Source organism: Vibrio sp. JCM 18905, from assembly GCF_055393305.1.
The window spans coordinates 1,783,611-1,824,076 of record NZ_AP043879.1 but is presented as its reverse complement, the minus strand read 5'-3'; the positions used below and the strand labels follow the sequence as shown (position 1 = coordinate 1,824,076).

At 40.7% G+C, this 40,466-nt stretch carries 40 protein-coding genes and 5 pseudogenes (1 of these 45 only partly in view); 38 read left to right on the top strand and 7 right to left on the bottom strand.

The window, feature by feature from the left end; translation table 11 throughout:
* From ACZ5ZC_RS16620 to ACZ5ZC_RS16610, 3 genes and pseudogenes are all read left to right on the top strand, one after another.
* A pseudogene (locus tag ACZ5ZC_RS16620) lies at positions 1 to 220 on the top strand (hypothetical protein); the annotation flags it as partial.
* 206 nt (positions 221 to 426) lie between these two features.
* Positions 427 to 1,069 (top strand): annotated as a pseudogene (locus ACZ5ZC_RS16615) (IS4 family transposase); the annotation flags it as partial.
* A gap of 498 nt (positions 1,070 to 1,567) precedes the next feature.
* On the top strand, positions 1,568 to 2,911 hold the full coding sequence (locus ACZ5ZC_RS16610) for a sigma-54 interaction domain-containing protein (RefSeq protein ID WP_054868429.1): 1,344 nt from the start codon (positions 1,568 to 1,570) through the stop codon (positions 2,909 to 2,911).
* 266 nt (positions 2,912 to 3,177) lie between these two features.
* On the opposite strand, the pseudogene ACZ5ZC_RS16605 reads toward ACZ5ZC_RS16610, so the two are convergent.
* A pseudogene (locus ACZ5ZC_RS16605) lies at positions 3,178 to 3,934 on the bottom strand (EAL domain-containing protein).
* 812 nt (positions 3,935 to 4,746) lie between these two features.
* Here ACZ5ZC_RS16605 and ACZ5ZC_RS16600 point away from each other — a divergent pair.
* From ACZ5ZC_RS16600 to ACZ5ZC_RS16590, 3 genes are all read left to right on the top strand, one after another.
* Positions 4,747 to 6,432: a CHASE domain-containing protein gene (locus ACZ5ZC_RS16600; protein WP_464931822.1), complete on the top strand. Its 1,686-nt coding sequence runs from the start codon at positions 4,747 to 4,749 to the stop codon at positions 6,430 to 6,432.
* Positions 6,429 to 6,785: a response regulator gene (locus ACZ5ZC_RS16595; RefSeq protein WP_464931821.1), complete on the top strand. Its 357-nt coding sequence runs from the start codon at positions 6,429 to 6,431 to the stop codon at positions 6,783 to 6,785. The genes ACZ5ZC_RS16600 and ACZ5ZC_RS16595 overlap by 4 nt, the downstream gene beginning before the upstream one ends.
* Before the next feature lie 87 nt (positions 6,786 to 6,872).
* Positions 6,873 to 8,627, top strand: a complete 1,755-nt coding sequence (locus ACZ5ZC_RS16590) for a two-component system response regulator (protein ID WP_464932129.1) — start codon at positions 6,873 to 6,875, stop codon at positions 8,625 to 8,627.
* A 260-nt stretch (positions 8,628 to 8,887) separates the two neighbouring features.
* On the opposite strand, the gene ACZ5ZC_RS16585 is transcribed toward ACZ5ZC_RS16590, so the two are convergent.
* A complete protein-coding gene (locus tag ACZ5ZC_RS16585; RefSeq protein ID WP_464932128.1) occupies positions 8,888 to 10,540 on the bottom strand; it encodes a hypothetical protein in 1,653 nt (550 codons plus the stop codon).
* A 38-nt stretch (positions 10,541 to 10,578) separates the two neighbouring features.
* Entirely contained in the window at positions 10,579 to 11,703 is a 1,125-nt protein-coding gene (locus ACZ5ZC_RS16580; RefSeq protein WP_464932127.1) for a hypothetical protein, read from the bottom strand.
* Between the two features lie 320 nt (positions 11,704 to 12,023).
* On the opposite strand from ACZ5ZC_RS16580, the gene ACZ5ZC_RS16575 reads away from it, so the two are divergent.
* The 3 genes and pseudogenes from ACZ5ZC_RS16575 to ACZ5ZC_RS16565 all read left to right on the top strand — a co-directional run bounded on the left by ACZ5ZC_RS16575 (position 12,024) and on the right by ACZ5ZC_RS16565 (position 14,169).
* Positions 12,024 to 13,001 carry a DUF2971 domain-containing protein gene (locus ACZ5ZC_RS16575; RefSeq protein ID WP_464932126.1) on the top strand — a complete coding sequence of 326 codons (978 nt, stop codon included), beginning with the start codon at positions 12,024 to 12,026 and terminating at the stop codon, positions 12,999 to 13,001.
* A 179-nt stretch (positions 13,002 to 13,180) separates the two neighbouring features.
* Positions 13,181 to 13,620, top strand: a pseudogene (locus ACZ5ZC_RS16570) (transposase); the annotation flags it as partial.
* 87 nt (positions 13,621 to 13,707) lie between these two features.
* A complete protein-coding gene (locus ACZ5ZC_RS16565) occupies positions 13,708 to 14,169 on the top strand; it encodes a hypothetical protein (protein ID WP_005379029.1) in 462 nt (153 codons plus the stop codon).
* Between the two features lie 231 nt (positions 14,170 to 14,400).
* On the opposite strand, the gene ACZ5ZC_RS16560 is transcribed toward ACZ5ZC_RS16565, so the two are convergent.
* Positions 14,401 to 14,667 (bottom strand): hypothetical protein, encoded by a 267-nt coding sequence (locus tag ACZ5ZC_RS16560; protein WP_005379032.1) that lies wholly within the window; start codon positions 14,665 to 14,667, stop codon positions 14,401 to 14,403.
* A gap of 660 nt (positions 14,668 to 15,327) precedes the next feature.
* Here ACZ5ZC_RS16560 and ltrA point away from each other — a divergent pair.
* Together ltrA and ACZ5ZC_RS16550 are read left to right on the top strand one after the other, a co-directional pair.
* Positions 15,328 to 16,800 carry a group II intron reverse transcriptase/maturase gene (gene ltrA / locus ACZ5ZC_RS16555; RefSeq protein WP_464931487.1) on the top strand — a complete coding sequence of 491 codons (1,473 nt, stop codon included), beginning with the start codon at positions 15,328 to 15,330 and terminating at the stop codon, positions 16,798 to 16,800.
* 1,276 nt (positions 16,801 to 18,076) lie between these two features.
* Positions 18,077 to 18,436 carry a hypothetical protein gene (locus ACZ5ZC_RS16550; protein ID WP_045616264.1) on the top strand — a complete coding sequence of 120 codons (360 nt, stop codon included), beginning with the start codon at positions 18,077 to 18,079 and terminating at the stop codon, positions 18,434 to 18,436.
* Between the two features lie 151 nt (positions 18,437 to 18,587).
* Here the strand turns inward: ACZ5ZC_RS16550 and ACZ5ZC_RS16545 are convergent, their stop codons facing one another.
* Together ACZ5ZC_RS16545 and ACZ5ZC_RS16540 are read right to left on the bottom strand one after the other, a co-directional pair.
* Positions 18,588 to 18,953, bottom strand: a complete 366-nt coding sequence (locus tag ACZ5ZC_RS16545) for a hypothetical protein (RefSeq protein WP_054868472.1) — start codon at positions 18,951 to 18,953, stop codon at positions 18,588 to 18,590.
* A gap of 55 nt (positions 18,954 to 19,008) precedes the next feature.
* Positions 19,009 to 19,152: pseudogene (locus tag ACZ5ZC_RS16540) on the bottom strand (IS30 family transposase); the annotation flags it as partial.
* A 258-nt stretch (positions 19,153 to 19,410) separates the two neighbouring features.
* Here ACZ5ZC_RS16540 and ACZ5ZC_RS16535 point away from each other — a divergent pair.
* From ACZ5ZC_RS16535 to ACZ5ZC_RS16505, 7 genes are all read left to right on the top strand, one after another.
* Positions 19,411 to 19,590 carry a hypothetical protein gene (locus tag ACZ5ZC_RS16535; RefSeq protein ID WP_464932125.1) on the top strand — a complete coding sequence of 60 codons (180 nt, stop codon included), beginning with the start codon at positions 19,411 to 19,413 and terminating at the stop codon, positions 19,588 to 19,590.
* A 129-nt stretch (positions 19,591 to 19,719) separates the two neighbouring features.
* Positions 19,720 to 20,085: a hypothetical protein gene (locus ACZ5ZC_RS16530; protein ID WP_464932124.1), complete on the top strand. Its 366-nt coding sequence runs from the start codon at positions 19,720 to 19,722 to the stop codon at positions 20,083 to 20,085.
* Between the two features lie 1,259 nt (positions 20,086 to 21,344).
* Positions 21,345 to 21,560, top strand: coding sequence for a DUF4177 domain-containing protein (locus ACZ5ZC_RS16525; RefSeq protein WP_005447484.1), 216 nt, complete (start codon positions 21,345 to 21,347; stop codon positions 21,558 to 21,560).
* 2 nt (positions 21,561 to 21,562) lie between these two features.
* Positions 21,563 to 21,787 carry a membrane protein insertion efficiency factor YidD gene (gene yidD / locus ACZ5ZC_RS16520; RefSeq protein ID WP_464932123.1) on the top strand — a complete coding sequence of 75 codons (225 nt, stop codon included), beginning with the start codon at positions 21,563 to 21,565 and terminating at the stop codon, positions 21,785 to 21,787.
* Positions 21,787 to 22,176, top strand: coding sequence for a TM2 domain-containing protein (locus tag ACZ5ZC_RS16515; RefSeq protein ID WP_054868468.1), 390 nt, complete (start codon positions 21,787 to 21,789; stop codon positions 22,174 to 22,176). The genes yidD and ACZ5ZC_RS16515 overlap by 1 nt, the downstream gene beginning before the upstream one ends.
* A 214-nt stretch (positions 22,177 to 22,390) precedes the next feature.
* Positions 22,391 to 22,945: a hypothetical protein gene (locus ACZ5ZC_RS16510; RefSeq protein ID WP_464932122.1), complete on the top strand. Its 555-nt coding sequence runs from the start codon at positions 22,391 to 22,393 to the stop codon at positions 22,943 to 22,945.
* A 145-nt stretch (positions 22,946 to 23,090) separates the two neighbouring features.
* Positions 23,091 to 23,429, top strand: a complete 339-nt coding sequence (locus ACZ5ZC_RS16505; RefSeq protein ID WP_109170385.1) for a tRNA-binding protein — start codon at positions 23,091 to 23,093, stop codon at positions 23,427 to 23,429.
* Between the two features lie 188 nt (positions 23,430 to 23,617).
* On the opposite strand, the gene ACZ5ZC_RS16500 is transcribed toward ACZ5ZC_RS16505, so the two are convergent.
* On the bottom strand, positions 23,618 to 23,767 hold the full coding sequence (locus ACZ5ZC_RS16500; RefSeq protein WP_017635632.1) for a hypothetical protein: 150 nt from the start codon (positions 23,765 to 23,767) through the stop codon (positions 23,618 to 23,620).
* A gap of 271 nt (positions 23,768 to 24,038) precedes the next feature.
* Between ACZ5ZC_RS16500 and ACZ5ZC_RS16495 the strand changes: the two genes are divergently transcribed.
* The 20 genes from ACZ5ZC_RS16495 to ACZ5ZC_RS16400 all read left to right on the top strand — a co-directional run.
* Complete coding sequence (locus ACZ5ZC_RS16495) at positions 24,039 to 24,437, top strand: DUF6232 family protein (protein WP_017058505.1); 399 nt, start codon at positions 24,039 to 24,041, stop codon at positions 24,435 to 24,437.
* Between the two features lie 839 nt (positions 24,438 to 25,276).
* On the top strand, positions 25,277 to 25,912 hold the full coding sequence (locus ACZ5ZC_RS16490) for a hypothetical protein (RefSeq protein ID WP_151514891.1): 636 nt from the start codon (positions 25,277 to 25,279) through the stop codon (positions 25,910 to 25,912).
* 452 nt (positions 25,913 to 26,364) lie between these two features.
* A complete protein-coding gene (locus ACZ5ZC_RS16485) occupies positions 26,365 to 26,874 on the top strand; it encodes a P-loop NTPase family protein (RefSeq protein WP_054868433.1) in 510 nt (169 codons plus the stop codon).
* 139 nt (positions 26,875 to 27,013) lie between these two features.
* Positions 27,014 to 27,415: an HIT family protein gene (locus tag ACZ5ZC_RS16480; protein ID WP_054868434.1), complete on the top strand. Its 402-nt coding sequence runs from the start codon at positions 27,014 to 27,016 to the stop codon at positions 27,413 to 27,415.
* A gap of 171 nt (positions 27,416 to 27,586) precedes the next feature.
* On the top strand, positions 27,587 to 28,348 hold the full coding sequence (locus ACZ5ZC_RS16475) for a hypothetical protein (protein WP_054868435.1): 762 nt from the start codon (positions 27,587 to 27,589) through the stop codon (positions 28,346 to 28,348).
* 146 nt (positions 28,349 to 28,494) lie between these two features.
* Entirely contained in the window at positions 28,495 to 28,842 is a 348-nt protein-coding gene (locus ACZ5ZC_RS16470; RefSeq protein WP_053809161.1) for a hypothetical protein, read from the top strand.
* 127 nt (positions 28,843 to 28,969) lie between these two features.
* Positions 28,970 to 29,527, top strand: a complete 558-nt coding sequence (locus ACZ5ZC_RS16465; protein ID WP_289998038.1) for a nucleotidyltransferase family protein — start codon at positions 28,970 to 28,972, stop codon at positions 29,525 to 29,527.
* A 635-nt stretch (positions 29,528 to 30,162) separates the two neighbouring features.
* Complete coding sequence (locus tag ACZ5ZC_RS16460) at positions 30,163 to 31,032, top strand: PhzF family phenazine biosynthesis protein (RefSeq protein ID WP_054868436.1); 870 nt, start codon at positions 30,163 to 30,165, stop codon at positions 31,030 to 31,032.
* A gap of 271 nt (positions 31,033 to 31,303) precedes the next feature.
* Entirely contained in the window at positions 31,304 to 31,525 is a 222-nt protein-coding gene (locus tag ACZ5ZC_RS16455; RefSeq protein ID WP_025625190.1) for a VF530 family protein, read from the top strand.
* Between the two features lie 149 nt (positions 31,526 to 31,674).
* Positions 31,675 to 31,887, top strand: coding sequence for a hypothetical protein (locus ACZ5ZC_RS16450; RefSeq protein ID WP_054868437.1), 213 nt, complete (start codon positions 31,675 to 31,677; stop codon positions 31,885 to 31,887).
* 256 nt (positions 31,888 to 32,143) lie between these two features.
* A complete protein-coding gene (locus tag ACZ5ZC_RS16445) occupies positions 32,144 to 32,863 on the top strand; it encodes a hypothetical protein (protein WP_054868438.1) in 720 nt (239 codons plus the stop codon).
* A gap of 150 nt (positions 32,864 to 33,013) precedes the next feature.
* The gene (locus ACZ5ZC_RS16440) at positions 33,014 to 33,673 is read left to right on the top strand and encodes a hypothetical protein (RefSeq protein ID WP_054868439.1); all 660 of its coding nucleotides are present in this window, start codon (positions 33,014 to 33,016) and stop codon (positions 33,671 to 33,673) included.
* 105 nt (positions 33,674 to 33,778) lie between these two features.
* Positions 33,779 to 34,603, top strand: a complete 825-nt coding sequence (locus ACZ5ZC_RS16435) for a hypothetical protein (protein WP_124009294.1) — start codon at positions 33,779 to 33,781, stop codon at positions 34,601 to 34,603.
* A gap of 751 nt (positions 34,604 to 35,354) precedes the next feature.
* A complete protein-coding gene (locus ACZ5ZC_RS16430; protein WP_464932121.1) occupies positions 35,355 to 36,515 on the top strand; it encodes a hypothetical protein in 1,161 nt (386 codons plus the stop codon).
* A gap of 153 nt (positions 36,516 to 36,668) precedes the next feature.
* A complete protein-coding gene (locus tag ACZ5ZC_RS16425) occupies positions 36,669 to 37,202 on the top strand; it encodes a hypothetical protein (protein WP_020840854.1) in 534 nt (177 codons plus the stop codon).
* A gap of 693 nt (positions 37,203 to 37,895) precedes the next feature.
* Positions 37,896 to 38,102 (top strand): hypothetical protein, encoded by a 207-nt coding sequence (locus ACZ5ZC_RS16420; protein ID WP_464932120.1) that lies wholly within the window; start codon positions 37,896 to 37,898, stop codon positions 38,100 to 38,102.
* 323 nt (positions 38,103 to 38,425) lie between these two features.
* The gene (locus ACZ5ZC_RS16415; protein ID WP_464932119.1) at positions 38,426 to 38,749 is read left to right on the top strand and encodes a hypothetical protein; all 324 of its coding nucleotides are present in this window, start codon (positions 38,426 to 38,428) and stop codon (positions 38,747 to 38,749) included.
* Positions 38,750 to 38,971: 222 nt separating this feature from the next.
* On the top strand, positions 38,972 to 39,595 hold the full coding sequence (locus ACZ5ZC_RS16410) for a DUF6058 family natural product biosynthesis protein (RefSeq protein WP_464932118.1): 624 nt from the start codon (positions 38,972 to 38,974) through the stop codon (positions 39,593 to 39,595).
* 267 nt (positions 39,596 to 39,862) lie between these two features.
* Positions 39,863 to 39,988, top strand: coding sequence for a hypothetical protein (locus ACZ5ZC_RS16405; protein WP_464932117.1), 126 nt, complete (start codon positions 39,863 to 39,865; stop codon positions 39,986 to 39,988).
* A gap of 366 nt (positions 39,989 to 40,354) precedes the next feature.
* Positions 40,355 to 40,466 carry the 5' portion of a hypothetical protein gene (locus tag ACZ5ZC_RS16400; protein WP_054868445.1) on the top strand. Its footprint extends 314 nt past the window's final position, so only the first 112 of its 426 coding nucleotides appear in the window; the start codon lies at positions 40,355 to 40,357; the stop codon falls past the right edge of the window.

Below are 40,466 nucleotides of genomic sequence, written 5' to 3'. Positions count from 1 at the left end.
ACGTGCAAAGCTGAACGCGGAAAAGCGCATCAAGGATAACTTCAAGGCCAAGTATGAGAGCGAACGGGAGAAGCTAGCCCTTTTCTCGGCTGCACAACACCATCTCAACGACAAGCTGGTTCAGGCATTGGCTCGTATCGATGATCTTGAGTATGAGAATGCGGAGCTTCGAGAAGAGCTTGCCAAACTGAAAAGGAGCAAGGTCGTGCCAATTAAATAGAGCTGCCCTTACACCTTATATCCCCACTTGATGTGCACCTCAAGTGGGGCTCACACCTAAAGTGGAGATGCAGAAGTAGAAGGCGCCCATTATGAAGGTTTTGGACATTTACGTTTTAGAAACATTGCTAAATTAGCAAAGTTTGAATTACTAAAAGTATGGAAAAAGTCTCTTACGAGAGTCTTCAATATCACTGGATCAGAGCAGGTCGTGTCGTCACGCTTTATGAGCAGTATTTGAGTACAAAAACTACAACTCACCCAAGAGCTATCAGCACTTTCTTGATAAGTTTCAATCTCTGCAACTCCAAGGCTGCACGCCTATCATTATCCCCGACGCTGGCTTTAGAAATACATGGTTCAGACAACTCGCCAACAAATGTTGGTTCTGGCTTGGAGGTGTATGTGGTGAAGTATCGATTAAGTGTAATGAGGGCTCTTGACAATGGAATAAAACGTTTTATCCCCAAGCAACAGATAAGTCGCTATTTTTAGGAGGAAACCAACTTGCTAAGCGCTCACCGCTTCAGCACTTTGCTTACTTATACAAAAGTCGCCCCAAAGGCAGAAAAGCCCATCGCCATAGTCGAACCTGCCAAAAACACTCGGCAGGAAAAGTGTTCTATAAAGGAGCGAAAGAACCTTGGCTTCTGGTGACCAACATTCCCATCATGTGCTTAACGGCATTCATATCACCCGTTTGTACGCAAAAATAATGCAAATTGAAGAGTCGTTCCGAGATCTAAAAAGTCCAGCCTACGGGTTGGCGCTACGTCATAACCGGACACGTTGCACCAAACGCATAGATATCCTGTTGCTCATGGCATTGATGACCGAAATCATCATGTGGGGGTAATTTCGAGGGGATCCGCCAGAGCCTTGTTAAGATGTGAGGTACGTAATATTAATGCTACGGCTTATCACTCCAACAACTAAACTCTACGCGAAGGCAAAGCTGTACGCGTTTTAATTCACTCTTAAACGACTTTACATGCGTATTTTTCCAACTGCGAGTACTAAACTTTTTGTACGATCACGTTGGATTAAATATAAGATTTCTACGGCGTAAAATGGACTTGTTTTTCTTGCAAGGACCAACTCATTTAAGAATGAACCCATAAATCTTTACCCAATAAAGGCACTACAATACTAACTTAGATTCACACCTTCTATATCCAATTGTAATACAACATTCGCATAACGCCGCTTTTTAGGGAGGTGGCAACATTATATTAGTTACCATACTACCGATCATCTCCAAAATGTATCAGAAGTATTCATGCACATCGTCTTGTGCACTTAGAGCAATCCAACTATATTACCTCATCACAGTAAAGAGGACATTTATGTGTCGATGCCAAGCCTGTTTCTAAGAATACAAGATCCATCACTTAAAAATGCCATCGCTTCTTGCCAGGAACTGAACAAATTTCGTCTGCATGACATCAATGCCGCAGACCAATGGATTGAAGATTTCCTACAACTCAAACCGGAAGTTGCGATTGTTGAAGCCACCCACTTTACTAGCGCAGATTACCAGCGCCTTTCTAATATCGAAGACATCTACGATATGGACTTGATCATCATTAGCTCTGGTGCTCCAAACGAAAATTTGGATAAGCTGATGAACTTAGGTGCAATTTTTCACTATAGAAAACCCGTCGATATTGCTATTTTGACGGACACCCTAGGCGAAGTCAGCCAGTACTATCAGCAAAAACAAGATCAAGGACGTAAAGTGTCCACTAGCGATCTCGACCAATTTGGCCTTTTGGTGGGTTCCTCATCACCAATGCATCAGCTCTATCGCATGATCCGACGCGTCGCTAAAACAGAAGCCAACGTCCTCATTGTCGGAGAAAGTGGCTCAGGTAAAGAGTTAGTGGCACAGACCATCCATTTAGCCAGCGATCGTAAGCAACAACCCTTTATCGCGATTAACTGTGGTGCGATTAGTCCAGAGTTGGTCGATAGTGAACTGTTTGGCCATGAAAAAGGCGCTTTTACCGGAGCGAATAAAACTCACCAAGGTGTATTTAAGCAGGCAGAAGGCGGCACCCTATTTTTAGATGAAATCACCGAGATGCCTATCGAGCATCAAGTGAAGTTATTGCGGGTGCTAGAAACCGGAGAGTATCGCCCAGTTGGCAGTAATACGGTTCATATCGCTAATACTCGCATCGTTGCTGCTACAAACCGTGATCCTAAAATCGCCATTGAGGAGCAGTTCCTGCGTGAAGATCTGTTTTTCCGGTTATCGCATTTCCCATTAACGATACCGCCACTGCGAGAACGAGGCGGTGATATCGTCGGTCTGGCCAAGCACTTTATTGCGCACCGCAACGCCAATGAGGCAAAAACCAAAACGATTCTTGACTCTGCGATCCAAAAAATCGCTGTACACAATTGGCCAGGTAATGTCCGTGAGCTCAAACACACGATCGAGCGCGCCTTTATTTTGGCTGATGACACTATCCGAGATGAACACCTGATCTTCGACACACCACCATTGGAAACAGGCACCAGCATCGAAGACCTTGTTCCGGCGGGCGTCTCGCTAGAGGAGATCGAGAAAGCTGCCATTATCAATACCCTTGAAGAGAATCAAGGTAATAAAACGGAATCAGCGCAGGAGTTAGGCATTAGCGTGAAAACACTCTATAACAAACTCGAAAAGTATCAAGACGAGTAATTTACTGTGAGCAAATTATGAAACACCTACCATCGTATTGTTATGGTAGGTATCGAACTAAGACGACACTTCAGCAATTTAAAAGTTTAAAAGTTTAAAAGGGTCTGTAGAGCGTTTGAGTACTATTTATCAATCGTTAACCCGAAAAAATAGAAATTCCAGTAACGTTGCTCGTAGCCAACAGCAATCATAGGCTTAGTGACTTTTTATTGCCCCTCGAGTGTTGGATGCCACTTAGTCATCGGGGAATAAGGCTTTCCTATTACCTAGATAAGCAACCTAAAATTAGGCGGCGGTAGGCATTCAAAACCTGGCGATGCAATCAAATAACCTTGAACTAAATCGATATCCAAGGACTGGAGAAATGTCATTTCTTCTAGAGTTTCTACTCCTTCAGCCAATACGGAAACTCCAAGCTGCTGAAACATACTGACGCAGTTTTTAACAATAATTTGACGACTAACAGAAGAGTTAATGTCACGAATTAACCCCATATCAAGCTTAGCAACATTGGGTTGAAGGTCTGCTAATAAACTTAAACCGGAATGACCAGCACCAAAGTCATCAATGGCGGTTAAAAAACCAAGCTTTTGATAGTACTCGACAATATTTTTCAGATGTTGAGTATCTTTTATTCGCTCTCCCTCTGTAAACTCGAACATAATTTTGCTAGTTGGAAAGTTATATTTTTTAGCTAAACGCAACGTAGTTGCTAAACAGCGCTCTGGCTCATAGACTGCATTGGGTAAAAAGTTGATGCTTAAGACAGAGTCTAAACCCAACTCTGCGGCTAATTGTATCGCTTTGGATCTACACTGCTGATCAAAGCTGTATTTATTCTCTGCATTCACTTGAGACAAGACAGAATAAGCAGATTCATTTGTCACCCCTCTAACCAAAGACTTGTTGCCTTTTTAGGTCCCAAATAGGCTGAAAAGACATGCTGAAATCACTAAATTGTACTTTTCGACATGTACAATAATCACATTTAGCTTTGGGCTTTATATCCATCTCTTGAACCATATCCCTTTAAACCTTCACGATTTTAACGCCCTTTTTGGGTAAACTAAGGGTAATATATCAGCCTATGACGTTAACTACGGTACATTGAGATCTCATAATTAGTTTTTAATAAAAATACTTCTCCACTAATTTCGTATAACTTCATTTCAATTCCTTGTATATTAAGCTTTGTGATCAATAACTAAAAATTATAACGACGTATCTGATTAAGCCGGTTGGAAAGTACTTCTGTAGAAGTTAAGTTAGATAGCCCCGACTTTGCTACAGTTATTTTCAAACTATGTCAAAGTCTACGCTTCTTGTTTGTATCGCTCTTTTTTACCTTCCTTTACCTCTACCTTAGCCTTAAACCTCAAGGCTAAGGTAGAGGCCTAAAAAATTTATTTAGTGCGGTATTCAGTACTAAGAGGAAGACAGAATCGGCGTGGTCAATGTTCGACTATCCCTTCCTCATCCCCCCTAAAGCTCAGAGAGTTACGGTTGCAAGCCCGCTAGTCACTTATTTTTTAATCATGAAACCGTGGTCACTAATGATAAGACTGCTCAGACCATGGCGACTTGTTTTCGCGCAACCTATTGAAGAAACGAAACCACCCATAAAACCAAACAAGAAAATATAAAAAAAGAACATAGTTGCATATAAATTAATAATCAATTATGTTGATTTACATATAACAATTATAAAGGTCAGTTAAATTTTGACGATAACTTTATTGACTCAACGGGTAAGTACACTCCATTGGTATCATTGGCTTGTACTTTTTTTGTCAGCCGTGCTCACTCTTACCGCTTGGGCGGTAACCTCGAGTCAGGTGGAACAAAAAGCAAAAACTCAATTTGAGTTTCAAGCCCATCAGTTGGTCGAACTCGTACAAGAGCGGATGTCGAAATATGAGGAGGCACTGCTCGCAGGAGTGTCAGCCTTACATATGTATCAAGCGCCTGCCTCAAGAGCAGACTGGAAAATTTTTGCTGACCAGTTTGATGTCCCTCGACACTTTCCAGGCATCAACGGTATTGGTGTTATTCACTACGTTCCTGATAACAAAATAAAGCGGTATTTAGAATGGCAAAGAAAGCAACTGTCTGAATATGTGCCGCATCCTGCTCGAACTGCTTCCGAATATTGGCCTATTACCTACATTGAACCAATGCAAAATAACCTAAAGGCCGTGGGACTAGACATGGCACATGAAAACAACCGATACACCGCAGCCAAAAACGCCAGATTAACAAATGCAGCCACCATCACTGCTCCAATTACCTTAGTTCAAGACTCAGAAAAGGCGCCGGGTTTTCTGTTTTATGCTCCCTGGTTTTCTGATGAAGTTCCTGAGTACTACGGAGATACAAAAGATGGTTTCTTAGGTTTAGTTTACGCCCCATTTATTGTAAATAAATTGATGAACGGGACTCTCTCTGGAGAGAAACGACTCGTGAATTTCAGTCTCTATGATAATCAAGAATTACTGTACAGTGATCTTAATGTATCAAACATGCGCCATCATTCAGATCCGCACTTTACACAAACTCTAGAGTTGAATATATACGGTAGAGTTTGGACCTTCGTTATTCAAAGTTCGCCGTTGTTTGAAGCGCAGCAAAATACCACTCAACCTCTGCTTATTCTTGTCTTCGGTATTATCGTGGATGTCTTGTTATTTATACTATTTCTCATGTTGGTTCGTGAAAAAGATCGAGTCGATGAGTATGCAAAGCATTTGACCAAAGATTTGCAATTGCGCACAGACAAGTTAGAAACGGTCACAAAAGACCTTCAAGTCAGAAATCAAGCATTGCAAGAGGCAAATAGAGAACTTGATCAGTTCGCCTATGTCGCCTCTCATGATCTGAAAGCTCCTTTACGCGGTATTTCCCAGCTAGTGACTTGGTTAATCGAGGAATTATCGGAGTTTTTAACCCCTCAAACAGAACAATATGCGTCTTTGCTGAGCAACCGCGTGCAGAGGTTGGAAAAACTGTTGGATGATTTACTCGCTTACTCTCGTGTGGGGCGTAAGCCTGGCCAGCTAGGGAGATTTAATCTCGAGCAATATTGTGAAGAGACATTAGAACTGATTTCTCCCCAACGTAAGATCTCTTTGGTTTGCCACAACCATATCGGAGAGTTTGAGACATTAACGACACCTCTTGAATTAATACTTCGTAATTTAATCAGCAACGCCGTCAAACATCACCACAAGGAAATAGGAACCATTTATGTCTCAGGAGAGGATATCGGAGACATGTATCAGTTTGTGGTTGAAGATGATGGACCAGGGATCCCAGAACAATTCAGGGAGAGAGTGTTTGAATTGTTTCATACCTTACAACCGAGAGACACTGTTGAGGGAAGTGGTTTAGGTCTTTCTATTATTAAGAAAGTTCTGGATTTATACTCATGCCATTATTCTATTGACTCTAGCTCACTCGGAGGATGTGCTTTTCGTTTCTCATGGCCCAAAAATAACCCCGTACTCGTTAAGGAAGCCTCATGACATCCCCTGAATGTAAACCTGTTAATATTCTCTTAGTGGAAGACGATGATATTGATGCAATGGGCATCAAGCGAGCACTCAACACTTTGAAGTTACTTAACCCTATTTACCGAGCTAGAGATGGAATAGAAGCCTTAGAATGCTTGCGAAATGGGGAAATACCTCCCCCTTGTATTGTGCTTCTCGATTTAAACATGCCTCGAATGAATGGACTTGAATTTCTTGGTGAAGTGAGAAGAGATGATGAGCTCTGCTCTCTAGTGATTTTTGTGCTAACCACCTCGAGAAGAGATGAAGAAATTACGGCAGCGTATGAAAAAATATCGCAGGTTACATGGTCAAATCTTCGGTGAGCCAGGACTTTAATGAAGTTCTTGCTTTTTTAGATAACTACTGGCGCATCGTAGAATTACCAGTTCAATGACTCATGGCGGCAGCATATGAAAGTATTAATTATTGATGACGATACCATCGATAGACTTGCAATTAAGAAAACATTGCATAGTACAGATTTGCCTATCTCGATAATAGAAGAAGCGCAAACTGCTCATGAAGGATTAGACAAAGCCCTTAAACAATCTTTTGATGTGATTTTACTGGACTATCAACTGCCACCATCAACGGGGATGGAAGTGCTCATTGCACTCAAATCAAATTCGGATTTTTCCACGTCAATTGTCATGCTCAGCCATAGTAATGACGAAGATTTGGCTTTGAAATGTATTGAGATGGGTGCTCAAGACTTCGTGATGAAAAATGAAATTTCTTCGATCCGCTTGAGAAGAGCGATTATCATCGCAACAGAGCGCTACTTTTTAGAGCAAAAGGTACTCGAGACTCACACTCAGCTAAAACAACTGGCTGAGACTGACACGTTAACAGGGGTATTTAATCGACACTTTTTTGATGAGCGCTTAAAGAAATTTTTACTCATGGCTTCACGCAGTCAAACACCTTTAGCGCTCTTGCTCATCGATGTGGATCGTTTTAAAGACATCAATGACCAATATGGACATGTCACGGGAGATCATGTTTTACAGGAAGTAGCACAAAGACTTCAATGCAACACTCGAGATAGTGATTCTTTATTTCGTATAGGCGGTGACGAGTTTGCAGTGATTGCAACTAACTTAGCGTCTGAAGGGCAGGTTGACTTAATTGTACGACGTATACTCTCTGCGTTTGAAAGTAATTTCAACATTGACCAGCAATGTATTGAAGTTTCTATTAGCATCGGGGTAGCCAGTTATCCTGAGTGTGCTTCAAACTCATTAGAATTGAGAAAGTGTTCGGATATCGCGCTATACAGGGCAAAAGAGAAAGGTCGAAAACAGGCACAGTACTATTCTAAAGCCTTTCATGATACGGTTGATCAACGTTTACGCATTGAAAGTAACCTTAAGCAAGCCATACAAAAAGAGGAATTCGAATTACATTATCAACCTCAATTTGACAAATCAATGCGACTTGTTGGCGCCGAAGCGTTGATTCGTTGGTATCATCCAGATCTAGGCTTCGTCCCACCAGACGTATTTATTCCAATTGCAGAAGAGTCTGGGCTCATTGAGAATATTGGTGAATGGGTGATTGAAACGGCGATTAGGCAAATGTCGATATGGCGAACAGCATGCTTCTTTCCTGAGTCTTTTACGTTAGCAGTGAACCTATCTCCGAAACAACTATCCGCTCCTCAACTGGTCGAAAGGGTTGCTGCATTTTTGCATTTGTATGGAGTCGGTGCTTCTCACATTGAGTTTGAAATTACTGAAAACTGTTTACTCCCGAAAGGCAACGCTTCGAAAACGTTAAACGAGCTCAGTCGGTTAGGTATTCAAATCGCCATTGATGATTTTGGTACTGGCTATTCATCCTTATCTCATCTCAAATATTTTCCAATCGATATTATCAAAATTGATCGCAGCTTCTTAAAGGATATCGAAGTTCACACTTCTCGGCAGTTGTTTGAAGCCATCTGTGCATTTGCACGCTCACTTAACTATGAGATTATTGCTGAGGGAATAGAAACTCCTGAGCAACACAGAGCTTGTAACTCTATGAATGTGTCAAGAGTTCAAGGATTTAAATACTCCAAACCACTTACCGTAGAGAGCTTTGAAAAGAGGTATTTACTCAAAGTTTGGAGAGAGGGGGGTAGGAAAAGAGATCCGCACCGTCAGTTTTGGACACCGAGTTAAGTGAGTTGGACCTCCACCGATCTCCTAGACAAATTTCGCCTATTCTTGGAATTTATCCCCGTAATACAACACGGGGGGTTACAAACGAACACCACTAGAAGAATGGATAAGTTTTTGTAGGGGAAAAGCCCATGAAAAGGATGTGAACGAGTGAAAGGTCTACCAAATAATGGGGCAGAACCGATTTATAGCAACCTGTCAGCCTAGTCACATCGAGGAAACGAAACTGGCACATTGCATTCAAACTAATCTAGCTTGCATTATAACAAGTTGTACTTTTGCTCACGCTCTTTAAACGCGGCGATACCGCCTTCAAGTATGTGGCATACATGTTGTCGTATGCCCATATCACTCAACTGGTTATAAGTTTCTCCATAAGGACTGTCATAGCTGAGCTCTAAGCTCCCTCCGAAGTAGTCAAATCTAAACTCAGAGCAACCGTTGCTGTCATCTTGCTGTCCTTTCTGATCAGCAACAATCACGCACTCGGCATCAGCTGCTACTACTAAATTAGCGTTGTGAGTAACCATTATGATTTGTCTCTTGTTCTTGCACTTGCGAACAAAGCCTTTCAGCTCAGAGTAAATGGTTCTGTTATCCAGATTATCTTCTGGTTGGTCGATTAGTATCGGATGAGTAGAGTTGCTTAGCTCAAGCATCAAGCTCAACAGTACGAGTCCCCGTTTGCCAGGCGACATTTGAACAATATCGTCATCTTTGTATGAAACTACATAGTTAACTTCAAAATAGTCAGTATATAGATGCTTAAAGGCATCAAGTTGTGTCGCGTGTTTTCTCAACGATGGTGCTTCTTTTGCCGCAATACGGCTCGAAACAGAACTGATATCAGTGCAAATAGTCTCTATGCTGAACTGGTACTTACCTTGTTCGTCCACAAGCTGTTCGAGAAGAAACTTCATGTTGCCATTACGATTAAAGCATTGAGTAAACACATCAAATTTTTCAGTATTGACTGATAATTTTGCTTCTATCTGAATATCATCATCGACTTTATATTCAGCTACCTTTTCGCAGAGCTGCTGATAGAGTTCAAACAATTGCTTATAAAGGTTGTCTATCTCTGTTCGACACGCAATCCCATTCTGATCAACAATTTTTCTGGCTCCCATCTTTTCTCTGATTTGCTTGAGTTTCTGCTCCTCTGCTTTCAGTTGCTTGTTCAAGTTATCTAAAGCAGCCTTGTCTTGAACTTTACTCTCAAGCGGTAATAGCGATTCATTAACAATAGCCAGCTTCTGCTCAACGGCTTTTAACCGGTAAGGAATAGAGGACTGTTGTTCCGACACTTTCTTAAGAAAAGACTCAAAGGCTTTCGATAATTCATCTTTTAGCACATCTTTCAGTTCATTTAGAACTGTAGATTTTTCAGAGAACCCTGACTTGATTGCGATGTCCGACTGTATACTCTCAATCCAACGCAACCTGCTATCTTCGACGTTTGCTAAGATGTCATTGAAGTGAGACTGAAAAGATTCAAGTTTTGTTTTGGCTTTTTGGAACGATGCCCTAGCTCTAACTAGCTTGTTATATCGTTCTTCATCTTCCTTAGTGAAATTCGATTTCTTGCGTAATTGCTCAGATTTCTCTTTAATTTTGTCTATCTCTTGCTGAACAGACTTAGAGTTACCGATCTGTTTTCCTTCGTCAGTTAGCTTTTTGTGTTGTTCTACCAGCTCAAAACGCATATCAATCTTGTCTGAGATCTGAGTCCTCAATATATTGATTTTGCGATATGTATTATCAACAAATGCTTTGTAAGTATCGTTCTGATTCAGGATTTTACTGATCAGCTTATTCAGATCTTCTTTACCGTCTTTATCAGCTAGTTGATTTATGTATAGCTGTGGGATAAACGTGATCGCTTTTTCATCTGATGCCTCAAGCTGTGACAACTTAGAAGTCTCTCCATTACTCCATTCAACTTCAAAGTCTACTGAAGCCAAATCATCATAAGTCGCTGATTTAGCCTTAAGAATACTGTTATTAACTTCTGGGGATTTATCGTTTTAGCTATATGATACAGCAGCATAGATTTGCCGGAGGACTTACCGCCAATGATCGTATTCAAATCTTTGCTCAACGGAACCCAATCATCTGAAAATAACTTTTCACCCGAAGTATCAAGGTATCTTACACGACGAATCGTTTGATATTCAGCTTTATGCTCCGGTGAGAGTTCTTGGATTTTTACCCGCTCTGGCTCATAGATGACTTGACGGAGGCCACTAAAGGTTGGGTCTGCTTTTATCCAACAATTGCGTCTCAAGGATGGTTCAAAAATCTTGCCAAAGTCATGAGCGTCTGACCCATTAATACATGGAATGACTCGACCATAGTCACTCAAGATGTCACTCTTTGTGCGCTCTTTTCCCCCCATGAAGTGTTTAATGTCGCTGTCTTTGCCAGAAAATATCATATCAGTGAATTTATAAATATCCTTGCGAGTAGCCATAAATCCATTTTCTCTGATGCCGGACACTCCATCTTTTGAAGCATTAGCAACAATAATAATTGAGTTCTTCTTCAACCAAGATTCATTCTCATACCACTCACGAAACGACTCATATGAAGGCTTAAAGTTCTTCATACCTTCTTTCAGAGCAGCTTCATCGCTTAGAGCTGGATTAAGTGCTTTTCCAAGGTCTCTCAGTTGCGGTTCAATACATCCATAGAGGTGCGTATCGTACTTGTACGTCAATCGTGTAAGGGCATTATTAATTCGAGTAACGTGGTCTGATTCAGATGGGTCAACAATGATGTGTATATTGATACCTTTGTCTTTTTGAGTTTCAGGAGTAATCCTAAATTCAATGTTGGGGAACATGGCATCAATGTTCTGCAAGCGTCCATGAGACTTATACTTGAGCATCTTTTCGTAACCAGAGATGGTGTAGTAATCAGTAACTCCAATTACTGATACTTCTTCACCTCTACTTTCAATTACTTCTAAGTATTGTTCCCAATTGGATTTGTACTGTGTTTCCAGTACCGAATCAGGAGTGTGAACATGAAGATCCCAACGCCTCCATTCCGAACCATGCTTGAATCTACCCATACCACTACCATGCAATTAATTGATATGCTGTTAGTTTATTTCAGATGTCTAACTTTATGAACAACAAAGCTCACAGTAGTAAAAAAGACTAGATCCTTTCGATAATTATGCTGAAATTCGCTCTTTACTCGATGTTGGAGATTGACTACTTATATTAAGAATACTAAGTCAAAACTAAACTGTAGTAGCACGTAAAGGGGCATTATCGAGCTATAAACACTCATGGAGCAACATCGGAAAACCTTCGATTTACAGTATTGATGCTAAAGCCGTCTATCGATCATACTATGGTCACATTTAGTGAATAAGAGAAGCTGATTATGCATGGAGAACAACCACAAAAGGTATATAGATATCGAAACTTCAGTGAGTTGACCCTAGATTCTTTGTGCCTCGACAAACTGTATTTTGCTAACCCCAGTTCTTTTAATGATCCCATGGATTGTCAGCCCACGGTCATTTCTGACTCAAGCAAGCAGGAACTACAAGCAATTCTGTATGAACTAGTAAAGCGTAGAGTGTCCTCCGAGGCTTTATCATCATTAAAAAAAGCTAAGTACAATAAAGATGACGCGAAAGACTATAGCATTCAGCTAGCGAATAATACGGCATCTAAGGCCTTGGCTGATATAGCTTACTATGCAACTAACCCTGATTATGAAGAAAGTAATATCTCAGTGGAAGATGCAGAATGTTGGATTTTAACATGTGACATTCAAACCGAATTATTGAAACAGCACGATAAGGGAGTCTGCTGCTTTTCTTCTACTCCAGACAGCTCTTTACTTTGGAGTCATTATGGTGATCAGCACAGAGGTCTTTGTATTGGCTATTCTTTAAAAAGAAAGCCAATTCCCACTTTGCATAAAGTGGATTATAGCGATGATCGTTGTTTGCATACGAGTCTTATCGCAAGAGCCATACTTAATAACGAATTTTCAGCTAAAAAAGAACTCGACAATACCGTATTGCTAAGAAAAGCAACGCCATGGAAGTACGAGTCAGAATGGCGGCTCTTTGACCATGTGGGTTTAAATGATTCCCCCCTAGAAATGATTGATATCACTTTTGGTCTCCGTTGCCCTTCGTCAATTATTCATACTGTCGTTAGCGCATTAAAAGATAGAATTTCAGAATTCAGTTTCTTCCAAATAACTCAAAAAAGAGGTAGTTATGCGTTGCAAAGGGAGAGCATAGATCTGGGCGAAATGGCTAGTTACTATCCAAGGGTTTCTCGGTCTGGAATAGAGATATTCGGGCCAAGTATTAAGGGGGGGATAGTTAATCACTTTGACTAGCAAACGGTCATTAGAAAAAGTAGACCAGTTACTGCCATATGCATCTAACCCATAATCTATGCCTAGATGATAATGGGGCAAAGGCGTGTTTGCTATAGGCAGTTCATATCACCTCTGTCAACTTAAACCGACAGAGAAAAAAGTGACAAACTTTCTTGTAAATGAACGAACTATCAACAAAAGGGTTCCTGTTCTTGGTTGTCATTATCGACTGGTATAACTGTGAGGTGTTGTCCTCGCGGTTATCGAACACCATGGGTACAAGTTTTATGTATCGTGGCTCTCGAAGAGGTGATCCAATACTACGGACCACCCGATATCTTTATCCGATCAGGGCTGCGAGTTTACTAGCACTGAGTTCACACAGAGGTTGCTCAATCAGGGGGATATGGATCAACATGGACGGAAAAGGTCGCTGGATTGACAATCTTTTTATTGAGCGACTATTGAGAAGTCTGTAATACGAGGAGATTTGCTTAAAAGATTACAGCACACCCCGTGAAGCAGAGCTTGAAATCGGGCACTACATGGTGTTTTATAATGAGGAGCGTAAACACCAGATACTCAATGACCTCACCCTGATTAAGTCTACTTTGACAGACAGAGCTACGCTGCATGAGCTGGTTCAATCACTTAAGATATTGGCTTATGTGTCCAGCCATTGGGCTTCACTTCTCTAATCCGTTCATAAAAATAAGTTTCGTAGATGCGTAAAGATAACTTATACACCTTTGATAGCTGGCCTGTAGGTACACCAGAACGCTTAATACACGGCTATTGGGAGTTGGGCGTAATGAGGCTTCACACATTTGATAGTGAATGCGGTAAAGAACTTCAAGATACGTACAATCGCATTAACCATGGACTGGGAGCTAATGTTGTGTACATCGACCTAACTTCAATGGGAGATGGTTATCGATACAAGTCAGAAATCTTAGATGTTATTCGAAGTGATCAGCAAACATGGGTGTGGTTCGTAGGCTGTAGAGCGCTTTTGGAGAGTTCGTTGGCGGGTTGGTTACGCTCTGTTTTGACGACATACAACCTAGACCACGTTCGAGTTGCTTTTGTGCTTGATAGCCGTGAGCAATTCAACCATATCTTTCAGGATTACTCAGCTCCGTTCTATCAATCTACCATAGCTCTGGATCTCTCAAAGAAGAGTTAGGCATATTCTTAGTTACTATTAAATATTTACTCTGCGCTTTAGCTCGTTCGTATAGATCCAGCCCTAAATGATCCAATTTAAGTGACTAAAGCGTAGCTTTTACGCTCATATCATCGCTAAATCTAACTTTTGTTATTTTTCGGTCGGGTGGCAATTCAAACAAATGAGAAGTTGATACACTTGGGGCATTTTTGATTCTGGTGATTAACTCCGAAACACAAACATACTGGTTCACAACTCATCAATATCAACGTCAATTTCTGGGGAGTTTTCTCTTTGCTTAACTAGTTCTCGGTCTTGTTCATCTTCCTCAAATTCAATTCGGGAAGAGTCAAAAACATCACGTCGTTCAACTAGAAAGTCAATATCCGCCTTATCCGCACCTTCCGAATAAGCCCCCCAATCTTTTTCACTTGTAGTCACGAATTCATCGGTGTGCGCAGTATGACTTGTTAATCCTTCTAAAAGGTCTTTTTCTGACAGCAGTTTTTTACTCATAACTTACTTCTCGATTCAAAAATGACATTAGATAATTTATAGCATAGTGAGCAGCTAGAAATTAGCTCTGAAACAAGGAAAGGGGCGTGCGACGTGAAGTCGTATGAAGCGCTGTTCACCGCTTAATGTGTGAACCATCTGTATCACCAGATGAACCTAGGACTCTGAATAAAGTAGCGAGTCTGACAATGTAACGAAGACTGGTCATGTACCAGTCGGGATCTAAATCGTGAGAGGACGATCCTCCTGATAACCACAAAATTGGGTGAGTGCTAGGTAGTCAGCATGATGAACATACGTGAATTCGCATAAGGTGCGTTATACGTTGAAACAGCGGAAGTGGTTAATACGCTGTAGCCAAAAGGCAAGAGAGTCGGAAAGAGATTGCCCCATGCTCTTTCGTGATCATTGAACTCTCCGCACCATAGCGAGCATCTACCCTGACATTGCGTAACATACGGAACACGGTAAGCCTGTATTACTCCCTCTGGGAAAGCCTCTGTGGCCGATAGTGATGCAGGTAGAGGATGTTGGAAAAAGCGAAGGCTGCATTGTAACGATGCAGATACAGATTCATATCTGATCACGAAAGTGGGCTGACTTCCGACTGGTCTTCCATTGCAAGATAATTTGAAGAACTTTATTCAAGGAGAAACGCAAATGATGATTTCAAAAGAGATTAGTGCCTCTCCTGACAGTGCTCAATGGCAATCCATCAATTGGAAAGCCGTTGAATCCCATGTTTTAAAGCTTCAGATGCGTATTGCAAAGGCAACACGAGAAGGTAAACACGGCAAAGCGAAAGCATTGCAGTGGATATTGACTCACTCGCGTTCAGCAAAACTTCTTGCTGTTAAGCGAGTATCACAAAATAAAGGCAGTAAAACGCCTGGAATAGACGGCGCTATCTGGAATACGGATACGCGCCGCATGAAAGCAGTCAATCAATTGAGCAGGAAAGCTTATCAAGCCAAACCACTCAAGCGTATCTACATCCCCAAGAAAAACGGTAAACTCAGGCCGCTGGGTATCCCGTGCATGGTTGATAGAGCACAGCAAGCGCTTCATCTTCTTGCACTGGAGCCAGTATCAGAAACACTTGCCGATCCCAATAGCTACGGTTTTCGACCCAATAGAAGTACTGCTGATGCAATTGCTCAGTGTTTCATCTGTTTAAGTCAAAAGAGATCCGCGCAATGGGTGCTTGAGGGAGACATCAAAGCCTGTTTCGATAAAATCGGACATCAATGGCTTATGAATAACATTGCCGTAGATAAACGCATGTTGGAACAATGGTTAAAGTCTGGTTTTATGGACAAAGGACTGTTCTATCGCACTGACGAGGGAACACCACAAGGCGGGGTCATATCTCCGACCTTGATGTTAATGACACTTGCAGGGCTTGAACAGCGCATAAAGTCTACCGCACTAAAAAAGGGTGCGAGAGCCAACTTTATTGGATACGCCGACGATTTCGTCGTCACCTGTGCTTCAAAGGAAGTGCTGGAGAACGATATCAAACCGTTGATTGCTGATTTCTTAGCAGAAAGAGGCTTAACACTCTCCGAAGAGAAAACGCACATTACCCACATCAGCCGTGGTTTTGACTTCCTAGGTTTTAATCATCGGAAGTACAAAGGAAAACTGCTCATTAAACCGAGCAAATCCAACACATTGATGCTCTTGAGTAACTTGCGCGAACTCATCAAGAAGCACGCAATCATCCCTGTTAACGATCTAATCAAGTTGATAAATCCGAAACTCAGGGGTTGGTCGAATTACTATCGACACTGCGTTGCTAAACAGGTATTCGGATATGTAGGTCACAAGCTATTCCATGCGTTATGGCACTGGGCTAAAAGGCGTCATCCGACTAAGTCTAGAACTTGGATTGCCCTTAAATACTTCATCAACCGTCAAGGTCAATGGCAGTTTCACGGTTGGCAGAAGATCATGGATATGGATTGTCAGTTCAATCTGTTTCAAATAGCTAAGGTGCCGATTGAGAGGCATGTGAAAATCAGGAGTGCTGTAACGCCTTTTGATCCTCAATACCAAGAATACTTGGCAAAGAGAAAATCAAAGAAGTTATGTCGTAACTCTTGGCGTGAGCCTACTCTCGCTGCTTTATAAGTTGCTGGGTACCAACTGGTGCCTTCGTGAAGGCTTGAGCCTAGTGCGGTGAAAGTTGCACGCTGGGTTCTTAGAGGGGCGACACTTGGTAACAGGTGTCGTCTACTCGACATAAATGAGCTTGGTGGTATTATCCATCAACCACAACATCTTAAAACGCACTCTTTATTCAGTGACTAATTTTCTGGAAACTGGTACTCTCAAAACTCAAATTTTAGGAAAAATAGTTAAAATTCTCTATTTTTCTGAAAAAGGCTACCCAGCCTCACCATATAAACCTTTCCAGATTTATTTCAGAACCTACTTGTGTTGGTAGTTCGTCACAGTAATATTCTTAGATGTAAACCGATATACCTGTATCTATCGAGCACTAAAGAGAACATTATTAAGTAGTAAGCGTCCAGATTTAGCTGAAGGTTGCGATGAAAGGTTTGATATCGAGTTCATCAAATTTTTATGGGACTATCCCCAAAATTCGAAACCCGTAATAATGGACAAACTCAATACACTTACAAGCAATAAGCGTGTAATTATCGCAAAATCGGTAGAGCAAGCACTCCACCTTTGCAAATCCAGTTAACAAACAGTTCAAGAGGGATTCAGCACGCGTGGCATTTTTGGTATGCGTTTTATTTCGGTGTTGAAGTGCTATGCAGAGGCTTAGTCATTGCGTGCTTCACCCCTTAACTGGGCGTTAGTACGGGGTTGACATCAAAGGTCATAAGTTTTGGTGTTTATCTGTTTTGGCGCTCGTGTTTACACCTTTCAGTTAGTGCCTTTCACGTTCTTTCCGGTGGCACTATATGCGGAGTGTTTGCTTTGATTTCACCGTTTACGGTCTGTAACTCTTAACCTATTTCTTTGGCGCTTCTTCGTTTTCGTTGTACTTCCTAAGTTAATCTCGTCGTTCGTTGGGTATTGCCATCAAAGTGCGAGGATCGAATTCTTTTCTAATTTGCAGTCAGTGAAAGCAGGGGAGTTAAGTGCGTTTTTCTTCTAGCCAACTTCCGTCTTTCAATCGGGGCAAAGTTTTGTAGTTGCCCGTCTCACTTCAATGTTCAAATCCTTTCATATCATGCCACTTTTCAATATCTTGGAGCGCATAAATAGAAGTAGTGCATGTACTAACAAATTGCTTAAGAGTGATTCGTAACGCGTGGCATTTTTACTTTGCGGTGGCTTATGTGATTAAGGCGCTGTGCGGTAGCTTTTGTATTGCGTTACTCACACCTTAGCAAGGCGTTATGCGCTAGTGCATTTAAATATCGAGGGATGTATGGATAATGAACTACCAAAAGCGATGGTATTGAAAACAATAGATGGTAGGCATGTGGGTTTCATGTTGTTAGCTCCCAATTCAGGCGAGTCGGGGGAATGTGTTTTCAGTTTATCTGCGTCATCTGCAGAGGTAATCGATAGCAATTTAGGTGTCGTTCTATCTGAGCTTAAAGTTTCTGGCGAGCATAAATACGTAGTGGAAACCATAAAAGATGGGTACTTAATTAATATTGCACCAATAGGCCTACCTAATGTTCAAGTTCAGCTTAATCATCAGTTCTCCGGAGATATAGTTACTGATATTGAAGGACGAGTCGCTTGTATTGGAACAGCTGAATTAGTGGAGCAAAGCGCATAACAAACTGTTTAAGAGTGATTCACAACGCGTGGCATTTTTACTATGCGTTGACTTTAGTGTTTAAGGTGGTGTGCGGCAGCATCGGTATTGCGTTGCTCACACCTTAACAGGGCGTTAGGCATCAAAGAGTGCGTCCTTGCGACTCTAAATATCAGTTTAAGTGAGCGTCAAGAGATTTAGCGTAGATATGCCAACTTCCTGCGGTACCACAACGGTATGCGATTGAGCCTGGTGGGTAGTACTTACCAAATACGTTTATACCTTTGTTTAAGCTAACTACTTCAGATACTCCGTAAATAGAATCTACAACCAGTTCGCTATCATTTGGGTTACGAGGGTCTTTGATCTTATATTCCATTAGGTAAATAGTGGCACCAACTCTTAAACCATCAGGATGTACCAATATTTCTATTTTGTTAGTGTCTATGTTTCTACTCCAACCGTCTGGTCGGATATCGCTAGCGGCGGCTGCTGAAAATGCAAAAAGAGCAAGTGCAATAGTTAATAGTCGTTTCATTTTATCCTTTAACTTTCGTGTTAATCTTAGTATCAAGTTTGAAGTGTGACACTCTCTACAGATGCGCGTGAATATACTCCATTGCTGTTCTATCCCCAAGCCTTTTGCGTGGGCTTGTATTTAGTTTGAGTGCAATTTCCTTGCAGAGTTTCTGTGTTACGTGTGACATAGAAGTTCGTTTTGGTAAGTGTTGTCGTACAGGGTAACTACATGAGTGGATTTTTTGTAAACAATAGCCATTTTCTTTGTTAAATCATCAGACATCGAGTTGTGCAATCACTAATCTGCGCGCTAAAAAACAAACAGATTTAAGCAAAGTGCGATTTTGAACAAATATAATGGCTAAAAAAGCGTGAAAATTCACATTAATTCAGTTCAGGCGCTCACCCTGTGTTGTCTTATCAATCTATTGGTGTTCTCATTCGCGCCTCACTCCCATGAATGGTGCGTATATTTCATGTTTTTTACTTCTTGGGGGAGTGAACGTCATGATTATCGCATCTCGCTGTTTTATCGTTTAGTGGTGTTGCACTTCGTACTTGAGTCCATGTTGCCTAACAATGCATTTAAGACGGATTCCCAACGCATAGCGTTTTCGGGTTACTTCGGTTTCAGTGTTTATGTCACAATGGTTTAGGTTGGGTAGTTAGCGTTGCTCACCACTTAATGCGGCGTTAGGCTTCATTGGTACTATTAGTACAGAAAAATAGGCACTCATTAGCACTATACTTTTCTAATTGGAAAGAGCGTACTCTAAGGCGGGTCTATGAAAAATGTAATCATTATATGTCTACTGTTCAATTTGAGCTTCAGCCTTCAGGCAAAAGAGCTCTATCGAGCGCCTTCAGCTGGTGATAGCGGTGCCTATTATGTTTTGAAAAAGTCAAAGCTAAGTGACGGTACAATAAAGGTTCTAACTAGTCGTATTGGCAAGGGAAAGGCATATACAGACTTTACGGAGCTCAAAATTAATTGTAAGAAAAGACAATATCTTACGTTAGCGGGAAGTAGTGAAGATGGTGCGCAGTCAACCCCTTCTAAGCCATTAAAAGACTGGTCTAAAAACTCTAAATGGAAGTCGTTGGTAAATGGTTCCAGCAAGTCGGATTTGGTTTATCATATTTGTCGGTAGCGTGTCAGAAGCCTAACAAACTGTTCAAGAGGGATTCGCAACGCGTGGCATTTTCACTATGCGTTGTTTTTAGTGTTTAAGGTGGTATGCAGCGGCTTTTGTATTGCGTTGCTCACCCCTTAACAGGGCGTTAGGCATCAAAGGTTACAAATGTACAGCTCGATATTGATACTATTGCATGGTCTTTTGGCTTCACTTGGTGCAGTTTCGGGTACTTGCACACAGGGAGATGACGGACGTTTTTATGCTTCGATAATGTATAGCTCAGTACTATTCATTCTCATCATAGTCAGACTTCTTCGTGAAAATAGAGGTTCAAAATTTATATGGATTATGCCCTCAATTGCTTTGTTAGGTGCTATGTCGGTAACTTATTTCTGGGCTCCTTTTGTAATTGAAACAACCATTGAAGGTCATCATTTGTGTGGCAAAGAATTTGATTCTCATTTGGTAGAGTCTGATGTCTGGTCTAGAAGCATACCAACGCTTCATATTGTTTTCTCGTTGGCTATTTTCATGCTTTCGTTTTGGAAGTTAATTAGGTGCAAAACGGGTAAGTAGTTTGTGGTGGCAAGATGCCTAACAAACTGCTCAAGAGGGATTCGCAACGCGTGGCATTTTTATGTCATCGTTGGGTTTTGTGTTTATGGTGGTATGGTTAGGTTTCGTGGTAGCGTTGCTCACACCTTAATGCGGCGTTAGTTGTCAGCGGTAAAAATGCAGCTAAAGCAGAAAATTTCGGGCTAATGAATCGTGTGATTTTGCTCGGTTTTGTACTTTGGTGTAGCTTGCTAGAATTACGTTCGATTTTTAACATTGTGGTTTTGTTTTGCCGTTTCAGACGCGAATGTACTCGTTGAAACTCAGCTTTGTGACATTGCCTTTCCAAAAGGTCTTTTTGGCACTTTTGGCCAGTTTTCTACGGCGTTGCTACTTCCAAGTGATTTCAGTGACAGGCGCTTTGAAACTGCGCCTGATTTGAGTTTTCAAAGCGCTAAAAAACGGTGTCGGCAAAGTGGAAATGAACTGGAAATCAGAGATTTAGAATGGCAACTAACAAAGCGTTTAAGGCAGATTCGCAACGCTGGGCATTTTCGGTTTGCTTTGAAATTAGTGTTTACGGCACAATGGTTTAGGTTGGGTGGCAGTGTTGCTCACTACTTAACGCGGCGTTATACAGCAAATCTATTAATATACACCTTGATGCACTCTCTTGTGTGTTGTAACATTCTGTTTTTATTAAAATAGTTGGTTATAAAATGACAAAATTCACAGAATATAAAGTAGTTCACATCGTAGAAGGTGGCTGTGGAACAATCTTGTTGGGCGCAAGTGGCCTGCCTGTGCAAAAAATGGAAGCAGAGCTAAACAAATATGCACAAGACGGTTGGCAAGTTGTATTTCAAGTAGTTGAGCAAAAGCGTTTTATGCTGTTTTGGAAGCGTGAGGCTGTGATTATCACTCTTGGCCGATAAGTTTGATTAAGTATATCTCTTTAAAATTGATTCACCGCTATCAAGCTAGCGGTGGATCAAAGCAATTGTTGAACATTGAATGTAATTTTGAGCCTACTTGCTCTGAGTACACTAAACAATGTATTGAAAAGTATGGGGCTTTAAAAGGCTGGAAAATAGGGCTAGCGAGAATAAAGCGATGTAACCAACCTGACCTCATTGAAAAAATATATGATGAGGTACCGTAATGCGTTTATTTGAACCGATTGAACAGTTGGAATATAATGAAGAACTCCTGAGAAAACAGGTGAAATTATTACCTGAAGCTCAAAAGAAAGAGTTCTATGAGCAACAGTCAAAAAAGCTCAAGGATCCAGACACCTATGCTACATTGAACTGGTTTTTTCTTGGTGGCTTTCACCATTGTTATTTAGGTAAGTACGGTTTATTTATCCTAGAGTTGGCACTGCTAACGATAAGTGTCATTGGCTTAATTCTAGGTCACTCAAGTGCATTGATTATCCTCTCACTACTCGTAATCTATGAGCTTCCTCAGCTGTTTTTTTCACAGAAAATCGCTAGACAACACAACTATCAACTGTCCTGTGAAATCTTTAATAACGTACGAAGAACTTAGGTGTAACCTGCTGTATAACAAAGCATTTAAGAGTGATTCGCAACGCTTGCCGTTTTCGCTTCGCTCAAAGTATAGGCAAGCGCCGCTCACACCTTAATGCGGCGTTATAGCTCACGGAAGACAAATGTTAAACGATAAAATCATATATTCAACTTGCATCATATCTCTGGTGGTTTCTGGTATCTATGCATCACTGATATTTCAAGGTGTCCCAATGACAGAGTTACTGTCATCACTTGCTAGCCTTTCTACTATAGGCGCATTTATTCTAGCTTTGTATATAACAATAATATGGAAATCACAGAAAAAGCGTGAGTTCGTACTCTCGGAGCTCTTAGTACTGACTCAGCAGCTTTCATCTATACAAAACGATTTTAAAAACATACAGATAACTCTAGACTCATGTAAACAGAAACCAAATGAATTTGAAGTATCAATGTCGAATGTTTTGGATTTTTCAGTATCATTAAGACAATTTTTGTCAACATATCAAACTCTACTTGGGGTTGATATGCCAACTATGATTAATGGTGATCTGATAAAACTTAGAAGGTTCTATAAATATGTCATGTTCTTAGAATCAGTCTATGTGTCAGAAAAAAGCAGTTCTAACGATCATACAACAAAGGTTCAGGTACTTTACATTGCTTATCATGAACCTGAACGACTTAAGAGAACTCATCACAACCTACATGAGCAACTGCGACCTCGTGGGTTTGAGTTGAGTGATCTGAGAGCAGAGTTATTAAATTTGAGTAAAGAGCTATAACAAGCAATTTAAGAGGGATTCACAACGCTTGGCACTTTTGCTTCTACTTCAAATTTAGTGTTTATGGCACAATGCTTTAGGTTTGGGTGGAGGCGTTGTTCACCCCTTAATTGGGCGTTATGCCAACAGTTAAATAAGGAAGACAATGGAATATATAGAATGGAATGATTTCCAAAAAATTGATATTCGTGTAGGTACGATTACCGAAGTTGAGGATTTTCCTGAGGCTCGTAGACCAGCTTATAAATTGAAAGTCGATCTGGGTCCAGAGCTGGGTGTAAAGAAATCCAGTGCTCAAATTACAGAGTTGTATTCCAAAGAGGATCTTTTAGGTAAACAGGTTTTAGCTGTAGTAAATTTTCCACCTAAACAGATTGGTCCAATTATGTCTGAGTGTCTTGTTACGGGATTACATCGTCCAGATGGTTCTGTAGTTCTTTCTACAGTTGATATGACGCTACCAAACGGGGCAAAGTTAGCATAACAAACAATTTAAGAGTGATTCAGCACGCTTGGCACTTTTGGTTTGCGTTAAGTTCTGTATTTACGGTGGTCAAATTAGGTATCGAGGTCGCGTGCTTCACACCTTAATTGGGCGTTATGCGACAGGATCAAAAAGGGCACTAATAATGCCCCAAAGTACTTGTTCAAGATGTTAGGTGTGAATATCGGCTAGTTTTTACAACCATTTTTATCACACGTAATACGTTCATGTGAATTTTGCCAATGATCTGAGTGTTTCTTGGTATCAGTACCACAGCCAGTATTTCCGCCTTTAACGCCCTTGTGTACGACTCCTGTTGGTGTATGTTTCACAGCCATATACTTGTATTCTCCTAATTGATTTAAGTTGCTTCCCAGTCATAAATGACCGAATTAACAAATAGTAAGCAAAGTTGCATATGTCAATATAAGTAATAACTAAAGTTCCTTATCGTGAGCCAATCGCATAACAAAGCGTTCAAGAGGGATTCTCAACGCTTGGCAGTTTTGGTTCAAAGTTTAGCTTTTGTGTTTATGGCACAATGGGTTAAGTGGGGTGGTATCGCGTTGTTCACCCCTTAACGCGGCGTTATACGAATAGAGGGAAATTATGTACAAAAGTACTGATTTTAACTTGGATTCAAAAGAGTTCAGGTTTAAGAAAGACTCATATCCTTTGTCTAAGATAAACAATGTTAGGGTTAAAAAGTTAAGTTTTCTTGATAATTTAGGTCAAGTTTTATTCTGGGTATGTGTTTTTTCAGGGGCAGTTTGGTTAGTTATTCCAAGGTTGGAAGAGGTGCCACAATGGCTACTAGTTTTAGTTCTTAGTCTGACGGTTGTAGGTTTGGTTTTTGCTCTTTTTCGTTGTTCTAAATATGCACTTCAAGTCGAGTTTCGCCACATAGATGAAACGGGCGTTCAATGGGTCAATGTCGCTAAGTCATACTCAAAGTCAGATTGTGAGTTATTTGAACAGCAAGTGTTGGCACTGAAGAAATTCGTATAACAAATTGTTCAAGAGTGATTCGGCACGCGTGGCATTTTTACTATGCGTTGGCTTTAGTGGTTAAGGTGTTATGCGGAACCTTCGGTATTGCGTGCCTCACACCTTAACAAGGCGTTAGGCATCAAAGGTTACAAATGTACAGTTCGATATTGATAGTATTGTTTGGTCTTTTGGTTTCACTCGGTGCAGTCGCGGGGACTTGTACGCAGGGAGATGATGGGCGCTTTTATGCTTCGATAATGTATGGCTCAGTACTGTTCATTCTCATCATAGTCAAACTTCTTCGTGAAAATAGAGATTCAATATTTATATGGATTACGCCCTTGATTGCTTTGTTAGTTGCTATATCGGTGACTTGTTTCTGGGCGCCTTTTGTAATTGAAACAACCATTGAAGGCCATCATTTGTGTGGCAAAGAGTTTGATTCTCACTTGGGAGAGTCTGGCGTCTTGTCTAGAAGCATACCAACGCTTCATATTGTCTTCTCGTTGGCTATTTTCATGCTTTTATTTTGGAAGTTAATGAGGGTAAAAACGGGTAAGTAGTTTGTGGTGACAAAATGCCTAACAAACTGCTCAAGAGGGATTCGCAACGCGTGGCATTTTTACTATGCGTTGATTTTAGTGATTAAGGTGGTTTGCAGCGGCTTCGGTATTGCGTTGCTCACCCCTTAGCAGGGCGTTAGCTTAACATTTAAGTTCATGAACAAGGTAGTCAGGCAATTATGCTATTTATAAATTGCAATGTTGTGTGAAACTAAACAAAAAAGTAGTAAGCATATTTGTGCTCAAGTTCCAATAAGTGTATTAAGCATTATCAAAATCTATATTGGAGGCTTTATGAGAGTGCACAAATCAAAAATTGCCGCAGATCCAGTTAAGTACTACACGCATTTGATTGGTATGGAAAAGTACGAAGCTCGTATGAGACAGGAGCCTAATGCAATTACAATTATTACAGGAATTGTACTTTATAGAGAGTTACCTAAGAACAAACAGTCCGAAGTTTTGAAGCTAATATTGGCTTTGAACGATGGCCAGTTGAAAGCTTCACTATATGGTTTAGTTTCTCAAGTGGTTGCAAATCCATACTGGTTCTCATGGTCACTTTCTGATCGGGAGCTCAGAGAATTTTTTGATACCAATAAGGATGTGACTAATATATTGAAAGGTCTTGGCATAGACTTCTCGCTCCCTCTCACAGCAGCAGGTATATCAGCATTTTTGCTTTCATCAGCGCAACAAGGGGTAAAAAGTGCTTCCAAAGAGGTTGCGACTCAGTTGAAAAAGCAAGTTACAAGCTCACCAGTTGCGCAGATTGCAAATAGACTGGGAGTGACCAAACAAGTTGCAGGCAAAGCATCGGCAATCTTGGTCGTAATGGTCAGTGTAATTGCTTATCAAACACACTTAAATGCAAAAGATGCGCGGAAGGAGCTTCTTCGCAGAGGTCTACTTCAACCGGAAGATTTGTAATGCTAGTTTTAATACTAATAGTGATATTGTCATTGGCAACAATTCATTTCTCGCATGTGCTATTGATGCAGTATATGTTCTCTGAAGAAAAGTTATCGCCGAGTACTACTTTTCTTCGTCCATTATCTTTGTGTGTTATGGCTGCATGTGCCCAGTACTATATTCTTTCAATGATAACAGGCTACAATTTACCCGAGGTTGCGGGATTGGCTCTCGTGGCTACGAATGCATTCTTCTTCGTTGGTTTTTATTTTGCGTACAAAGCAAGAGTAAAAATCCTGGAAAGTAAAAAGCACTCCTGAGTCTATATTAAGCTAACAAAGCATTTAAGAGTGATTCCCAACGCATGGCATTTTTCATTCCATCGTTGGGTTTTGTGTTTACGGTGGTAAGGTTTAGTTTCGTGGTAGCGTTGCTCACACCTTAATGCGGCGTTAGCATGCGGGAGTAATATGAAGAAAATTCTCATCATCGGTAATTCTGGCTCAGGCAAGAGTTGGTTGTCGAACCAGTTATCCCGAAAACTTCAGTTGCAAGAAGTTAACTTGGACTCGATTGTATGGGAGCCAGGTGGCTATAATCAAAAACGCTCCACCGGAGCAATCGAAAATGAAATTGCTAGTATAAAGTCTCAATGCAACTGGGTAGTTGAGGGAGTATTTGGTGCTTTAGCCGAACAGCTTATTTTTTCTGCTGACATGCTGTTGTTTTTGGATTTGGAGTGGTCTGAATGTGAAAGTTCTCTTTATGCTCGTGGTTCGGAGAGCTCGAAGCAACTTAATGAGGAACAGGCGGAGAAGAATTTTCGTGAATTATTAAAATGGGCTTCTGAATACTCGGTTCGCGAATCCAAAAGTTCACGACAGTTCCATCAGCAATTGTTCAGAGATTTTCACGGTTCTAAAGTACGTTTCACAACACGCTCTCAAGTGAATGAGTTTGTAGCGGAAACAACATGCTAACAAACTGTTTAAGAGTGATTCGCAACGCGTGGCATTTTTACTATGCGTTGGCTTCAGTGGTTAAGGTGGTATGCGGAAGCTTCTGTATTGCGTGCCTCACACCTTAACAAGGCGTTAGCATACTTTGATAGGAGTTCAGATGACTACGATAGTCGAACAAATTGTTAATCGTGAAATTGACTCGGTCATCGTTTACGAATCTGACCAAGTTATAGCTTTTGCGGACCATGACCCAATCAACTTAGGACACATTTTAATTTGTCCTAAGACTCAATACCGTACTTTCATTGACCTGCCTGAGTCTGTGTTTTTAGAGATCACCGACGTTGCAAGAGATTTATATAAACGTATAGAAGCTAAGTTCAATCCCGATGGTATCGGCTTTATGCAAAACAATGGAGAGGCCCCTCATTTCAACGAGCTCGACCACTACCATTTGCATATTTTCCCTAGATTCCATGGCGACCAGTACGGTTGGGTTAGTAGTGAACTTGGAATTCAAACTATGGATAAACTAAGAGAATCACTTAAAGAACTATGATCATTGAAAAAGTATGCTAACAAATTGTTCAAGAGTGATTCGGCACGCGTGGCATTTTTACTATGCGTTGGTTTCAGTGGTTAAGGTGGTATGCAGAGGCTTCGGCATTGCGTGCCTCACACCTTAACAAGGCGTTATGCCGTTAGGGATATTGTGATAGAGGTAAGTGAATTGAGTTCGACAAAAGATTACTTATTCGAGATGCAAGAGCTACACGCTGATGAGTGGATCAGAGAAAGATTGAGCGATGACTCGCTTGATGAAGACTCAGAGGAATATCAGGAGTTAGCAGAAGAGTATTCGAATTACCAAGAACATTTACGTGAAGAAGCTGAATGGCAGGCGGAGTTGCGATGGTTGAAAGATAATGGGTCATCAAACATTCACAACATATTTGTTAGCGAACTTGATGCTTTGAGAATCATGTTTGATAGTAACGTCAATAACCCTCAAAAAATGGCTTTTATACTCCATACAAACATTGCTGTAAAAATGTCATATGCATATGCGGTTACACTGCTTGAGTCATACTTAGGTGACACCTTACGAGCTCTCATTTCTCAAGATGAACAGTTTTTAAAAAATGCCTTACGCAAATTAAAAGTGCTTAAAAGCGTTAAACTAACTGATGTAGTTGAAACAGATTTAGACGTTAAATCCCTAGTTTTAAGATATGTCAGTGACGTCCTATACCACAATATCCCAAATGTCGTAGAAATGTATGAGCAAGTCTTAGGTGTTAAACTTGAAATTGATATATCTAAAGTAGTTAAAATTACAAAGTTAAGACACGATATTGTTCATCGAAATGGCAGAAATGTTGATGGCAGTACGATTAGTGTAGGTGCCCAAGATTTTACCCAAGCAATTAGCGATATCAAAGAGTTTACAGGAGCACTGCAACGAGCCATCAATGACAATCAAACGGCATAACAAACTGTTTAAGAGTGATTCGCAACGCGTGGCATTTTTACTATGCGTTGGTTTAGGTGATTAAGGTGGTATGCGGTGGCGTCGGTATTGCGTTGCTCACACCTTAACAGGGCGTTATGCGCTTGCAGAAATGGAGATAATCAATCATGGAAGATTTAGCTAATTCATTAAGAAGCTCTGGCATAAAAGTCAAAATTAAAAAAGGAAAAATTGCAGTTAGGCTTGACGGACTTTCAAATCCGGTTTCGATAATAAAAGATATATCTGCTGATGAGTATAAAGTGAAAACGAATGATTCGATTTTATCGATAATTGCCAGTCTTTTACTATTTAGTGGTCTGTCAGGTATTTATGAGTTTAGTGGTAATACCTTGATAAATATTGCACTTATCTCCGTTTCTATATTGTCTTTTGTTACAGTGTTACTTACAGAGTTTAAGTTGATTAGATTACGCGCTACCGTAGTTGCGTTCAATCGTGGAGAACGCGCATAACAAATTGTTCAAGAGTGATTCGGCACGCGTGGCATTTTTACTATGCGTTGATTTCAGTGGTTAAGGTGGTATGCGGAAGCTTAGGTATTGCGTGCCTCACACCTTAACAAGGCGTTAGTAGGTCAGGATGAATAAACAAAAACTCAAGCATCTAATTCAGCAAGTTCCTGAGTTAATAGAAACAGCTGAAGTGTGTCGGGAAATAGGGCTGCCAAACTTCTATATCGCAGGTGGCGCTATTACTCAAATCATCTGGAACAGTATTGAAAGTAAATCGCTTCTTGCTCAAGTTAAAGACTTTGATGTCGTCTATTTCGACAGCTCTAGTCATGTCACTGAAGATGAATTCAAAAATCGTATTAGTTCACGGTTAAGTCATAGTGTCGACGTTGATGTAAAAAACCAAGCAATCATACATGAGCGCTATTCTAAGAGGTTTGGTTGTTCCATTCAGGCATATGAGCGTGTTGAACAAGGTATCGAGTCTTGGCTTTCTGCCTTTGCTATTGGGTTCACTCTAGATAGCTCAGGCAATATTAAACTGTTCTCCCCTTATGGGTTAGAGGACGCATTTAATATGTTGATCAAACCAAACAAAAAGGCAATGACAGAAGCTAATTACAACAAAATGACTGCTGGCTATAAGGCTAGGTGGCAACAAGTACAGGTGCTCTCTTGGAGTTGACCTACTAACAAAGCGTTTAAGAGGGATTCTCAACGCTTGGCAGTTTCGGTTCAAAGTTTAGCCTTTGTGTTTATGGCACAATGGTTTAAGTTAGGTGGCATTGCGTTGTTCACCCCTTAACGCGGCGTTAACTTACTGCATATAAATCAGCGTTTTAAAGCTAGTTTGAAATCTGATTTTTTCATCAATCAACGTGCTTGTGTAAGTTGCTTGCGAAAGCGTCAAAAGTCGTCAAAGTTCTTCTGGGTTCTGGGTTCTGGGTTCTGGGTTCTGGGTTCTGGGTTCTGGGTTTTTAGTCGGCGCTATTGGCAATGGTGAGCGACGAAAATAGCAATTCCAATCCAAGCATCGGTGGGTGAATTTCCGTGAGACTCCTAGGATGGCATTAATGGTTCAAATTCAAGCCAGTTCAAAGTTCGCGTGGTTCCAAGGAAAGTTTCACTTTTCAGTTGTAGAATCACTTAGTGAACAGGCTAAAGTATTGAAAGTAATAAGTTAACAAGGCGTTCAAGAGGGACAGTCAACGCGTGGCGAATTTGGTTCAAATCTTGGCATTTGTGTTTACGGTGGTAAATTGAAGTTTGGTGGTAGCGCGTTGCTGCCCCTTAACGCGGCGTTATACGGAGATATGGATATTGAAGAACGTTGAAGCTTTTTTGGTTAATTCCTTTACTGAGAATGGAACTGGTGGGAATCCTGCTGGTGTAGTGCTACATGCAGAACACTTGTCGAGCGAAGAAAAATTACAAATAGCACAAGCTGTTGGGTATTCTGAGACTGCGTTTGTATCTCGAGATGATGAAGCCGATTTTGAGCTGTCTTTTTTCACCATAACAGGTGAAGTTGATTTCTGTGGACACGCCACATTAGCTGCATTTTCGACAATGTATCAAGATGGGCTCATAACTGAAGGTAAATACCTCCAAAGGACTAAAGCAGGTTTGCTTGTAGTAACCATAGAGGCAAATGGCCATATAGTCATGGATCAGAAGTTACCAGAATACCGTGGTGAGTTTAGTTATGAGGTTATATCAGAGTTAATTGGACTAGACTCGAAAATACTTGAGTCAACTCGGTTACCGATTGAGGTTATTTCAACAGGCTTACCTGACATTATTGTCCCAGTTCCTTATGGGTATCTCGATAAAATTCAAGTGAATGAAAATTTAACCAGCAACTTCTGCAAAAGGCTCGATGTAATTGGTATTCATGCGTTTGAGCTGTGTGAACAAACAAGCATGTTGACAGCAAGTTGTCGTAACTTCGCCCCATTGTTCGGCATTCCAGAGGAGTCCGCGACAGGGAGTGCTAGTGGTGCATTAGCATGTTACTTAACCAAACACCTTCCTAGTACACATTCGAATAGCTTTACTTTCGAGCAAGGTCGGGCAATGGAGTGTATTTCAAGAATTACAGTGTCTGTTGAGTCAAGCGAGCAGGGTATTGTTAAAGTTAGGGTTGGTGGTTTTGCTCATAAAGTCGGGTGTCAGAAAATCTCCGTATAACAAGGCGTTCAAGAGGGACAGTCAACGCGTGGCGACTTTGGCTTAAATGTTGGCATCTGTGTTTTCGGTGGTAAGCTGAAGTTTGGTGGTGTTGCGTTGCTGCCCCTTAACGCGGCGTTATGCAACTGTCCACAGTTTGCGCTTTTAGGCCCTCTTGAAAGCAAAAAATGCTCGTTCTACATAGGCTTTTCAGGTGGCAAAAATTTGAAAGTATTTGTGTTCGCTCTGGTAAACTCAGCCTTCGAATTTAGTATTGTAGGAACCGACAGAAATGAGCCAAGAGCAACCCAATAACCCACTGCACGGATTAACCTTAGAAAAGATCCTTGTGCGTCTACAAGAGCACTATGGTTGGGAAGGCTTAGATGCAGAAATTCAAATCAACTGTTTCTACAGCAACCCATCTATCAAATCATCATTAAAGTTTTTGCGCAGAACTCAGTGGGCACGAGACAAGGTCGAAGCCTTGTATATTGAAACCTTCTGCAAGTAAGAAAAGTTGCATAACAAAGCGTTCAAGAGGGACAGTCAACGCGTGGCGACTCCGGCTCAAATCTTGGCATCTGTGTTTTCGGTGGTAAATTGAAGTTTGGTGGTAGCGCGTTGCTGCCCCTTAACGCGGCGTTATGTTCTTGGAGGTTTATGGAAAACTTCAAAATTAGCAGAATCCAAACAAAGTTAGGTATTTTCCGACTATCTGGAATCCTCAACAATGAAAGTGGTATTAAAAATATCAGCTATATTTCTGCTGAATATATGGGAACTGATGGCTGGTGCGAACTTAATTTACAGTCGGAGCATACTCAAAACTTACTGAGAGACATTCAAATTGAAGTGTTGCAGCACCTAGCTTGAGCAAGTCTGTTGCATCGACCAGATGTAGTTTTGTAAATATCAGTGGCTTCAAATAGCTACGAACATAACAAAGCGTTCAAGAGGGATTCTCAACGCTTGGCAATTTTGGTTCTAAGTTTAGCTTTTGTGTTTATGGCACAATAATTTAGGTTTGGTGGCTTGCGTTGTTCACCCCTTAACGCGGCGTTATGCAGCAATAGCTTTCAATCCGCTCGCTATATTGTAAAATGTAGTTTTGCATGCTTACGAGATACTTATGTCAGCACCTCACTCCATACTAGAACAAATTTCTCTATTAGAGTCATCGTTTTCTAACCACGGTTTTCGGGTGTCTATAGATGGCACAAAAGTCACTGTAATTAGTGAGTACGATTCTAAAGACAAGTCTGTAGTTCTTGAATGTAGTGACAATTTAGTTTTACTCAAACATCGTGATGTTGAGTTGACGGAAAAATACAAAGGCAGAAAAGTTACCCTAGACTGGCTGATTGGTTATGTCACAGAACATAGTAATGAAGCACTAATTGAACAAAAAGAAACAATTAAGCGCTTTGATGACGAGCTAAAGAAAAGAGAGCGCCATGCGTTGAAAGTAGCACGGGAAGCACGCGAAGAAAGAGCGGAAAAGCAGGTAAAAGAAGAGTTAGCGAGAGAAGAAATTAGGCGTAAAGTTTTAGCTCAGCACAAAACTAAGAATTCAGTTGGATCAACAAATCCTTATAAACAAGCTAGCCGTGACACGTGTCCAGTCTGTTTGGGTGATGGTGGTGTAGGTGGGAACTGCTTTAAATGTTTTGGTAGCGGTTGGGTTGAAGTGGAAAATACTATTGTTCAAAGCAGCCATAAAAATAAGCCTATTGAATCTGAAGTACGTTCTTTAGAAGCAGCTCAACCGGAACCCGTTCAATATCAAAAAGTTGAGCAAAGTAAGCCTCAAAGTTTTTGGGCTAAAATTCTTAATTGGCTCTTGCGCTAGACTCTGCTGCATAACAAAGCGTTTAAGACAGATTCCCAACGCTCGGCATTTTCGGTTTGCTTCAAGTTCAGTGTTTACGGCACAATACTTTAAGTTTGGTGGTCAGCGTTGCTCACTACTTAACGCGGCGTTATGTACTTAGGAGGAAAATTGCAAAATAAGTACGACAAATGGAACTTCTTGGTTAACCTTGTTTCTATGGTTTTCATTGGTTTAGCATCTGTTTTAGTCTCGTGTGCTTCAATAAAAGTTGCTGAAAATCAAAATGAAATAGCTTCAACAGAGTACCAGCCTTTTTTCTACGTTTCTTATGACTATGGGATGCAGAGTGATAGGTTGGTTCAAAAGGACCTCAATGTTTATAATATTGGTGCTCCAGTCGCTAATGCTCGGGTCCATATCAGCGAGTTTCTTGTTGTAAAGCGAATGGACAATGGTGAAAGCTTCAAAGATATCTTCCGCATGTCCGGGTACTATTTTGTAAGGAACCCTACAGGTCAACCAGAAGGGAAATTACATACTACTTGGGCGTATGACAACGTGAAGCTTGAGGCGAAATTACACGAGTCAGTAGCTACAAAGGAGTTTTCGGACGAGTTTGGTTACACTGAACTAGAAATCGTAGCAGCAATAAAAATTGAATATCAAAATCGTCTAGGGCTATCGGAAACTAAGTACTTTTTAAATGACCAGTTAGTAAACTCAAACGAATATAAGAAGTTTATTTCTAGTCCGGTGGATAATTTTCCTAGCGATATATCAACTCTTAGTGTCAGTGAGTTATTACGTAAACTTTCAGCACGTACATAACAAAGCATTTAAGAGTGATTCGCAACGCTTGGCGTTTTCGCTTCGCTCAAGTATAGCCAAGCGCCGCTCACACCTTAATGCGGCGTTAGGTAAATAGGAGTTCAGTTGGACATTTTTATAACAATACTAACTGGTGGTACAAGCGGGGCGATTATTTCATGGTTAGCTCGGACATGGATATCTGAAAGGCTAAAACAATCAATTAGCTTCGAGTACAGTCAAAAATTAGAGAACTACAAAACTGATTTAAATGCTAAAGTTGAAGCTATCAAACATGATAATCAAGTTAGTCAATTACGTACTTCTTTGTTCTTTGACCACCAGCGCGAAGCATATGCATCTCTAATCGCAAAGGTTGCCGAAATTAATGAGGATTGGGGTTATTTAGCCGACCCAGAAGATGGTTTGTGGGAGCGTGTTCCTTACGCAAGTTATAAAGAACTTAAAAGCCTTATGTTGAAGCATCAGCTTTTTCTAGATGATGAATCGATAATGGCTTTGGAGCTTATTCTAGATACATATTTCCGATCATTTCCGTTTGACCCGGGAGATGGTACAAGTCATCAAAACGAGACCAGTGCATTGTTAGCAACATGCGAATACTTACAGCCTAGATTAGCGTCAATTTTTAGGTCTAAAATTGGAATGGTTAAAGATGAACAGCATCTTAAAGAGGTAGCAACACTTGCTGGGATTACATATTTGAATAGTTACCATTTTCTTACTGTAGAAGTTCCGCCTAAAGGAGTTTTAAATACTCGCGAGGTGGAAAATGCAGCAGACAAGGTTAGGTTGGGCTTAGATAATTTCACTGATTTGTCGAGACGTTTAGATGTATTCGACGAGTATTTAAGTCGGGATGGTGGCTGGATTCATGAAGCTCAAACAAAAGTAAAACGTACAAACGCTATTTTGAGAAAATTTACCTAACAATCTGTTTAAGAGTGATTCGCAACGCGTGGCATTTTTACTATGCGTTGGTTTTAGTGTTTAAGGTGGTATGCGGCAGCTTCGGTATTGCGTTGCTCACACCTTAACAGGGCGTTAGTTTGCAAGAGGAAAACGCAGCTATATCGCAAGTTATAGTGGTAAAAGCTCAAAGTCGAAATTGTCGTGTCGGCGTTCAATTTCAGTGTTAACTAGCGTGGTGAAAATCCAAAATTGGCATCGTTTCAACGGTTGATTTGTTCTTTGGTGCGGCGACTTTTGGGTTACCTGAGTTGAATTTTTTGCTGAAACTCTGCTCGTTGATTTTGTTGGTACAAAAGCCGATTTACTCGCTGAAATGACGTTTTCTCTGGTGTGGTGGGTTCCACGTGGTTTCAGTGACTTTGTTGAAAGTCCGCATTGTGAGATTGGTTTTCCAAAAGCGCTTTTTGGTGTTGTGAGTTCGTTTTATGCGGCGTTGTTTGTTCCAAGTGGTTTCATTGAGTAGCCGCTTTGAGACTACGCCTGACTTAAATGCATCAAAACACATAAAGTTTATTGTTTGCAAAGTTTAAAATAACGTAAAATCAACGCTTTGGGTTTGCAAACTAACAAACTGCTCAAGAGGGATTCGCAACGCGTGGCATTTTCACTATGCGTTTAATTTAGTGATTAAGGTGGTTTGCGGCAACATCGGTATTGCGTTGCTCACCCCTTAGCAGGGCGTTAAGCGTATTTTGATAGGGTTTAAAATTTGACTGAAATGGTATTCAATAACACCTTTAATAATGGTGAAAATGCAAGGTTCAATGCTTGCGTAGGAAACAATGGTTGGCAAAGTTTAGAAACTTACAGCGATGGCTATGATGAAGCTGTCACTGTTTTGTATGAGTCAGCAAAATCATACAGAACGCCGTTAGATGTTATAATACATCCAATGGTTTTTTCAGCTCGACATAGAATCGAACTTTTTTTAAAAGCAGCGATAAAATCTCTGGGCGAAATGAGGAGTGAATTAGAAGTTTCTGACGAAAAGTTAATAAAAACACATGATCTAAATAAACTCTGGGAACTTTTCAAGGAAAAGGCTCAGGTTTGTGATAGACGTTTCAATGATTTTTTGTGTGACAGCGAAGAAATAATATTAGAGTTTGCGGAAATAGATCCTACGGCAGAGACTTTCAGGTATCCATACTCTCAGGATAATCAGAAACATCTAGTCTCAACTCCTGTAATTAACATTGAAGTTTTCTACGAGCGCTATCGCTTTTTGTCTGAAAAAATGGATGACATGTTTTATAAATTGGAAGCGTTAGTACATGAATATCAGCAAGGTACTTTCACAAGTAAGTTATCACGCCATGATCTTTACCTCATAGCAAAAATAATCCCTCTACGAAAAGACTGGGGAAGTACTGAGTTCGTGGAGATTAGAGGCAAAATCATGTCTGACTATGAACTGGGAAGTAGGAACTTTTCTGAAGCATTGAACGTCATTCAAAAACATCGCGAATTTTCGTCGCTAATTGGTGTTGAAATAGCTGTAGAAACGATTGCACCTGAAAAAATTGAACATGCTCTGGCTTTGTCAAAGGAAATTGATGACTCAGAAGCAAACTCTACTGCCTTATTTGATCCAGAAGTGTTTGAAGTACGCCGAAGAGTCTATGAATCATTTATGGAAAACTTTAGTGATTCAGAAATGGTAACTCTTTTTACCCTTTTCGAGCTAGGTTCTATGAACTATTACTCAGAAAGCTTTGACTATCTATTCAATAAGTATACACAAGAGAACTCAAAGGAAGAATGCATTCAGCATCTTTACACTAATCGAATGATGGTAAAGTATGTTCTTAATGCATTGAGAAAGCTTGGACAGCAGTCTTCTTTGGGGGCGCTTGAAAAATACGCTTAACAAACTGTTTAAGAGTGATTCGCAACGCGTGGCATTTTTACTATGCGTTGCGCTTAGTGATTTAGGTGGTTCGCTGCAGCATCGGTATTGCGTTGCTCACACCTTAACAGGGCGTTATGTAACTTAATTGAAATCGGAGTAGGTCATCAGGCAATGAAGATTGAATCAAATAAAGTTTTGGAAATGGTATCTGCTTTCGTCTTACTCGGGGTTTCTATTTACTTTGGCTACAATAGTAAGCCTGCCGAAATGGGGTTAACCATTGCAGCAGGATTTCTCGGTTTAGTATTCGCGAATCTGGATAAATTCAAAAGTTTTAAAGCAGCTGGCGTTGAAGCACAACTTAGAGAAGAGCAGATCAAAGCGGTATTAGAAAAGGAAATAGAAGCTCCTACTGATTTTTTTGACGAAACCGAATCTCAGGTACCTAATGTTAGTCTAGTCCCTGACAATGCTAAATCTGTTTTAGAGTCTTTACAAAGCCACGAATATACGTGGCGCTATGTTTCGGGAATATCAAAAGAAACTAGTCTGACTCGAGTTCAAGTTAAAGAGTCACTTCAGTGGCTTTCAGAACACGGTTATGCAAAAAAATCTCTTGGGAAAAACGGCGAAATTTGGGCGTCTACTCAAGAAGGTCGTTATCTTTATGCAGTAATCTGTTTTGACGGGGTTCCAGTTGCATAACAAAGCATTTAAGAGTGATTCGCAACGCTTGGCATTTTCGCTTCGCTCAAGTATAGCCAAGCGTCGCTCACACCTTAATGCGGCGTTATGTTCTTGGAGGGTTATGGAAAGTTTCAAAATTAGCAGAATCCATACAAAGTCAGGTATTTTCAGGCTATCTGGGGTCATCAACGATGAAATTGGTCTTGAAAACATCAAATATATTTCTGCCGAATACATGGGAACTGACGGTTGGTGCGAACTCAATTTACAGTCAGAACACACTCAAAGATTGTTACGAAGTATTCAAATTGAAGTGTTACAGCATCTAAGTTGAGGAAGTCTGTTCCATCTACCAGAAGTAGTTTTTAAACGTCAGTAGTCTCAAATAGCCACGAACATAACAAAGCGTTCAAGGCGGATTCACAACGCTTGGCAGTTTTGGTTTGATTCTACTTTAGTGTTTACGGCACAATAGTTTAGGTTAGGTGGTAGCGTTGTTCACCACTTAACGCGGCGTTAGTCGCCAGAAAAAGCTAGCAATCAAAATCATGTTTCTGAGCTTAAAATTTGGCAGTTGTTTGTTTGGTATAAAGAATCATCGTTGATAATCAAAACTCAGTTTCAACTGTTAAAAGTCCACAGTTTTGCAAGTGTCCTAGCGGTTGTTTAGTTCTTTGGTGCTGACAGAGCAGGGCAATCGAGAATTTGTTTTTGGTTGCAACTCTGCTCGGTGAGTTTGTTGGTACAAAAGCTTATTTACTTGTTGAAAGGACGTTTTCTCTGGTGTTGTTAGTTCCACGTGGTTTCAGTGACTTTGTTGAAAGTCCGCACTGTGAGATTGGTTTTCCAAAAGCGCTTTTTGGTGTTGCCAGTCCGTTTTCTGCTGCGCTGTTTTTTCTAAGTGGTTTCATTGACTAGCCGCTTTGAGACTACGCCTGACTTAAGTGCATCAAAACACATAAAGTTTGTTGTTTGCAAAGTTTAGTTTGGCTTAAAATTGTCGCTCGGTGCCTCGCGACTAACAAACTGCTCAAGAGGGATTCGCAACGCGTGGCATTTTCACTATGCGTTGATTTTAGTGATTAAGGTGGTTTGCAGCGGCTTTTGTATTGCGTTGCTCACCCCTTAGCAGGGCGTTATTTGCTTATCACTAGCTATTAATCTTTCAGATGGAAAGTAACTTGTTTGCTGCCTCTTAAAGTTGATAACCTAGCTGTAATCTACTTGTACAAGAGGTCATTGTGGAAAGAAAGTTTGAAAACGTGAGACTGCCTCCGGGTGTAAGAAGAGGGATTCCAAAAGTATTCTTGTTTCTTGGTAAAAGTGGCAAATGGATATTGAGAACGAGAGCTCATATCATCTTTAAGTTTCCTACAAAGGAACTAGCAGAAGAATGGTGGGAAAGGTTTTGTCATCATCGCGGTGGTAATACAAAAGTCATCAATTATCATCCCCCTATAGCTAAGGCCAGAAAAGTTAATATGGGAAGAGGCTCTGGTGTGGATAAAGGCAAAATAGCCCGCATGGCTAAAGAAGCTGTGACTGGAGGGTACGAGCCTAAGTAAGCACATAACAAAGCGTTTAAGGCGGATTCACAACGCTTGGCATTTTGGGATTGCCTCGGCTTTAGTGGTTACGGCACAATGTCTTAAGTATGATGGTAGCGTTGTTCACCACTTAACGCGGCGTTAGCTTTTTAGTAGCAAACTATCAGCATTTACGATTTGAATTACAATGTATGATACTGTGATGTCTGTATTTTGGCTGCGTATAATGGAATTATTTTTATGATGCTTGTTAACTATTTGAATGAAAACTTCATCACTTTGGAAGAACTGGCGAGCGTAACGAAAATCGACCAACAAGAGATTAGGGGTTATCAAGCCGAGAAGCTGATGCCATTGGCATCATACAAGTTAGATGTTGCACTCAACTGTAGTTCATTTACTGGTACTCATAGTGAAAAATATGTCATGGAGTACTATGCAAAAGGATATATTTCTTGGCTAAGCACAGTTCACACATTAAAAAGTGAAGAGCGCGTATTCGAGGAGTTCTCTAATCGCTATAGCAGGGCACTTTCTGTTTTAAAAGGTGCAAAATGTGAGGTTGATAACCCAGGATTGAACGAAATAATCTTGGAAGACTGGGAGCATTTTTTACAAGGCACTTATGGGCTTTGCACTCAAACAGGGCTTCCGGAAGATATAGCCGCGAAGGGGTTCGCTGTTGAACAAATCAAAGCCTTATTAGAACGTGATGTACTTGATAGTAACGAAATAAAGCGCCTCGAATACTTTGTTAACCTATTGGATAACGCTAGTTCACCTTTTGCCCCACATGAAAGGCTAAATAGTTCAAGGCATCGTTTAGTTAATGAAGTTCGACGAAAATATAAGCTTCAAAGCTAACAAAGCATTTAAGAGTGATTCCCAACGCTTGGCATTTTCAGTTCAAGGTTGGGTTTCGTGTTTACGGCGCAATGGTTTAGGTTTGGTGGCAGCGTTGCTCACACCTTAATGCGGCGTTAGTTGCCAAGAAGATAAACGTAACCAAATCAAAAGGTTTAAGGGCAGGAAGCCTGAAAGTCAGAAGCTAGATTCTAGGTGGTAAAATTGTTCTGATATGATTTGGCAGTTTCATTTCTCAGGTTCAATTTTCAGCAAACGAAAGCTCACTTGTTCTTTGTTTTTGAAGCAGTTTGTACAATTGAAGCGACATTGTTTGCTGAAAATATGCTCGGTGAGTTTGTCGTTCTAAAAGCTGATTTACGCGCTGAAATGCAGTTTTCTTTGGTGGTGTAAGTGCTACGTGGTTACAGTGACTTTGTTGAACCTCCGCATTGTGAGATTATCGGCACAAAAGCGTTTTTTTGTGTTGTTAGTCTGTTTTCTGCGGCGTTGTATGTTCTACGTGGTTTCATTGAATAGCCGCTTTGAAACTGCGCCTGACTTAAATGCATCAAAGTACATAAAATTTGATGTTGGCAAAGTTCAAGCTGTCATAAAATCAGCGTTTGGGTCTGGCAACTAACAAACGCTTCAAGACGGATTCGCAACGCGTGGCATTTTCGCTATGCGTTGATTTTTGTGATTAAGGTGGTGTGCAGAAACATCGCATTGCGTTGCTCACCACTTAAGCGGGCGTTATGTTTTTTGAGGAAACGGTAAGTGTTTAAAAATCCGAGTGACTTGGAACTGTTGGAATGTATTTATGAGCAATATAAAGCCGATTTCCAGCTTTATGATAAGGACTCCTCTGTTCGAAAAGACAAGATATATG

Coding starts and splice junctions, on each gene's coding strand:
- ACZ5ZC_RS16595 (WP_464931821.1), top strand. CDS start 6,429: ATGACATCCCCTGAATGTAAACCTGTTAATATTCTCTTAGTGGAAGAC.
- ACZ5ZC_RS16590 (WP_464932129.1), top strand. CDS start 6,873: ATGAAAGTATTAATTATTGATGACGATACCATCGATAGACTTGCAATT.
- ACZ5ZC_RS16580 (WP_464932127.1), bottom strand. CDS start 11,703: ATGGGTAGATTCAAGCATGGTTCGGAATGGAGGCGTTGGGATCTTCAT.
- ACZ5ZC_RS16575 (WP_464932126.1), top strand. CDS start 12,024: ATGCATGGAGAACAACCACAAAAGGTATATAGATATCGAAACTTCAGT.
- ACZ5ZC_RS16565 (WP_005379029.1), top strand. CDS start 13,708: ATGCGTAAAGATAACTTATACACCTTTGATAGCTGGCCTGTAGGTACA.
- ACZ5ZC_RS16560 (WP_005379032.1), bottom strand. CDS start 14,667: ATGAGTAAAAAACTGCTGTCAGAAAAAGACCTTTTAGAAGGATTAACA.
- ltrA (WP_464931487.1), top strand. CDS start 15,328: ATGATGATTTCAAAAGAGATTAGTGCCTCTCCTGACAGTGCTCAATGG.
- ACZ5ZC_RS16550 (WP_045616264.1), top strand. CDS start 18,077: ATGGATAATGAACTACCAAAAGCGATGGTATTGAAAACAATAGATGGT.
- ACZ5ZC_RS16545 (WP_054868472.1), bottom strand. CDS start 18,953: ATGAAACGACTATTAACTATTGCACTTGCTCTTTTTGCATTTTCAGCA.
- ACZ5ZC_RS16535 (WP_464932125.1), top strand. CDS start 19,411: ATGTTTTTTACTTCTTGGGGGAGTGAACGTCATGATTATCGCATCTCG.
- ACZ5ZC_RS16530 (WP_464932124.1), top strand. CDS start 19,720: ATGAAAAATGTAATCATTATATGTCTACTGTTCAATTTGAGCTTCAGC.
- ACZ5ZC_RS16525 (WP_005447484.1), top strand. CDS start 21,345: ATGACAAAATTCACAGAATATAAAGTAGTTCACATCGTAGAAGGTGGC.
- ACZ5ZC_RS16515 (WP_054868468.1), top strand. CDS start 21,787: ATGCGTTTATTTGAACCGATTGAACAGTTGGAATATAATGAAGAACTC.
- ACZ5ZC_RS16510 (WP_464932122.1), top strand. CDS start 22,391: ATGACAGAGTTACTGTCATCACTTGCTAGCCTTTCTACTATAGGCGCA.
- ACZ5ZC_RS16505 (WP_109170385.1), top strand. CDS start 23,091: ATGGAATATATAGAATGGAATGATTTCCAAAAAATTGATATTCGTGTA.
- ACZ5ZC_RS16500 (WP_017635632.1), bottom strand. CDS start 23,767: ATGGCTGTGAAACATACACCAACAGGAGTCGTACACAAGGGCGTTAAA.
- ACZ5ZC_RS16495 (WP_017058505.1), top strand. CDS start 24,039: ATGTACAAAAGTACTGATTTTAACTTGGATTCAAAAGAGTTCAGGTTT.
- ACZ5ZC_RS16490 (WP_151514891.1), top strand. CDS start 25,277: ATGAGAGTGCACAAATCAAAAATTGCCGCAGATCCAGTTAAGTACTAC.
- ACZ5ZC_RS16485 (WP_054868433.1), top strand. CDS start 26,365: ATGAAGAAAATTCTCATCATCGGTAATTCTGGCTCAGGCAAGAGTTGG.
- ACZ5ZC_RS16480 (WP_054868434.1), top strand. CDS start 27,014: ATGACTACGATAGTCGAACAAATTGTTAATCGTGAAATTGACTCGGTC.
- ACZ5ZC_RS16470 (WP_053809161.1), top strand. CDS start 28,495: ATGGAAGATTTAGCTAATTCATTAAGAAGCTCTGGCATAAAAGTCAAA.
- ACZ5ZC_RS16465 (WP_289998038.1), top strand. CDS start 28,970: ATGAATAAACAAAAACTCAAGCATCTAATTCAGCAAGTTCCTGAGTTA.
- ACZ5ZC_RS16455 (WP_025625190.1), top strand. CDS start 31,304: ATGAGCCAAGAGCAACCCAATAACCCACTGCACGGATTAACCTTAGAA.
- ACZ5ZC_RS16450 (WP_054868437.1), top strand. CDS start 31,675: ATGGAAAACTTCAAAATTAGCAGAATCCAAACAAAGTTAGGTATTTTC.
- ACZ5ZC_RS16445 (WP_054868438.1), top strand. CDS start 32,144: ATGTCAGCACCTCACTCCATACTAGAACAAATTTCTCTATTAGAGTCA.
- ACZ5ZC_RS16425 (WP_020840854.1), top strand. CDS start 36,669: ATGAAGATTGAATCAAATAAAGTTTTGGAAATGGTATCTGCTTTCGTC.
- ACZ5ZC_RS16410 (WP_464932118.1), top strand. CDS start 38,972: ATGATGCTTGTTAACTATTTGAATGAAAACTTCATCACTTTGGAAGAA.